52 protein-coding genes and 2 riboswitches (2 of these 54 only partly in view) are annotated in these 56,917 nt (G+C 71.8%); of the genes, 27 read left to right on the forward strand and 25 right to left on the reverse strand.

All coding sequences use genetic code 11. The features are described from left to right. The 3 genes from NLX94_RS19970 to NLX94_RS19980 form a co-directional block, all read left to right on the forward strand. Positions 1–2,597, forward strand: partial view of a LamG-like jellyroll fold domain-containing protein gene (locus NLX94_RS19970; protein WP_254384307.1) — the 3' portion only. The gene continues 181 nt to the left of window position 1, outside the view; the window shows 2,597 of its 2,778 coding nt (coding positions 182–2,778); its start codon lies beyond the left edge, outside the window; it ends in the stop codon at positions 2,595–2,597. Between the two features lie 78 nt (positions 2,598–2,675). Next, positions 2,676–3,377, forward strand: coding sequence for a hypothetical protein (locus NLX94_RS19975; protein WP_254384308.1), 702 nt, complete (start codon positions 2,676–2,678; stop codon positions 3,375–3,377). 131 nt (positions 3,378–3,508) lie between these two features. Beyond that, positions 3,509–3,721 carry a hypothetical protein gene (locus NLX94_RS19980; protein ID WP_254384309.1) on the forward strand — a complete coding sequence of 71 codons (213 nt, stop codon included), beginning with the start codon at positions 3,509–3,511 and terminating at the stop codon, positions 3,719–3,721. 28 nt (positions 3,722–3,749) lie between these two features. On the opposite strand, the gene NLX94_RS19985 is transcribed toward NLX94_RS19980, so the two are convergent. Then, a complete protein-coding gene (locus tag NLX94_RS19985) occupies positions 3,750–4,871 on the reverse strand; it encodes a glycosyltransferase (protein ID WP_254384387.1) in 1,122 nt (373 codons plus the stop codon). 8 nt (positions 4,872–4,879) lie between these two features. Beyond that, positions 4,880–5,419: a WcaF family extracellular polysaccharide biosynthesis acetyltransferase gene (locus tag NLX94_RS19990; RefSeq protein ID WP_254384310.1), complete on the reverse strand. Its 540-nt coding sequence runs from the start codon at positions 5,417–5,419 to the stop codon at positions 4,880–4,882. Between the two features lie 143 nt (positions 5,420–5,562). Between NLX94_RS19990 and NLX94_RS19995 the strand changes: the two genes are divergently transcribed. Together NLX94_RS19995 and NLX94_RS20000 are read left to right on the forward strand one after the other, a co-directional pair. Beyond that, entirely contained in the window at positions 5,563–7,071 is a 1,509-nt protein-coding gene (locus tag NLX94_RS19995; protein ID WP_374683986.1) for a hypothetical protein, read from the forward strand. Between the two features lie 20 nt (positions 7,072–7,091). After that, positions 7,092–7,673, forward strand: coding sequence for a TetR/AcrR family transcriptional regulator (locus tag NLX94_RS20000; RefSeq protein ID WP_254384311.1), 582 nt, complete (start codon positions 7,092–7,094; stop codon positions 7,671–7,673). An 18-nt stretch (positions 7,674–7,691) separates the two neighbouring features. Here NLX94_RS20000 and NLX94_RS20005 read toward each other — a convergent pair whose 3' ends face one another. The 3 genes from NLX94_RS20005 to NLX94_RS20015 are packed head-to-tail and all read right to left on the reverse strand — an operon-like array spanning position 7,692 to position 11,973. Then, positions 7,692–9,005, reverse strand: coding sequence for a hypothetical protein (locus NLX94_RS20005; protein ID WP_374683987.1), 1,314 nt, complete (start codon positions 9,003–9,005; stop codon positions 7,692–7,694). Then, positions 9,002–10,771 carry a lipopolysaccharide biosynthesis protein gene (locus NLX94_RS20010; protein ID WP_254384312.1) on the reverse strand — a complete coding sequence of 590 codons (1,770 nt, stop codon included), beginning with the start codon at positions 10,769–10,771 and terminating at the stop codon, positions 9,002–9,004. Before NLX94_RS20010 ends, NLX94_RS20005 begins: the two co-directional genes overlap by 4 nt. Beyond that, positions 10,768–11,973, reverse strand: coding sequence for a glycosyltransferase (locus NLX94_RS20015; protein ID WP_254384313.1), 1,206 nt, complete (start codon positions 11,971–11,973; stop codon positions 10,768–10,770). The genes NLX94_RS20010 and NLX94_RS20015 overlap by 4 nt, the downstream gene beginning before the upstream one ends. Before the next feature lie 172 nt (positions 11,974–12,145). On the opposite strand from NLX94_RS20015, the gene NLX94_RS20020 reads away from it, so the two are divergent. After that, positions 12,146–12,619: an adenylyltransferase/cytidyltransferase family protein gene (locus NLX94_RS20020; protein ID WP_254384390.1), complete on the forward strand. Its 474-nt coding sequence runs from the start codon at positions 12,146–12,148 to the stop codon at positions 12,617–12,619. A 67-nt stretch (positions 12,620–12,686) separates the two neighbouring features. Here the strand turns inward: NLX94_RS20020 and NLX94_RS20025 are convergent, their stop codons facing one another. Both NLX94_RS20025 and glgX read right to left on the reverse strand, forming a co-directional pair. Further along, positions 12,687–13,433: a CDP-alcohol phosphatidyltransferase family protein gene (locus NLX94_RS20025; RefSeq protein WP_254384314.1), complete on the reverse strand. Its 747-nt coding sequence runs from the start codon at positions 13,431–13,433 to the stop codon at positions 12,687–12,689. A gap of 60 nt (positions 13,434–13,493) precedes the next feature. Next, positions 13,494–15,884: a glycogen debranching protein GlgX gene (gene glgX, locus NLX94_RS20030; protein ID WP_374683988.1), complete on the reverse strand. Its 2,391-nt coding sequence runs from the start codon at positions 15,882–15,884 to the stop codon at positions 13,494–13,496. 204 nt (positions 15,885–16,088) lie between these two features. On the opposite strand from glgX, the gene NLX94_RS20035 reads away from it, so the two are divergent. The 8 genes from NLX94_RS20035 to NLX94_RS20070 all read left to right on the forward strand — a co-directional run bounded on the left by NLX94_RS20035 (position 16,089) and on the right by NLX94_RS20070 (position 25,994). Continuing rightward, positions 16,089–17,285 carry an Ig-like domain-containing protein gene (locus NLX94_RS20035; RefSeq protein ID WP_254384315.1) on the forward strand — a complete coding sequence of 399 codons (1,197 nt, stop codon included), beginning with the start codon at positions 16,089–16,091 and terminating at the stop codon, positions 17,283–17,285. A gap of 188 nt (positions 17,286–17,473) precedes the next feature. Beyond that, the gene (locus NLX94_RS20040) at positions 17,474–19,768 is read left to right on the forward strand and encodes a choice-of-anchor A family protein (protein WP_254384316.1); all 2,295 of its coding nucleotides are present in this window, start codon (positions 17,474–17,476) and stop codon (positions 19,766–19,768) included. A 109-nt stretch (positions 19,769–19,877) separates the two neighbouring features. Next, positions 19,878–20,630 carry a L,D-transpeptidase family protein gene (locus tag NLX94_RS20045; RefSeq protein ID WP_374683989.1) on the forward strand — a complete coding sequence of 251 codons (753 nt, stop codon included), beginning with the start codon at positions 19,878–19,880 and terminating at the stop codon, positions 20,628–20,630. A 112-nt stretch (positions 20,631–20,742) separates the two neighbouring features. Continuing rightward, positions 20,743–21,984, forward strand: a complete 1,242-nt coding sequence (locus NLX94_RS20050; protein ID WP_374683990.1) for an Ig-like domain-containing protein — start codon at positions 20,743–20,745, stop codon at positions 21,982–21,984. A gap of 93 nt (positions 21,985–22,077) precedes the next feature. Then, positions 22,078–22,845: an enoyl-CoA hydratase/isomerase family protein gene (locus tag NLX94_RS20055; RefSeq protein WP_254384317.1), complete on the forward strand. Its 768-nt coding sequence runs from the start codon at positions 22,078–22,080 to the stop codon at positions 22,843–22,845. Positions 22,846–23,113: 268 nt separating this feature from the next. Next, positions 23,114–23,617 (forward strand): anti-sigma regulatory factor, encoded by a 504-nt coding sequence (locus NLX94_RS20060; RefSeq protein WP_254384318.1) that lies wholly within the window; start codon positions 23,114–23,116, stop codon positions 23,615–23,617. 347 nt (positions 23,618–23,964) lie between these two features. Further along, positions 23,965–24,801 (forward strand): polysaccharide deacetylase family protein, encoded by an 837-nt coding sequence (locus tag NLX94_RS20065; RefSeq protein ID WP_254384319.1) that lies wholly within the window; start codon positions 23,965–23,967, stop codon positions 24,799–24,801. Beyond that, a complete protein-coding gene (locus tag NLX94_RS20070; protein WP_254384320.1) occupies positions 24,798–25,994 on the forward strand; it encodes a YncE family protein in 1,197 nt (398 codons plus the stop codon). Before NLX94_RS20065 ends, NLX94_RS20070 begins: the two co-directional genes overlap by 4 nt. Positions 25,995–26,059: 65 nt before the next feature. Here NLX94_RS20070 and NLX94_RS20075 read toward each other — a convergent pair whose 3' ends face one another. Both NLX94_RS20075 and NLX94_RS20080 read right to left on the reverse strand, forming a co-directional pair. Next, a complete protein-coding gene (locus tag NLX94_RS20075; protein WP_254384321.1) occupies positions 26,060–27,310 on the reverse strand; it encodes a cytochrome P450 in 1,251 nt (416 codons plus the stop codon). Then, complete coding sequence (locus NLX94_RS20080; RefSeq protein WP_254384322.1) at positions 27,291–28,097, reverse strand: tRNA-dependent cyclodipeptide synthase; 807 nt, start codon at positions 28,095–28,097, stop codon at positions 27,291–27,293. Before NLX94_RS20080 ends, NLX94_RS20075 begins: the two co-directional genes overlap by 20 nt. A gap of 254 nt (positions 28,098–28,351) precedes the next feature. Between NLX94_RS20080 and NLX94_RS20085 the strand changes: the two genes are divergently transcribed. Next, complete coding sequence (locus NLX94_RS20085) at positions 28,352–28,564, forward strand: EF-hand domain-containing protein (protein ID WP_254384323.1); 213 nt, start codon at positions 28,352–28,354, stop codon at positions 28,562–28,564. 44 nt (positions 28,565–28,608) lie between these two features. On the opposite strand, the gene NLX94_RS20090 is transcribed toward NLX94_RS20085, so the two are convergent. Genes NLX94_RS20090 through NLX94_RS20110 form a run of 5 tightly spaced genes read right to left on the reverse strand, consistent with a single transcriptional unit; the run spans position 28,609 to position 31,825 of the window. After that, complete coding sequence (locus tag NLX94_RS20090) at positions 28,609–29,163, reverse strand: PadR family transcriptional regulator (protein WP_254384324.1); 555 nt, start codon at positions 29,161–29,163, stop codon at positions 28,609–28,611. Positions 29,164–29,199: 36 nt separating this feature from the next. After that, positions 29,200–30,033 (reverse strand): energy-coupling factor ABC transporter ATP-binding protein, encoded by an 834-nt coding sequence (locus NLX94_RS20095; RefSeq protein ID WP_254384325.1) that lies wholly within the window; start codon positions 30,031–30,033, stop codon positions 29,200–29,202. Continuing rightward, the gene (cbiQ, locus tag NLX94_RS20100; protein WP_254384326.1) at positions 30,030–30,779 is read right to left on the reverse strand and encodes a cobalt ECF transporter T component CbiQ; all 750 of its coding nucleotides are present in this window, start codon (positions 30,777–30,779) and stop codon (positions 30,030–30,032) included. The genes NLX94_RS20095 and cbiQ overlap by 4 nt, the downstream gene beginning before the upstream one ends. A 3-nt stretch (positions 30,780–30,782) precedes the next feature. After that, complete coding sequence (locus NLX94_RS20105; RefSeq protein ID WP_254384394.1) at positions 30,783–31,112, reverse strand: energy-coupling factor ABC transporter substrate-binding protein; 330 nt, start codon at positions 31,110–31,112, stop codon at positions 30,783–30,785. A gap of 17 nt (positions 31,113–31,129) precedes the next feature. Then, positions 31,130–31,825, reverse strand: coding sequence for an energy-coupling factor ABC transporter permease (locus NLX94_RS20110; protein WP_254384327.1), 696 nt, complete (start codon positions 31,823–31,825; stop codon positions 31,130–31,132). Positions 31,826–31,853: 28 nt separating this feature from the next. Beyond that, a riboswitch (cobalamin riboswitch) is annotated at positions 31,854–32,048 on the reverse strand. Between the two features lie 110 nt (positions 32,049–32,158). Between NLX94_RS20110 and NLX94_RS20115 the strand changes: the two genes are divergently transcribed. Next, the gene (locus NLX94_RS20115; RefSeq protein WP_254384328.1) at positions 32,159–32,884 is read left to right on the forward strand and encodes a flavodoxin family protein; all 726 of its coding nucleotides are present in this window, start codon (positions 32,159–32,161) and stop codon (positions 32,882–32,884) included. Positions 32,885–32,895: 11 nt separating this feature from the next. Here NLX94_RS20115 and NLX94_RS20120 read toward each other — a convergent pair whose 3' ends face one another. The 9 genes from NLX94_RS20120 to gcvT form a co-directional block, all read right to left on the reverse strand. Next, positions 32,896–34,152 carry an MFS transporter gene (locus NLX94_RS20120; RefSeq protein ID WP_254384329.1) on the reverse strand — a complete coding sequence of 419 codons (1,257 nt, stop codon included), beginning with the start codon at positions 34,150–34,152 and terminating at the stop codon, positions 32,896–32,898. A 183-nt stretch (positions 34,153–34,335) separates the two neighbouring features. Continuing rightward, complete coding sequence (locus NLX94_RS20125; protein ID WP_254384330.1) at positions 34,336–34,860, reverse strand: hypothetical protein; 525 nt, start codon at positions 34,858–34,860, stop codon at positions 34,336–34,338. Positions 34,861–34,966: 106 nt separating this feature from the next. Further along, entirely contained in the window at positions 34,967–35,374 is a 408-nt protein-coding gene (locus NLX94_RS20130) for an SsgA family sporulation/cell division regulator (RefSeq protein ID WP_254384331.1), read from the reverse strand. 213 nt (positions 35,375–35,587) lie between these two features. Next, positions 35,588–35,902, reverse strand: a complete 315-nt coding sequence (locus NLX94_RS20135; protein WP_254384332.1) for a hypothetical protein — start codon at positions 35,900–35,902, stop codon at positions 35,588–35,590. A gap of 282 nt (positions 35,903–36,184) precedes the next feature. Beyond that, on the reverse strand, positions 36,185–37,567 hold the full coding sequence (locus tag NLX94_RS20140) for an L-serine ammonia-lyase (RefSeq protein WP_254384333.1): 1,383 nt from the start codon (positions 37,565–37,567) through the stop codon (positions 36,185–36,187). A gap of 135 nt (positions 37,568–37,702) precedes the next feature. After that, positions 37,703–39,355, reverse strand: coding sequence for an APC family permease (locus NLX94_RS20145; protein WP_374683991.1), 1,653 nt, complete (start codon positions 39,353–39,355; stop codon positions 37,703–37,705). A gap of 172 nt (positions 39,356–39,527) precedes the next feature. Beyond that, positions 39,528–40,784, reverse strand: coding sequence for a serine hydroxymethyltransferase (glyA, locus tag NLX94_RS20150; protein ID WP_254384335.1), 1,257 nt, complete (start codon positions 40,782–40,784; stop codon positions 39,528–39,530). A 14-nt stretch (positions 40,785–40,798) separates the two neighbouring features. Next, a complete protein-coding gene (gene gcvH / locus NLX94_RS20155; protein WP_254384336.1) occupies positions 40,799–41,179 on the reverse strand; it encodes a glycine cleavage system protein GcvH in 381 nt (126 codons plus the stop codon). 108 nt (positions 41,180–41,287) lie between these two features. Continuing rightward, entirely contained in the window at positions 41,288–42,403 is a 1,116-nt protein-coding gene (gcvT, locus tag NLX94_RS20160) for a glycine cleavage system aminomethyltransferase GcvT (RefSeq protein WP_254384337.1), read from the reverse strand. Positions 42,404–42,584: 181 nt separating this feature from the next. Further along, positions 42,585–42,688: riboswitch (glycine riboswitch) on the reverse strand. A 179-nt stretch (positions 42,689–42,867) separates the two neighbouring features. Here gcvT and NLX94_RS20165 point away from each other — a divergent pair. The 11 genes from NLX94_RS20165 (at position 42,868) to NLX94_RS20215 (ending at position 55,592) form a co-directional block, all read left to right on the forward strand. Then, positions 42,868–43,554, forward strand: a complete 687-nt coding sequence (locus tag NLX94_RS20165) for an AAA family ATPase (RefSeq protein ID WP_374683992.1) — start codon at positions 42,868–42,870, stop codon at positions 43,552–43,554. Positions 43,555–43,672: 118 nt separating this feature from the next. Then, a complete protein-coding gene (locus tag NLX94_RS20170) occupies positions 43,673–44,383 on the forward strand; it encodes an enhanced serine sensitivity protein SseB (RefSeq protein WP_254384338.1) in 711 nt (236 codons plus the stop codon). A 67-nt stretch (positions 44,384–44,450) separates the two neighbouring features. After that, positions 44,451–45,191: an enhanced serine sensitivity protein SseB C-terminal domain-containing protein gene (locus NLX94_RS20175; protein ID WP_254384339.1), complete on the forward strand. Its 741-nt coding sequence runs from the start codon at positions 44,451–44,453 to the stop codon at positions 45,189–45,191. A gap of 515 nt (positions 45,192–45,706) precedes the next feature. Then, on the forward strand, positions 45,707–46,702 hold the full coding sequence (locus NLX94_RS20180) for an ABC transporter permease (protein WP_254384340.1): 996 nt from the start codon (positions 45,707–45,709) through the stop codon (positions 46,700–46,702). Between the two features lie 102 nt (positions 46,703–46,804). Further along, entirely contained in the window at positions 46,805–48,583 is a 1,779-nt protein-coding gene (locus tag NLX94_RS20185) for an ABC transporter substrate-binding protein (RefSeq protein WP_254384341.1), read from the forward strand. Between the two features lie 126 nt (positions 48,584–48,709). Continuing rightward, the gene (locus NLX94_RS20190) at positions 48,710–49,708 is read left to right on the forward strand and encodes an ABC transporter permease (protein WP_254384342.1); all 999 of its coding nucleotides are present in this window, start codon (positions 48,710–48,712) and stop codon (positions 49,706–49,708) included. Beyond that, positions 49,705–50,838 carry an ABC transporter ATP-binding protein gene (locus NLX94_RS20195; protein ID WP_254384343.1) on the forward strand — a complete coding sequence of 378 codons (1,134 nt, stop codon included), beginning with the start codon at positions 49,705–49,707 and terminating at the stop codon, positions 50,836–50,838. The genes NLX94_RS20190 and NLX94_RS20195 overlap by 4 nt, the downstream gene beginning before the upstream one ends. Before the next feature lie 5 nt (positions 50,839–50,843). After that, positions 50,844–51,938 carry an ABC transporter ATP-binding protein gene (locus NLX94_RS20200; RefSeq protein WP_254384344.1) on the forward strand — a complete coding sequence of 365 codons (1,095 nt, stop codon included), beginning with the start codon at positions 50,844–50,846 and terminating at the stop codon, positions 51,936–51,938. 329 nt (positions 51,939–52,267) lie between these two features. Next, positions 52,268–52,876: a trimeric intracellular cation channel family protein gene (locus NLX94_RS20205; RefSeq protein ID WP_302170063.1), complete on the forward strand. Its 609-nt coding sequence runs from the start codon at positions 52,268–52,270 to the stop codon at positions 52,874–52,876. 57 nt (positions 52,877–52,933) lie between these two features. Next, a complete protein-coding gene (locus tag NLX94_RS20210; RefSeq protein ID WP_254384346.1) occupies positions 52,934–53,806 on the forward strand; it encodes a thioesterase family protein in 873 nt (290 codons plus the stop codon). A gap of 622 nt (positions 53,807–54,428) precedes the next feature. Then, positions 54,429–55,592 (forward strand): cysteine desulfurase family protein, encoded by a 1,164-nt coding sequence (locus tag NLX94_RS20215; RefSeq protein WP_254384347.1) that lies wholly within the window; start codon positions 54,429–54,431, stop codon positions 55,590–55,592. A 9-nt stretch (positions 55,593–55,601) separates the two neighbouring features. Here NLX94_RS20215 and NLX94_RS20220 read toward each other — a convergent pair whose 3' ends face one another. Together NLX94_RS20220 and NLX94_RS20225 are read right to left on the reverse strand one after the other, a co-directional pair. After that, positions 55,602–56,255 carry a putative immunity protein gene (locus NLX94_RS20220; RefSeq protein ID WP_254384348.1) on the reverse strand — a complete coding sequence of 218 codons (654 nt, stop codon included), beginning with the start codon at positions 56,253–56,255 and terminating at the stop codon, positions 55,602–55,604. Between the two features lie 30 nt (positions 56,256–56,285). Continuing rightward, on the reverse strand, positions 56,286–56,917 hold the 3' portion of the coding sequence (locus tag NLX94_RS20225) for an N-acetylmuramoyl-L-alanine amidase (RefSeq protein WP_254384349.1). 40 nt of this gene lie beyond the right edge of the window; only the last 632 of its 672 coding nucleotides appear in the window; the start codon falls outside the window, past its right edge; the stop codon is at positions 56,286–56,288.

Here is a 56,917-nt window from a genome sequence, read left to right on the forward strand (position 1 = left end):
GCACGGTCTTCGCGGGCGGCACCTTCTCGGCCGTCCGCCCGCCCACCGGTGGCACCGGCGCGGAGCAGGAAGCCGTGAACTTCGTCGCGCTCGACGCGGCGACCGGCGCCCCCACCTCCTGCAAGCTCTCCTTCACCATCGGCGAGGGCAGCGCGACCGTGCGCGCGCTCACCGTCTCGAAGGACAAGAAGACCCTGTACGCCGGCGGCTACTTCGCCGCCGTCAACGGAACCGCGGTCAACAGCGTCGCCGCCATCGACATCGCGACCTGCACCCCCAAGGCCTCCTTCCGCCCGAAGTTCCCGTCCACGGTGCGCGCGCTCGCCGCCACCGACGGCACCCTCTACGCGGCCGGAGACTTCACCAACGTCGGGGGCACGGCCCGTGAGCGGGTCGCCGCCGTGGACGCCACCACCGGCGCCCTCAAGCCCTTCGTCGCCAACGTCGACGAGCCCGGCCGCGCGCTCCTGCTCAGCAACGACGGCAAGAACCTCCTGCTGGGCGGTGACTTCTTCACCGTCAACGGAGCCCAGAGCCACGCGCTCGCCGTCGTGAACGCCACCACCGGAGCCGTCACCAAGACGTACGGCACCATCCCCTCGATGTCGGTCATCAAGTCCATCGCGGCCGACGCCACGGGCTACTACACCGGCGCCGAGGGCACGGGCGGCTTCGACGGCCGCGTCGCCCTCCACACCGACTTCAGCGAGAAGTGGCGCGACCAGTGCCTGGGCGCCACCCAGTGGGTGCTGCCGTACGACGGGGTCCTCTACAGCTCCTCGCACGCGCACAACTGCAGCTCCGAGGGCGAGTTCCCCGACGGCAAGCGCCACTTCCTGCTGGCGCAGAACACCGACTGGGGCAACGGCGGCCTCGACGCCCCCCAGGCCGTGAAAGGCTTCGTGCGCAGCCCGGGGAAGCTCGGCTGGCACCCCACCGCCAACGACGGCCTCGGCGAGGGCATCGGCCCGCGCGTGATGGCCATCGCGGAGAAGGACTCCACCAAGTACATGTGGGTCGGCGGTGAGTTCACCCTCATCAACGGCAAGGCCCAGCAGGCCCTGACCCGCTTCGGCTCCACCGGTGACGTCGGCGCCCCGACCACCCCGGTCGCCAGCGTCTCCAGCGTCAAGCCCGGCGAGGTCCAGGTCCGCTGGCGCACCAGCTACGACGCGGACGACAGCAAGCTGACCTACCGCATCTACCGCAACGGCTCCGCGACCCCGATCGCCACCGTCAGCGCCAGCTCCCTGGAGTGGCTGCGCCGGCAGGCCTCCTGGACGGACACCACGGTCAAGGCCGGCGCGTCCTACAGCTACCGGGTCACCGCCACCGACGCGGCGGGCAACACCAGCGCCCTGTCGGCCACCGTCTCGGTCTCGGTCCCGACCGCGGTCAACGCGTACCCCCACCAGGTCCGCGAGGACGGCGCCAACCTCTACTGGCGCTACGACGACGTCGTCAGCCCGTACGTGGCCGACTCCTCGGTCTCCGGCAACACCAGCGGCATCCAGCTCAACGCCCCGGCGCTGCGCCAGACGCCCGGCGCGGTCACCGGAGCCAGCACGGCCATGGGCTTCAACGGCACCAGCCAGCAGGTGTACAGCGCCCACCGCCAGACGGTCGGCAGCAGCTACACGCTGGAGACCTGGTTCAAGACGAACACCACGCGCGGCGGCAAGCTGATCGGTTTCGGCAACAACCAGGACCGCAACAGCAGCCAGTACGACAAGAACATCTACATGAGCAACACCGGCCGGATCTTCTTCGGGGTCAACCCGGGCTCGGCGAGGACCGTCTCCACCGGCCTGCTGGACACGTACAACGACAACAAGTGGCACCACGTCGTCGTCACCCAGGGCCCCTCCGGCATCGCGCTCTACCTGGACGGCAAGCTCAAGAACACCCTCGATGTCACCGGATCCCAGGCGATCGAGGGCTACTGGCACGTCGGCGGCGACAACCTCTCCGGCTGGACCTCCCGGCCCACCAGCAACTTCTTCGCCGGCCAGATCGACGAGACGGCCGTCTACCCGAAGGTGCTGACCGAGGCCCAGGTCAAGAACCACTACACCCTGGCCCAGGCCGTCACCGACACGGTCTCCAAGGTCACCGCGACCGAGGACACCTACATCAACCAGGGCGCCCCCAGCACCGCCTACGGCACGTCCGCCTCGCTGGCGGTCCGCGGCACCTCGGCCTACGAGACGTACCTGCGCTTCGACATCCCGGCCGCCCCGGCCGGCCAGGTGCTGAAGTCCGCGTCCCTCCAGGTCAAGACCACCACCGTGGCGAGCGCCGGCACCACCGACACCGTCTCCGTGGTCCCGGTCACCGGGAGCTGGAGCGGTGCGGGCACCACCTTCAAGAGCAAGCCCACCCTGGGCACCACCCCGATCGGCTCCTTCGCGGGCGTGCCGGACGGTTCGGCGGTCCAGAGCACGCCGCTGGACGTCACCGCGCTCTCCGCGGTGCTGGGCAGCAGCTACAGCGTGGGCCTGACCAGCACGGGTACCAACCCGCTGTGGATCTGGTCCTCGGAGTCCACGGCCGTGGACGCCAAGCCGCAGCTGACCCTCACCTTCGGCACGAAGTAACCGCTTGACGGAGTGCGGGGCCCGGCCGCTCCGGCGGCCGGGCCCCGCACGCCCCTCTCACACGTACGGGAGCCACCCATGTACCGACGCTCCGCAGCGGCTGCCGTCCTGCTGACCGCCGCCCTGATGCTGACGGCCTGCAGTTCGGGCGGCGAGGGCAAGGCCGGCGACGGCAAGGCCGACGCCGCGGCCGCCTCGCCCAAGCCCCCGGCCGCCTCGCCCGAGGCCGACCCGGCCGACGCCGCGGACACCCCGGCGGAGCCCCCGGCTGCCGACGCGAAGCCGACGGGGCCCGTCCTGCCGGACGCGAAGCTCGTCCCCAAGACGGGCAGCTTCACCGCGCCGCAGAAGCAGTACCTGAGCGGCCGGGTCCCGGAGAAGACGGACCCGGCGGCCGTGCTGCAGAGCGGCGAGGAGGCCTGCCAGCGGGTGGAGCGCACGGCGAAGCGGGACAAGGACGCGGCGGTCGGCTCCCTCGTGGCCGGGGAGATCCCGGGGGCGAAGGACGCGATCACCTTCCTGTGCCCGGAGCAGAAGCCGGTCCTCGACGCGGCCGCCAAGGGCTTCCCGGACGGCACGAAGCAGTCCCCGGCGGCGGGCACCTACCGCGCGCTGACCCAGAGCACGACCTGCGTCTGGGAGGCCAAGGGCAAGGACGGCGCCGCCCTCGCCTCGGGCCCGGAAGCCCCGCTGAAGCCGGGCGACAAGATCATCGCCAAGATCCCGGCCGGCACCGCCCAGTTCGTCTCGAACGGCTGCTACGCCTGGATCCCGGCCTGACCGGACCGAACGCGCCCGCCCCCGCCGCCCGTACCCCGGGAGGCGGGGGCGGTTTTCGTTCCCGCATCGGGGGCATCCGAGCCTCCACACGGCGGGGCTGCACCCCGTCCAGACGGTGGAGGCGGAATCCCATGAGGGGTATCAGCGGTTGCATAGGCCTGATCGTGGTGGGGGCCATCCTCACCTTCGCGAGCGACTGGCAGCTGCAGAGCGTCAACCTCGACCTGGTCGGGGTCATCATGATGGTCGCGGGCATCATCGGCCTCGCGGTCTACGCGAGCGTCCTCAAGCGCCGCCGCGTCGGCGCCCTCCCGGTGGTCGACGAAACCCGCCGCGACCTCTGAGGCCGACGCCGGGCCCCGCCCGCGCACCTCAACTACGCCGGCGGGCACCCTCGTACACCGGCAGCAGCGTGTCCAGGACGGCGTCCATGGAGAAGGACTCGGTGGCGAGCCTGCGTGCCGCGCGGGAAGCCGCCTCGTTGGCCGTCGGGTCCAGCAGGTCCAGGACGGCCGCCGCGACGCCCGCCGGCCCGGGCTCCACCGCGCGGCCCGCGCCCGCGCGGTCGATGTCACGGGCCAGGCCGTTGGAGTGGGTCACCACCGGGGGGACGCCCACCGACAGGGCCTCCAGGACCGACATCGGGAAGGGCTCGTCCACCGAGGGCAGTACGTAGACGTGGGCGCGGCGCAGCTCCGACAGGACCTCCGCGGTGGACAGCGCGCCCGGCACCGTGAAGTGGGCGGAGAGGCCGAGGGCGCTCACACGGGCGCGGACCGCGGCGAGCTCCCCCTCGTCCGGGCCGGCCACCACGAACTCCGCGTCCGGGTGCACCGCCAGGACGGCCGGGGCGGCGTCGACGAGGTCCACCGGGCGTTTGCGGGCCTGCAGGCGGGCCGAGTAGAGGATCCGCGGAGGTCCGACGGGGGCGGGCCGCTCCTCCTGGGCCGGGGTGCCGTTGACCAGGCGGACGGCGTTCGGGAGCGGCGCCCCGACGACCGCGTCGAGCCCCTCCCGCTCGTGCGGGGTCAGGTACAGGAGCGCGTCGGCGCCGCGCAGCACGCGGCGCACCGCCACCGCGTCCAGCACCTTGGCCAGCGCCTTCCCGCTCGGGTCGACCATGCCGTGGGTCTGCAGGACCAGCGGCCGGCCGGCCCGCAGCGCCGCCAGGGCCACGGGCAGGGTCACCAGGTCCCGCGCCAGGTGCACGTGGACCACGTCGGCGCCCCGCACCAGGCGGCCCGCGGAGGCGAGCAGGGCGGGCGAGGTCATCCCGCTGAAGCCGAGGGGGAGCAGCCGCCGGGCCGGGAAGAGCTTCGCCGGGACCCCTTCCACCGAGGTCGGCCAGGGCTCCGGGAACCCCTCGCCCAGCGCGAGCAGGCTCGCCTCGTGCCCGCGCGCCCGCAGCCCCGCGGCCAGGTTCAGCGCGACCCGCACCGGGCCGCCGAAGGCGTGCGTGGGGGAGTGCAGGGTGACGGCGTGCAGGACTCTCAGGGCGGCACTCACTTCGGCTCCTCGACGGGGCGGCGCCGCCCGTCCTGGGTCTGCAGGGTCAGCGCGGGCAGGTCCTTGTGGACCACGGACCCGGCGCCCGCGACCGCGCACCGGCCGATGGTCACGCCGGCCAGCACGGTGGCCCGTACCGCCACCCACGCACCGTCCTCGACGGTGATCGGCGCGTTGCGGTAGCGGAAGTCGGCGGCCCGGTGGTCGTGCGAGCCGGTGCACAGCAGCGCCTCCTGCGAGACGCAGGCGTGCGCGCCGATCGTCACCGGCTCCAGGTTCAGCACCCAGGCGCCCTCGCCGATCCACGCGTGGTCGCCCACGGTCAGCTTCCAGGGCCACAGCACCCGCACCCGGTGCCGGATCAGCACCCCTTCGCCGATCCGCGCCCCGAAGGCGCGCAGCAGCGCCACCCGCAGCCGGGCCGGGCACAGCCAGCTCATGAACAGCGTGTTCATCACGGCGAACCAGAGCGCCTGCGTCAGCCGCCCGCGCCCCTTGTCGTATCCGGCCAGCGTGAAGGCAGGAAGATCACGCACGGGCACCCCTCGCACTCCGGCCCGAAGGCGCCCCACCGGCCCCTCCGAGGGCGCCCCGGCGGACGCCTCCGACGGCGCCTCCCCCGGCACCGGGGCCTCAGACTAGACTGCGCCCGGATCAGGCACAGGGGGTGGGGGCGCGCGTGGCGACCGACATACGGGGGGCCGGCGTCAGGCCGGCGCCGCCGCTGCCCGGTGAGGAGCAGAGCTGGGGGCGGGTGACCACCCCGCGGACCCTGCTGTCCCGGGCGCTGTCCGTTCCGCTGGCGCTGGGATTCACCGTCTTCCTGCCCCTGTTCGTCGCGGTCCAGCCCGGGGACGGCCAGCACGACGCCGCCTTCTGGCTCCAGCTGGTGCTCACCATGTACGCGGGGGCCCGGCTCTCCGCGATGGTGCTGACCAGCCGGCGCAAGCTGCTCCAGGGCTCCTTCTGGCTCTTCGTCTACATGGCCATGGGCGTGGCCCCGCTCGCCCAGTCCGTCCTGGGCCGGGTCCCCACCCCCGTCGTCGGCCCGCGCTCCGACCTCACCGCCGCCATCGCCCTGGTCCTGCTGGGCTGCGCCGCCTTCGACGTGGGCGTGCTGCTCGCCCGGCACCGGCCGACCGGCCTGGCCGGGGGCTCGCGCAAGGAGGCGCGCCCGCTCATGGCGCACCGGCGGCGCCTGCAGCTGCTGACCGCCGTGGCGTTCCTGGGCAGCGGGGCCCTGATCATGAAGCTCGGCGGCCCGGCGGTGTTCTTCTCCAGCCGCCAGGAGATCATCGCGGGCATCGAGGAGGCGGGCGTCTCCCAGGACGGCCAGGCGGGCCAGGCCCTGCTGCGCGGTTTCGGCACGGTTCCCGCGCTGCTGGCCCTGCTGCTGTACACGCGCTGGCTGATCACCTCGAAGTTCGCCCGCCGCAAGGTGTCGATCCTCGTCACCTGGTCGGCGCTCATGGTCCTCAACCTGATCGTCAACAACCCGATCTCCAACCCGCGGTACTGGTTCCTGACGGTCATGTTCGCGATGCTCTTCACCGTCTTCCCGGTGAGCGCCGCGATGTACCGGGTGGCGCTGTCCATGGCCGTGGTGATCGCCCTCCTCGTCTTCCCGTTCGCGGACCGCTTCCGCTACGACGAGAAGAACTACAAGCCGGTCGAGACGACCTCGTTCCTGGAGCCGATGGCGCTCAAGGACTACGACCAGATCGGCATGTTCGCGAACACCATCACCTTCTCGGAGTCCGGTCCCGGGCACTCCTACGGGCGCCAGCTCGCGGGATCCGTCTTCTTCGCGGTGCCGCGCTCGGTGTGGCCGGGCAAGCCGCGCGACACCGGCGTGATGGTCGGGCAGTGGATGGGCACGGTCAACACCAACCTCTCCTCCCCGATCTGGGCCGAGCTCTGGCTCGACTTCGGCCCGCTGGGCATGGGGGCCGGGCTGCTGGGAATGGGGTACGCCGCCGCCCGCGTCGACCGGCGCTACGCGAAGCGCGCCCGGCGCAGTTCGCCGCCGGGCAGCCTGATCTCCACGGTGGTCCCGCTGGTCGCGGGGTACTCCTTCATCCTGCTGCGCGGGCCGCTGCTCCAGGCCTCGGGCCGGATCGCCATCGCGGCGATGTGCCTCGCGCTCGTGGCCACGTACCGGCAGGACAGGGCCACCGGCCTGCGCTGACCCGTCAGTACAGTGAGGCCATGACCGAGACCGTGGGGCGCCGTGAGCGCAAGAAGGCGCAGACCCGCAAGGCCCTGGCCGACGCCGCGCTGCGCCTGTTCCTGGAGCGGGGGTACGACAAGGTCGGCGTCCGCGACGTGGCGGAGGAGGCGGACGTCTCGGTGACCACGCTGTTCAAGCACTTCCCGAGCAAGGAGGCCTTGGTCTTCGATGAGGACGAGGACATCGAGGCGGCCCTCGTCTCGGCGGTACGGGACCGCGCGCCCGGGCAGTCCGTGCTGCACGCCCTGCGCGACCACCTCGTGGAGACCCGTGCGTCCCGGCACATCGACGACCCCGAGGTCCTCGCGCACCTCACCCTGGTCCGGGAGACGCCGGAACTGACGGAGTACTGGGACCGGATGTGGCGGCGCCACGAGTCCGCGCTCGCCGCCGCCATCGCGGAAGCGGCCGGCGCCCCCGAGGGCGATCTCCGGTCCGCCGCGCTGGCCCGCTTCGTGATGGACACCACGAGCCTGATCCGCGGTCAGGAGGACCAGCGGCAGGCCATGCGGGAGCTGTTCGCCCTGATCGAGGCGGGCTTCGGCGACACCCCGGCCTGACCGCCCCTAGGTCGCGCCTCAGGCCGCCCGCACCGGGTCCGCCGGTGTGGCGGCGACGGCGGGGCCGGGAGCCGGCAGCCGGGCCACGCGCAGCCAGCCCGCCGCGGCCTTCGCGGCGGAGCCGAGGGCCAGTCCCCAGGCGGCGCCGGCCACCCCCCAGACGGCGTAGCCGCCCAGCAGCAGCGCGACGGAGAGCAGCGAGAAGACCACCTGGAGGGAGAGGGTGGCCTTCGGGTTCAGCACCCGCAGGGTCAGCAGCGCACAGGTGCCGAGCCCCATGACGGCGTACTGGGCGCCGGTCGCGGGCAGCAGCGCGGCCGCCGCCCGCCAGGTGTCGCCGAGCAGGGCGCGGCCGGCCCGCTCCGGCAGCGCGTACAGCACGGCCCCCCACGCGGCGCCGGTGACCGCGAGCGCGCCGCCCATCAGGGCGGTCAGCCGGACCACGCCGCGCTTGCCGGAGGCCCGGCCGACGACCGGCGGGCCGAAGGAGCTCGCGGAGTTGAACAGCACGTTCAGCGGCCCGAAGAGGGTGGTGGCCCCGCGCAGCGCGCCGACGGCCAGCGGGGTCGCGAAGACGCCGAGCCCGAGGACCGCGAGCTGGCTGGAGCCGTTGCCCACGGCGAACTCCACGGCGAACCGCTGCCCCAGGTACCCGCGCCGGAGGTACGGCCGCAGGTCGGTGGCGCCGGCGCCGCGCACCGAGGGCCGCAGCAGCCAGAGGCCGAGCGCGAGCGCGGGCAGCGCGGAGAGCCCCCACACCAGGACCAGCCGGGCGGCCGGGGAGCCCGTCGGCTGGAGCAGCAGCGCACCCGCCGCGCAGGCGAGGCGCAGCGTGTCGGCGGCCAGGGCCCGCCCGGGCGCCCGCAGGGCGGAGAAGCAGGAGCGCAGCCCGTCCTGCAGCAGCACCAGGGGCAGGACGAGTCCCAGTGCGAGGAAGGCCCGGCCGGTGGCCCCGGGCAGCAGCAGCCCGACCAGGGCCAGTGCGGCGCCGGCCGCGACCGAGGCGGCCCCGGTGAAGGCGAGCCCCGAGCGGCAGGCCGTGGCCAGGCGGCCCGAGCCGGGGGCTTCCTTCTCCAGCACCAGGGCCTGGCCCACGTAGGCCGTGTTCAGGCCGAGCAGCACGCTGAAGGTCACGTAGACCATCGAGAAGTCGGCGAACCCGGCCGCCGGGGAGAGCCGGGCGGCGAGGACCAGGACCAGGATGTTCGTGGCGCTGGACGCGGCCTGGTCCAGTACCGAGGCGACCGCCGCGAGGCCGCCTCTTCCGGATCCTGCCGGGCGGCGCGGGCCCGGCAGGATCCGGAGGAGACGGCCTGGGCCGCGTCGGCTCACCGCCGGCCCGGTTGGACCGTACGCAGGGCGACCGTGTCCGTGCCGTCGCCCGGGATGTGGCGCGAGGCGTCGGCGGCGGCCACCTCGTACGGGATCGGCTGCGGCTCTCCCGGCCGGGGCGCGGGCCGGGGCCCGGGCGCGGGCCTGGGCTCCTCGGCGGCGGGGCCGCCGCCCTTGGGGGCCCGGCCGAGGCCGCGCCTCTTCTCGCCGGGCAGCGGCGCGTGCAGGACAGCGCCGAGCACCGTGCCGCCGGCCCCGCCGACCAGCTCGCGGATGCGGGAGAGGTCGGTGCGGCGCACCGCGCCGGGGTTGCAGACGACCAGGACCCCGTCGACGCGGTCGACGAGCGCGAGGGCGTCGGCGTACGAGAGCACGGGCGGGGCGAGCACCACGACGGTGGAGTTGGGGGAGTCGGCCTCGGAGATCAGCCGGGAGGCCCGCTGCGAGGTCAGCGCGCGGGCCACGTTGCGCACCCGCTCGCCCGGGATCAGGTCGAAGCTGCCCGACTCCCCGGCGTCCACGAGGAGCTGGCGGCCGTCGGGCCACTCGGTCTCCCCGGGCTGCGCGCCCGGTCCGCCCTGCGCCTTGCTCCAGCGCGGCCGCCCGGCCGCGTCGGTGGGCAGCTGGCTGGCGAGGACGGGGGTGCGCAGGTCGGCCTCGATGAGGAGCACGTCCTTGCCGGTCTCGGCGAAGGAGGCCGCCAGGTTCACCGCGACGGCCGCCGCGATCTCGCTGCTGCCGCGCGGGGCGACCACGAGGAGGCGGCGCCGGTCGGCGAAGCGGGAGTCGTAGGCGAGCCGGAAGGCCACCGAGCGGAACTCCTCGGCCAGCCGGGGGTCCTCCTCTCCGGCGGCGAGCAGCGGCCCGCCGTCGGCCTTGCCCCGCGGCAGGGAACCGAGGACCGGCGCGCGCAGGGCCCGGGCGACGTCGCCCTCGGAGCGCGGGGCCGGGTCGAAGACGAGGCGCACCCAGGCGCCGAGCAGGCCGAGGGCGAGACCGACGGCCGCGCCGAGCGCGAGCGACATGGGAAGTCCGGGGCCGTCGGCCCCGTGCGGCGGGACGGCGGAGCTGGTGACCCGGCCCGGGGTCATGTCCAGGGCCTGGAGCTTGGCGATGTTGCCGTTGAGGGTGTTGATCTTGCTCTGCTGGTCGGTCTTGGCGGAGTACGCGGCGTCCCGCGCGGGACCGGCCGGCATGCCGGTGATCTGCCTGGACAGCTCTTCGAGCTGCTTGGCGACCGGTTCGCGCTGCTCCTGGTAGCCCTTGACCATCTTGTCGCGGGTGACGTCGAGGGCCTCCTGCCGCTTGAGCAGGTAGGCCTCGGTCAGTGCGTTGGCGCGCCGGGCGGCCTCGGCGGGGGAGGCGGCGGTGTAGGTGAAGCGCAGCACCATCGTCTGCGGGGGGTTGGTCACCTGCAGGCCGGCGCGCAGGGCCGCGAAGTCGGTGGCCGAGACCCCGAGCTTCTTCGCGGCCTCGTTGGCTATGGAGCTGGAGAGCGCGACCTGCCGCTCCGAGCCGATGTTGATCGCCTTGTCGGGGGCGAGGCTCGGGTTGAAGGGGTCGTCGGTGGGGGCGCGCAGCACGATGTCGGCGGTGGCCACGTAGGTGTCCGCCGTGGAGACGCCGAGGTAGACCCCGCCGAGCAGGCCGATGCCCACGCCCGCGCCGATGAGCCGGCGGTAGCGCAGGAGCTGGCGGAACTGGTCCCGGAGCAGGTCCGGTTCGTCCTCGCCCGGAGCCGCTGCCGGCCGGTTGGTCTCGATCACGGCCGGGGACCCCCAAGTGCTTCGTCCATCAGTGCGTCGATGCGGGCGAGGCCCGCCTCACGGCTCAGGTGCGCCGCCACGTGGCGCGGCCCGGCCGCGCCCAGCGCGTCCGCGCCCGCGGGGTCCTCGGCCAGTGCCCGTACGGCCTTCAGCAGGGCCTCCGGGTTCTCCGGCGGTACGAGCACCCCGGCGCCCGAGCGTTCCACTTCCTGGGCGGTTCCGCCCCGTGCCGCGACGGAGGCGACGACGGGACGGCCGGCCTGGAAGTACGAGGTCAGCTTGGACGGCACGCTCATGTCCATCACGGCGGCGTGCTGCGTGACCGCGAGCACGTCCGCCGCGGCGAGGATATCGGGGAACTCGCCGTCGGCGGCAGGGGGGATGATGTCGAGGTTGGGGACGTCGGCCGCCATGTCGGCGAGGGCGGAGCGCTGGCTGCCGTCACCCATCAGTACGAAACGGACGCTCGGGTCCAGCCGGGCGGCGCCGACGAGGACCTCCAGCCCCTGCTTGAGCCCCATGTTCCCGGAGTGCAGGACGACGGTCTGGCCGGGGGCCCAGCCGAGGTGGTGGCGGGTCCGGCCGCGAGGGGAGGTGGGCTGTGCCACGTGGGACCAGTTCGGGACGAGCCGGATCCGCCGGGGGTCCACGCCCATGCCGGTGACCCGGTCGACGAAGGTCTCGTGGATCACGCCGACGAGGGTGGCCCGCTTCAGGGCGTGGGCCTCGGCCCGCCCGGCGAACGCGGCCGCCTTGTCCCCACCGCTGATTCCGCTCTGCGCGGCGGCGGCGCCCATGAGGTCCTGGACGACCGGGACGAAGGGGACCTTCCAGCGCGCCGCGAGGCGCGCGGCCAGCAGGCCGCCGGCCAGGCTCGGCATCTGGGCGAGGACCGCGTCGGGCTTCGGCATCCGGGGCGGGGCCACGGAGCCGTGCAGCAGGATCGATCCTTCGAACAGGGCCCGGCGGACGGCGGTCTGGCGCGGGGGGACGGTGTGCGCGCGCCGGTGCACGGTGACGCCCGCGCGCTGTTCCGTGCGCCGGAGCGCCCCCTTGTACTCCGGCTCGACGGACCAGGCCGGGTAGTGGGGCATGCCCGCCAGGACGTGGGTCTCGTGGCCGAGGTCGGCCCAGTGCTCCGCGATCTGGGTGGCGTACGGGCCGATGCCCGTGTGCTCCGGGGCGTAATTTGTGGAAACCAACAGTAGGCGCCGGTGGCCGGATCTCGACACTGGACGTCCCCCTCTCCCCAGAATGATGCGCACGTCACCCTATTCGTTCACCGACAACAGGGGGAACGTGCGCGCTATTGTCTGCTAATCCGCCACACCCGTGTGTGCGGATTCTGGGGGATGACACGTGACGGAGCCGGATATGTCGGAATTTGCCGAGCATGGCGGGAGACCACGCCGAATCGGCTATGCACCAGGTGCCTACGATCTATTCCATATCGGACACCTCAACATCCTTCGGCATGCCCGGAGTCAGTGCGACTACCTGGTGGCCGGAGTGGTGTCCGACGAAATGGCGGAGCTCGCCAAGGGGCGCCGCCCGGTGATCCCCCTCGTCGAACGACTGGAGATCGTCCGCAGCGTCCAGTACGTGGATGAGGCTTTTGTGGAGACCGTTCCGGACAAGGTCGAAACGTGGAAACAAGTCCGTTTCGACGTCATATTCAAGGGCGACGACTGGCGCGGCACTCCCAAGGGCGAGCAGCTGGAGCGGGACTTCGCCGTGCACGGGGTCGAAGTCGTCTATTTCCCGTACACGGTCCACACCTCCAGCACCCAGCTGCGCCGGGCCCTGGACGTGCTGTCGGAGCCGACCGCCACCGAACAGCGGGGCTGACCGGCCCCTCGGGGAACAGCCCTGCGGCGGGCTCCGGTTCAGGTTCCGGTTCCGACTCCGCTCCCGGTCACCTCGGTACGGCGCTGAGCTCCCGGAACCACTTCGCGAGGAACGCCACCAGGAACAGCGCGGCCATCACACCCGCCCCGGCGTACGCCCAGCGGAACACCCCGCTGCCGCCGAGGAGCAGGAACACCAGGCAGAACACCCCGTAGTCCACGGGCAGCAGCACCACCGCGCGCAGGGTCGACGGTGCGGCGGCCGCACTCCCCGGCGCCGGCTTCGGCTTGAGCTTCTCCGTCAGCAGCCCCCCGAAGAAGGTCACGACCGCGGCGAGCTGGAAGCCCAGGGGCACCAGCAGCCAGCCGGCCGACGCGGCCCCGTCCGCCCCGCCGCCGCCGGTCCCGTACTCCCCGGGGAAGCGGTAGAAGGCGATCAGCACGCAGGTGTGCAGAGCGGTGAGCTTCGCGCAGTCCACGACGTGGTCCAGCCACTCGCCCGCCGCGCTGCCGCCCCCGCGGAGCCGGGCCAGCTGCCCGTCGGCGGAGTCGAAGGCGAAGCCGACGGCGAGCAGGGCCCAGACCGTGACGCCCAGCCCCCACGAGGGCGGGACCAGGGCGACGGTGGCCGCGCCCGCGAAGCTCAGGGCGGCGCTGATCAGCGTCACCTGGTTCGGGGTGAGCCCGAGCGCGTACGACCCGGCGGCCAGGTACCGCCCGACGGGCCGGTTGATGAACCGGGAGTAGAGCGACACCCCCTTCGCCGACTTCTGCGCCCCGCGCAGCTCCCGCAGCGCGGTCCCGACAGTCGCCATGGGCACAACCCCTCGAGCATCCGTGTGTGCGTGTGTGTGTTCGTGCGTACGAAGGCCACATCATCGCAGGGTGTTCGCGGGCTCCCGCCCCGGGTCGGCCACCACCTTCAGCAGCAGGACGGCACGGGCCGGGACGGTCACGATCCCGCCGCCGCGGTGCACGGTGCCGGGCTCCGCCGCCTGGTCCTCGCGGGAGGTGTCGAGCACCAGCTCGTACGCCCGCCCCCAAGGCGGCCCCGGCAGGGTCCAGGCCACCGGGCGGTCCCCGGCGTGCAGCAGCGCGAGGAAGCTGTCGTCCGTGACCTGCCGGCCGCGCTCGTCCCGGCCCGGGATGTCCCGCCCCGACAGGTACAGCCCCACCGAGCCGGCCGGGGCGTACCAGTCCCGCTCGGTCATCTCGCTGCCCGCCGGGGTGAACCAGGCCAGGTCCCGCAGCCCGTCCGCCCCCTGCGGGCGCCCCGAGAAGAACGCGCGGCGCCGCAGCACCGGATGGGCCCTGCGCAGCGCCAGCAGCCGCCGGGTCAGCGCCAGCAGCCCCTGCCAGGACGGGTCCTCCAGCAGCGACCAGTCCACCCAGCTCGTCCCGTTGTCCTGGCAGTACGCATTGTTGTTGCCGTCCTGCGTCCGGCCGAACTCGTCCCCGGCCACCAGCATCGGCACCCCGGTCGACAGCAGCAGCGTGGTCAGCAGGTTCCGCAGCTGCCGCCGGCGCAGCGCCGCGATCCGCGGATCCGTGCCCTCCGCGGGCTCGCCCTCCACCCCGCAGTTCCAGGACCGGTTGTCATTGGTCCCGTCCCGGCCCTCCTCGCCGTTCGCCTCGTTGTGCTTGGACTCGTACGAGACCAGGTCGCGCAGGGTGAAGCCGTCGTGCGCGGTGATGAAGTTGACCGAGGCGTACGGCCGCCGCCCGCCCCACGCGTACAGGTCGCTCGACCCCGACAGTCGGTACCCGAGGTCCCGTACGTCGGGCAGCGCGCCCCGCCAGAAGTCCCGCACGGCGTCCCGGTAGCGGTCGTTCCACTCCGTCCACAGCGGCGGGAACGCCCCCACCTGGTACCCGCCCGAGCCCACGTCCCACGGCTCGGCGATCAGCTTCACCCGCCGCAGCACCGGGTCCTGGGCGATCACCGCGAGGAACGGCGAGAGCATGTCCACGTCGTGCATCGAGCGGGCCAGCGCCGCCGCCAGGTCGAAGCGGAAACCGTCCACCCCCATCTCGGTCACCCAGTACCGCAGCGAGTCGGTGATCAGGCGCAGCACGTGCGGCCGCCCGGCGTGCAGGGTGTTCCCGCAGCCGGTGTAGTCCGCGTACCGGCGCTGGTCCGACTGGAGCCGGTAGTACGCCCGGTTGTCGATCCCGCGCAGCGACAGCGTCGGGCCCAGCTCCCCGGCCTCCGCCGTGTGGTTGTAGACCACGTCGAGGATCACCTCGATCCCGGCGGCGTGCAGCGCCTTGACCATCCGCTTGAACTCGCCGACCTGCTGCCCGGCCGTCCCGCTGGAGGAGTACGCCGCGTGCGGGGCGAAGTAGCCGATGGAGTTGTAGCCCCAGTAGTTGCGCAGGCCCCGGCGCAGCAGGTGGTCCTCGTGCGCGAACTGGTGCACCGGCAGCAGCTCCACCGCCGTCACCCCGAGCCCGGTCAGGTGCTCGATCGCCGCCGGGTGCGCGAGCCCCGCGTACGTACCGCGCAGGTGCGCGGGGATGCCCGGGTGGCGCATCGTGAAGCCGCGCACGTGCAGTTCGTAGATGACCGAATCGGCCCACGGGGTCTTCGGCCGGACGTCGTCCGCCCAGTCGTCGTCATCGTGGACCACGACCCCCTTCGGGACGTGCGGGGCCGAGTCGCGGTCGTCGCGCACGGTGTCCGCGATGTACTGCTGCGGCCAGTCGCGAACGTGCCCGTACACCTCCGGCGGCAGCAGGAAGTCCCCGTCGACGGCCCGCGCGTACGGGTCCAGGAGCAGCTTCGCCGGATTGTGGCGGGCCCCCGTCCACGGGTCCCAGCGCCCGTGCACCCGGAACCCGTACCGCTGCCCGGGCCGCACGCCCGGCAGGAAGCCGTGCCAGATCTCGTGCGTCAGCTCCGTCAGCGCGCAGCGGCTCTCGGAGCCGTCCTCCGCGAAGAGGCAGACCTCCACCGCCTCCGCGCCCTGGGCCCACAGCGCGAAGTTGGTCCCGGCCGTCCCGCCCGGCCCCTGGTGGAAGCGGGCCCCCAGCGGATGCGAGGAGCCGGGCCACACCGGTGGCCCTGGCACCCCCCGGCTCACCACGGCATGCCCTCTGACCTGTGGCTCCATCAACACCTGGGCGTGACCGGTCGGATGCCCGTTCCCGTTCCCGTTGCCGGTCCCCGTCCCGTTGCCGGCCCCGGATCCGGTCCCGACCCCGGCCCCGGATCCGGTCCCGACCCCGGCCAGGGGCTCCGCCTCTTGCTCGGCTGCGCTCGACACTGCCCGCCTCCACGGCTCTCGGTACCTGCGGGGGTGGGGGAAGTGCGGCCCCGGCGTCCCTGCCGCGGCCCGCCCCCGTCCGGTCCTTCCCACTGTTCTGCCCGGACTGTCCTGCCTGGAACGTGGGCCGTGCCCACGTTTCCCCCGGAGGGGCCCGGTCGTTGGAGGAACGTGACTTTTCTGACGAGGCGGGCAGGGGCGGGCTTGGCCGCCGTGGCGGCATGGGCGGGCCTCCTCGGCGGCCTGGCCGGATGCACCGGGGACGGCGGCTCCCCGATCGAGATCCAGCTGCCCGGCAAACCCCGGTCACCGGACGAGGCGATCAGGATCACCCCCGGGGACAACGCCAAGGGGGTGCCCGCCGAGGGTCCGCTGAGGGTCACCGTGCCGGAGGGCCGGCTGGAGCGGGTCGTGGTCACCAAGGTGGAGGACGCCCAGGAGGAGAAGGTGCCCGGCACCATCGCCGTCGACGGGCTCAGCTGGAGCCCCGACCCGCAGGCGGGGCGGCTCGCGCTCGCGGCCAAGTACACCGTGGACGCGGTCGCGCTCGACGGGCACAACCGCCGCCAGGCCCGGCACACCACCTTCACCACCTACGTTCCCGAGGAGCGGTTCATCGGCTACTTCAAGCCGGAGAACCGCTCGACCGTCGGCACCGGCATGATCATCTCCTTCGGGTTCAGCCGCTCCATCGAACGCCGCGCCGACGTGGAGCGGGCCATCACGATCACCTCCGACCCGGCGGTGGAAGTGGTGGGCCACTGGTTCGGCGACGAGCGCCTGGACTTCCGGCCCAAGTCGTACTGGAAGCCCGGCACCGAGGTCACGGTCAGGCTGAACCTGCGGGACGTCGAGGGCGCCCCCGGCTCCTACGGCATCCAGGACAAGACCCTGCGCTTCACCGTCGGCCGCTCCCAGATCTCCACCGTGGACGCGGCCGCGCACACCATGGAGGTCCGGCGCGACGGCGAGCTGCTGTCCACCGTGCCGATCACCGCCGGGGCGCCGAAGAACATGACCTACAACGGCAAGATGGTGGTGATGGAGCTCTTCGACGTCACCCGGATGAACGGGCAGACCGTCGGCTTCGGCGGCGAGTACGACATCCCCGACGTCCCGCACGCCATGCGCCTCACCCGCTCCGGGACCTTCCTGCACGGCAACTACTGGGCCAGCCCCGACACCTTCGGCTCCACCAACGTCAGCCACGGCTGCATCGGACTGCGCGACAACAAGGGCGGCGGCTCGGACACCCCCGCCGGCTGGTTCTTCGACCGGACCCTGATCGGCGACGTCGTGGAGGTGGTCAACTCGCAGGACAAGACGGTCGCTCCGGACAACGGGCTGGGCGGCTGGAACATGTCCTGGCCCGCCTGGGTCGCGGGCTCCGCGATCGGCTGACCACCCCGGGCCGACCACCCGGGCTGCCCCCCGCCGGCTGCCGTTCCCCGTGCCCGACACCCCAGTCGGGTGATTGTCGTACCGGAATGCCGTAGCGGGGGAGTGTCGGTCCGCCCGGCTCGCCGGAGCCCGCCGCCAGCCTGTACGGGGCCTGCACGCACGCGGCGTCGGGCAACGGACGGAGCGTCATGTCAGCAAGGAAATGGACCCTCGGGCCCCTGGGGCTCGCCCTCGGGGCGGTACTGGCCGCAGGCGCCCCGGCGGCACTGGCGGCGCCGGCCGCGCCGGGCCCCGGCGGACAGCAGCCGGCCCCCGCCCGGCAGACCGCCGCGGCCCTGCGCGCCCCGCTGCCGGGCGGGCTCGGCCCCTGCCTGGGGTCCCGCTGCCCCAACCCGTTCCCGCCGATCGAGGTCGGTACCGACCCCAACGGCTACGACGAGGGCATCAACGTCTTCGTCGGCGCCGACTTCCTCGTCCGCGAGCGCGCCGCCGAGGCCGAGGGCAAGGTCGTCGTCCTCGGCAGCTTCGACCAGAACAAGAACCTGGCGCTGGCCGGCGGCGGCTACAACATCGGCATCGTCGGCGCGGGCTCGCTCGTAAGGCCCCCGGCCGGATCCGACTTCCTCACCACCGGCGGCAACGTCAACATCGCCGCCCAGCAGCGGCTGATCTCCGACGGCGGCGTCGTCCGCCACGCGGGCACGGCCCCCGGGGCCGGCACCGTCACCGGCCCGCTGGAGGCCGACGCGGCCGCGACCGCCCCGTACGCCGACCTGCGCGACCAGCTCACCACGGCCAGCCGCTGCTACGCCCGGACCGACGGCAGCCCGCGCCCGGCCACGGGCCGCGCCGTCAACCAGGACGGCACCATCGTCTTCACCGGGGACAACACCTCCCCGCTCCAGGTCTTCAACGTCAACTTCGACCTGGCGGGCCCGACCGGTGGCGCCGTCGGCATCCGCTTCGACCGGATCCCGGCCGGCGCCACCGTCCTGGTCAACGTCACGGGCGCCGCCCGCACCATCAACACCTACAGCGGCAGCATCGTCGACACCGGGGCGGGCTCCGACCCCTGGAACGGGCTGCGCACCCGGCTGCTGTGGAATTTCCCCGACGCCACCACCGTCCAGCTGGCCGGCAGCGGGCAGTTCCAGGGCAGCGTGCTCGTCGGCGAGCAGACCTCGCGCACCACCGTCACCCTGCCCGGCACCAACGGCCGCTTCTTCACCACCGGCGAGCTCGTCCACACCAGCACCGGGGGCGGCGGCCAGGAGATCCACGCGTACCCCTTCGACGGAGACCTGCCCGACTGCGGGAACACGGTCCCGGTCACGGGCGCCGTCTCCGTCACCAAGCAGGACGGCGCGGGCGCCGCGCTGGCCGGAGCCGTCTACGAACTGTGGCAGGAGACCAACGGCGTCACCGGACCCCAGTTCACGAGCACCGGCGGGGACACCAAGGTCGCCGACTGCGTCACCCCGGCGAGCGGCATCTGCTCCCGCACCGTCCCGCTGGGCACGTACTACTGGCGCGAGACGCAGGCACCCCCCGGCTACGAGATCGCGCCGGACCCCGTCGTCGAACTGACCCTGACCGAGGAGAACGCCGCCGCCGGCGTCGGCGGCAGCATGAGCAACGCCAGGATCCCGGGCAGCGCCGACGTGGAGCTGCGCAAGTCCGACGCCGAGGGCGGAGCACTGCTGCCCGGAGCCGTCTTCGAGCTGTGGCGCGAGGCCAACGACGTTCCGGGCCTGCAGACCGGCCCGACCGGCGCCGACGAGCAGCTCCCCGGCACCTGCACCACCGACGCGCAGGGAAGCTGCACGGTCCAGCTCCCGGTCGGTGAGCGGTACTACTGGCGGGAGACCGACGCGCCGGCCGGTTACGACCTGCCCGCGGACCCGGTCACGCCGTTCGACCTCACCGAGGGCCACGTGACGACGGGCCTCTTGATCGAGGTCACGGACGAGCGGACCGTGGAGCCCGAGTACGAGGGCTCGATCAAGGTCCTGAAGAAGGACGCGAAGACGAAGAACCCGCTGCGCGGGGCGGTCTTCGAGGTGTGGGAGGAGACCAACGGCACCAGCGGCCTCCAGACGCGCGGCATCAACCCCGACCGCAGGGCGGCGGACGGCTGCGCGACCGACCGGGCCGGGGTGTGCACCTTCCCGGGCCTGGAGGAGGGCTCGTACTACGTGGTCGAAACGGCCGTCCCGGAGGGCTACGTCCTGCCGGCCGACCGGGTCACGGGTCCGCTCCAGCTGAACGAGGCGACCCCGGACCACCGCCTGGTCGTCACCCTGGAGAACAAGCGCGACCCCCACGGCAAGGGCGGCCACGGCGGCAAGGGCAAGGACGGCAAGGGCAAGGACGGCAAGGGCAAGGGAAAGGGCGGTAAGGGCCAGGGCGGCAAGGGCGGCAAGGGCGGCAAGGGCGGCAAGGGCAAGGCCCCGAAGTCGCCGGCGCCCGGCCGGGCCGGCTAGCCCGCCCGGGTGGGCCGGTGCCCCGGCCGGCCCACCCCGCGCGCCGGGGCCGCGCCCATCCGGTTGGCTCGGAGCCGACGGTCCGGCCGGCGGGCGCGAGGAGATCCGTATGAGCCCAGGCGACGCGGCAGGCGCGAGGGGCACGCGGGGCGCGATCGGCAGACTGGCCGGCGCGGCCGCCGTCCTCGCGGCGGCCGCCCTCGCCCCGCCGTCGCAGGCAGCCGCGGCGGCTCCGTCCCCGACTCCGTCCATGGCCCCGGCCCGGGAGGCGTGCGCCGCCGGGACCGGGCCCTACCAGCGCGAGCTGGAGGAGCACCTGGGCCGGACGGCCGACGGGAGACAGGACGCCGGGGACTGCGAGGCGATCCGCACCTTCCAGCGGGACAACGGCATCCGCCCCGCCGACGGCCACGCCGGGCTGGTCACCTTCCGGACCATGGTCGCGGTCGCCGCCCGTGCGAACCCCAACGCCGCCGGCGGCTGCCCGGTCCGCCCGCACCGGGTGACCTGCGTGGACCTGGAGCGCCAGATCCTGTGGGTGCAGCGCGGCCGCACCGTGGTCTTCCCGCCCGTGCCCGTCCGCACCGGCCGGGACGACGAGGAGACCCGCCCCGGATGGCACGAGGTCTACTGGCGCAGCGAGGACCACCGCTCCACGCTCTACGACGACTCCCCGATGCCCTACGCCCAGTTCTTCGACGGGGGCCAGGCCCTCCACGGCCGCCCCGGCGACCTGTACGCGCACGGCGGCTCGGCCGGCTGCGTCAACCTCTCCGTCCCCGACGCGCGCCGGCTCTGGGACCTGCTCACCGAGGGCGACGCCGTCCACGTCTGGGGCACCAAGCCCGGCACGGAGGACTGACTCCCGGGCCCCGCACCACTCTTGGGACGGAACGGTGACACGACCGTACCGTCTCGTGATCCCCCATGTGATTTCCTGACGACAAGCGCGCGACTGCCCGCGCGCGGGGGACATGGGGAGAACAAGAGTGAACCTGCAGCCGATACGCGGCCGCGCCCGCACCGGCCTGCCGGCCCTCCTGCTGGGCGCGGCCCTGCTGTTCACCAGCGCGTGCAGCGGTGGCGGCAACGGGGGCGGCGCCGGCGGGAGCGGTGGCGGAGACGGGGGTTCCGGGACGACCGGTACCGAGGCGTCGAAGGCCGTCGTGAGCGTCAAGCCGGACGACGGGGCCAAGGAGGTCGCGACCAGCGGCATCCTCAAGATAACCAGCACCGGCGGCAAGCTCACCACGGTGACGGTCGCCGACACCAAGGGCAACGCGGTGGAGGGCAAGCTCGCCGCCGACGGCGCGAGCTGGGAGCCCGTCCGCCACCTCGCCGCCGCCACCGAGTACAAGGTGCACGCGGTCGCCAAGGACGACGCCGGCCGCGAGTCCGCGAAGGACACCACCTTCACCACCCTCACGCCCGCGAACACCTTCATCGGCCAGTACACCCCCGAGGACGGATCGACGGTCGGCGTGGGGATGCCGGTCTCGATCAACTTCTCCCGCGGCATCACCAATCCCGAGGCCGTCGAGAAGGCCATCACGGTGACGGCCGAGCCGGCCGTCCCGATCGAGGGCCACTGGTTCGGCAACGACCGCCTGGACTTCCGCCCCGAGAAGTACTGGGCCGCGGGCACCACGGTCACCCTGAAGCTGGCGCTCGACGGGGTCGAAGGCCGCCCGGGGGTCTACGGCAAGCAGACCCGTACGGTCAGCTTCAAGATCGGCCGCTCCCAGGTCACCACGGTCGACGCGAGCAGCAAGCAGATGCAGGTGGTCCGCGACGGCCAGGTGCTCAAGAACGTCCCGATCACCGCGGGCGCTCCCTCGACGACCACGTACAACGGGCAGATGGTCATCAGCGAGAAGTACAAGGTGACCCGGATGAACGGCGCCACCGTCGGCTTCGGCGGGGAGTACGACATCTCCGACGTCCCGCACGCGATGCGGCTGACCACCTCCGGCACCTTCGTCCACGGCAACTACTGGGCCTCCTCCAGCACGTTCGGATCCGAGAACGTCAGCCACGGCTGCGTGGGCCTGAAGGACGTCCGCGGCGCCGGCGACAACAGCCAGCCCGCCGCCTGGTTCTTCAACGAGTCGATCATCGGCGACGTGGTCGTCGTGAAGAACTCCAAGGACAAGACCGTCGCCCCCGACAACGGCCTCAACGGCTGGAACATGGACTGGGCGGAGTGGACCAAGTAGTCGACTGATCCCTCCCACGCGACGCCCGGACGACCCGGTGCTGTGACCCACAGCACCGGGTCGTCCTGCGTTAACCGGCGCTAACCTTCCCGTATGACCATCTCTCTCGAAGTCTCCGAAGGCGTCGGCGTCATCCGGCTGGACCGGCCGCCCATGAACGCCCTGGACATCGCCACCCAGGACCGGCTGCGCGAGCTCGCGGTCGAGGCGACCGACCGGGCGGACGTCCGTACGGTCGTCATCTACGGCGGCGAGAAGGTGTTCGCGGCCGGCGCGGACATCAAGGAGATGCAGACGATGGACCACGCGGCCATGGTCGCCCGGTCCCGCGGACTGCAGGACGCCTTCACCGCCGTGGCCCGGATCCCCAAGCCCGTGGTCGCGGCCGTCACCGGCTACGCCCTGGGCGGCGGTTGCGAGCTGGCCCTGTGCGCGGACTACCGCATCGCCGCCGACAACGCGAAGCTCGGCCAGCCCGAGATCCTGCTCGGCCTGATCCCCGGCGCGGGCGGCACCCAGCGGCTGTCCCGGCTGATCGGCCCCTCCAAGGCCAAGGACCTCATCTTCACCGGCCGCATGGTCAAGGCCGACGAGGCGCTGACCCTCGGCCTCGTGGACCGCGTCGTACCGGCCGCCGAGGTGTACGAGCAGGCGTACGCGTGGGCCGCGAAGCTGGCTCAGGGCCCGGCCCTCGCGCTGCGCGCCGCCAAGGAGTGCGTGGACGCGGGGCTGGAGGCCGACATCGACACCGGGCTGACCATCGAACGGGGCTGGTTCGCGGGCCTGTTCGCCACCGAGGACCGCGAGCGCGGCATGCGCAGCTTCGTCGAGGAGGGGCCGGGCAAGGCCAAGTTCCTCTAGCCGGTGGGCCGATGGGCTGGTGGGCCGGCCGGTCTGCCGGTCCTCCCTGCGGGTGGATTAGCCAGGCCTTAAGGCAACCTTAAGGCGAATCGTTGATCCACTCAGGGTGATCGGCGCTTCGCGGTGCGTCACCGCAGGTCAAAGGTGCGCGAGGGGCTCCGGGTTGCCAGTCGCATATGCCAGGGTGACCCCCCGGGATCGGTGATCCCGGGGGGTCTTTTCCTGCGGAACGGCCCGAACGGCCTTACCGGGCCTCCATGATGGGTGCATGGCGGGTCTGGAGGGTGTGGAACAGCCGCGGCAGCGCAGTAGCGCTTCCGCCGTACGGCTCACGGCGGCCCTGGAGGACGAACTGGGCCTGAAAGCGCTGGAGTTGTACGGGAATCCGGCCGAGGCGGAAGTGACGCTGCCGTCGATGCCCGAATCGGCGAGCACGGCCCGCCGGCTCACGCAGTGCGTGGTCGTGCGCCTGTGGGGACTCTCGCCCCAGATCGCTGAGCACACCGTCCTGCTGGTCTCGGAGCTCGTGGGCAACGCCGTCCGGCACACGGGCGCCCGCTCCTTCGGCTTACGGATGCTCCGGCGGCGCGGCTGGATCCGCGTGGAGGTCCGCGACCCCTCGCGCGGGCTGCCCTGTCTGATGCCGGTGCACGAGATGGACACCACGGGCCGGGGGCTGTTCCTCGTCGACAAGCTCTCGGACCGCTGGGGGGCGGACCTGCTGCCGCGCGGGAAGATCACCTGGTTCGAGATGCGGGTGGCCGACCGCTGAGCCCCGCTCGGCATCCCCCCCGGAACGCCAGAAACCCCCTGTCGCCGTTGTGGGGCGCTGCGGGGGTTTCATGGGTGTGCCGAGGATCGAAGGGGGTGTGATCCTCGGCGGGAGACTTCGCTCGGGTCAACGGGAAGCCGTGCTTCCGACTATGGCAGACGAGGGACCAAATGCCAAAAGTCCCAAGTTGGACATAAGTGTGCATATCCTAAGACTTTCTACCTAAATCTTAGGTGAGGTCGGCCACTGGCCTCGTAATTAGCGCATAAATATCGGCTGCTCTGAGTGAATCGTTGATCACATAGCGGACGGTCGCCGTGTGGTACCGGTTCGGCCGAAGGTCCCGAATGGGGTCACTCCCTACCTTCACGGGCATCCACCCCTTAAATGGGCGGGTGCTCTGCTACCCGGACCGCCGATCCGCTCTCCGTACCGGCGCGGCGGTCGCCGCCGGCGCCCTCGCCGCCGCCTGTACCCCCGCGGGGCCCGCGGCCCCGGTGAAGGCCGCCCCGGACAAACCGGCCGCCCCGGCCAAGGCGGCTCCGGCGAAGGCGGCCCCCGCCCCGCGCCGGTTCGCCGGTCAGCCCGTGGAGATCGGGCACGGGCCCCGCGGCCGGCCCGGCGTCGCGCTCACCTTCCACGGCAACGGCGACCCCGCCATCGCCAAGGCGGTGCTCGCCGAGGCGGAGCGGGCGGGCGCGCGGGTCACCGTCCTGGCCATCGGCGCCTGGCTCGACGCCCACCCGGAGATGGCCCGCCGGATCCTGGACGGCGGCCACGAACTCGGCAACCACACCCAACGCCACCTCGCGATCAACACCATGCCCGAGGAGCAGGCGTACGCCGAGATCACCGGCTGCGCCGACCGGCTCAAACGGCTGACCGGATCCATCGGCACCTGGTTCCGCCCGTCGCAGACCCAGTACGCCACCCCGCTGGTGCAAAAACTGGCCCAGCGGGCGGGCTACCCGCACGTCCTCTCGTACGACGTGGACTCCCTCGACTTCACCTCGCCCGGTGCCGCGGCCGTCATCCGCACCGTCACCGGCACGATCCAAGGCGGATCGGTGGTGAGCCTGCACTTCGGCTACGCGGACACGGTCGACGCGATGCCGCCCCTCCTCGAAGAACTCGCACGCCGCAAACTGCGCGCGGTGACCACCACGGAGCTGCTGAGGCCATGACGACCACCCGCCTTTCCCGGAAGGCCACCGCGTTGCTGGCCGGTCTGGCCCTCGCCGCCCTCGCCGGCTGCGGAGCGGCCGACAAGGGACCCGCCGAGGCCCTCGGCACGAAGGGGCCCGCCGCACCCGCCAAGGCCGTGCCGGCCGTACCGGCCGCGCCGCCGGGCCTGGCCGGGATGCCGCCGCTCCTCGACCCCAACGACGTCTACGCGGCCGACCGGCCGAACAAACTCTCCCCGGTGGTCAAGGACTTCCCGTCCCGCGTCTACGTGCCGAACACCAACTCCAACACGGTGTCCGTCATCGACCCGGTCACGTACAAGGTCATCGACACCATCCCCGTCGGCATCCAGCCCCAGCACGTGGTCCCCTCCTGGGACATGAAGACCCTCTGGGTCAACAACAACCGGGGCCACACGCTCACCCCGATCAACCCGGCCACCGGCGAGGCGGGCAAGCCCGTCGAGGTGCACGACCCGTACAACCTGTACTTCACGCCCAACGGCAAGTACGCGGTGGTCATGGCCTCGATGGACAAGGAACTGGTCTTCCGCCACCCGCACACCATGGACCGTGTGAAAACCGTCCCGGTGACCTGTTTCGGCGTCAATCACGCGGACTTCTCCGCGGACGGCCGCTACTTCATCGTGAGCTGCGAGTTCTCCGGCGAACTGCTCAAGGTCGACACCGAGAAGATGGAGGTCATCGGCCAGCAGAAGCTGCCGTTCGAGGGCGCGATGCCGCAGGACGTCAAGGTCTCCCCGGACGGGAAGACCTTCTACGTCGCGGACATGATGGCGCACGGCGTGTGGGTGCTCAGCGGCGACAAGTTCGAGACCCCCAAGCTGCTGCCCACAGGAAAGGGCTGCCACGGCCTCTACATCAGCCGCGACTCCAAGGAGATGTACATCCCCAACCGGGGCGAGGGCACCATCTCGGTGTTCAACTTCCCGCAGAACAAGCTCACCAAGAAGTGGGAGCTGCCCGACGGCGGAAGCCCCGACATGGGCGGGGTCTCCGCCGACGGCAAGGTGCTGTGGCTCTCGGGCCGCTACAACTCCGAGGTCTACGCGATCGACACGGTCACCGGCAAGCAGCTCGCCCGGATCCCGGTGGGCGGCGGACCGCACGGCCTCGCCGTCTACCCGCAGCCCGGCCGCTACTCGCTCGGCCACACCGGCATCTTCCGGTAGAGGGGCGCATGCGGGTGTGCCCCGGGGGCTCGCACAGCTCCCGGGGCACGCTCATGCGCTCACCGTCACCAGGCGACGGGGAGCCGCTCCGGGAGGCGCTTGATGAAGCCGGTCCGCCACACGAGGTTCTCCGCGGGTACGGCGAGACGCAGCTCGGGCAGCCGCTCGACCAGCACCTCCAGGGCGATCTCGGCGTGCGCCCGGCCCAGCGCGGAGGCCGGGCAGAAGTGCCGGCCGGCGCCGAAGGCCAGGTTGGCGTTGGATCCCTCGCGCTCCAGGTCCAGCTCGTCCGGGTTCTCGAAGGCCTCCGGGTCGAAGTTGGCCCCCTCCAGCAGGACGAGGACCAGCTCGCCCTCCTTCACCAGCACGTCCCCGACCTGGATGTCCGCCATCGCGATGCGCGGCAGGCCGTCGCCGACGGACAGGTTCCAGCGCAGCAGCTCGTCGACCGCCTTGCCCATGCGCTCCGGGTGCTTGCGCAGGTACCCGATGAGCTCGGGCTTCTGCAGCAGCGCCAGGACCGCCAGGGTCAGGAAGGCGGAGGTGGAGACGGCGCCGGCCCCGAAGAGGGAGACGGCTACGGTGGCGAACATGTCGTCGGTCAGGTGCGCCGACTCCGGGTCCGCCTCCTTCAGCTCGGCGAACTTGCCGAGGAGCCCCGTACGCTCCTCGGCCGGCAGCGCCAGCTGCGCCCGCAGCTGCTCCTCGAAGTAGCCGACGTCCTTGTACCAGTTGAGCGCGGAGTCGGCGAACGGCTCGCGCGCGGTCATGAAGGCGACGTCCAGCCCCGACATCAGCCGCCGCCAGTCCTCGAACGGCACGCCCAGCACCTGGCAGTGCATGGCCGCCGAGAAGGGGTCGGCGAACCCGGCCCGCAGGTCGGCGGGCCCCCCTTCGGCGACGAGCCCGTCGATGAGCTCGCCGGCCTTGGCGCGCAGCCAGTCCTGCAGGCCCTTCTGGCGCGGGTTGAGCGCCTTCATGACCGCGTTGCGCAGTCCGGCGCTGTTGATGTTGCCCATGTTGTTGACGACCTCGGGCGGGATCGTCAGCGCGTACTGGCGCGGGACGCCGGCGTTCGCCGTGTCCTTGAGGCTGAAGCGCTCGTCCTCCAGCACCTGCTTGGCCAGCGCATAGCTGCTCACCAGCCAGGCCGGGTCCCCGGTGAGGGTACGGACCTTCGCGACGGGCGCCTTCTCGCGCAGCCAGGTGCACTCCTCGGGGAGCACGTCACCGCGCCGCGAGAGCGGGAAGTCGATGAGGGGCTCGGCGGTCCGTCCGGTGGTCACTCCGGTGCCCTCAAGCTGCTCGACGCTCATCGACGGTCCCTTCGGTTGGTGCGGTGTGCGTGTGCGTGTGCGTGCCCGCGTGGTTCGCGTGGTTCACGTGGTGCGGGTCGGGCTGGGCCGTTTCGGCCGCCTCGGGCCGCACCACGGCGTATGCCTGGTTCCTCGTCGCGCGCAGTCCCCCACCGCGCGCGAAGAGGACGTCGGTCATCGGCATCTTGACGTGGTAGGCCGCCACGGAGGACGGCACGTCGAGAATGCTCGGGGTGTCGATGAAGAACGGCAGCTCGGCCGCCATGTAATCGAAACACACCTGCAACTGCGCGTCGGTGATGGATTCACCTTCCGGCAACTTGGAGCCGACAAAGTGCAGGGCCATTTCCTCGCAGCCCTTGCGGAATTCGTCATCGGTCTCCAGGAAATGGAGGACGCGCCGGTGCAGAAGTTGGTAGACGGGGTTCGACTGGAACTCCGAAAGTGCCCTCACTCGGATCTCGGCATGCGGAGGCCCTGATTCCTCCACGCCTTTGAGAATCCTTCGCCGGACTGCCTTGATTTCCTTCGTCGCACGCTTCTCCGCGTGTTCCCGGGTGTAGCCGAAGGCGGCGAACATCCTGTCCACGTGGAGGTCTGCGTAGACGAAGTCGACCTGTGCGAAGCGGGTCGTGGCCCATCGGGCGAGGCTGGATATGCGCTCGGAGCTGAAGTAGCTGTTGCCAGGACTCACTCCGATGAGCACATGGTCGCCGTCTTCCCAGATGTGGTGGCAAGTGCGGGTGAAGGGCAGAACTTCGAATGATGCGTCAGCTGTGATCGTCACCTGTGTGATCGCCCTTGTTGCCGCTTGTCCCTGGGAGCCCTGCGCTCCCGGTGTGGCGGCAATGTCGCTACGTTATGCGGTGGTGCCGGAGCGTGACAAGTGGGGGCTTGAATTGTTGGCTGGAATTATCGCTTCCGCACTACGGAAGAGTAATTGAATTTCTATCTGCCGCTCGAACGGGACCCGGGGCGTGGGGGTGCCGCGGCTGCCGCTACCCTGGGCCGGTCAACAAGCACCAAGAAGGGGTGGACCCAGTGGCGGACATCGAGAGCGCACGGACGACGTTCGGCAAGTTCGACGTGAACGGTGACGGCTTCGTCACGGCCGACGAGTTCCGTTCGGCGATGGCGGAGATGGGCGACCCGTTCGTCACCGGCCCGGTCGCGGAGGCCGTGATCGCCGCCAAGGACTCGAACGACGACGGCCTGCTGAGCTTCGACGAGTTCTGGGACTCCCTGAACAAGTAAGCCCCCGCGCGACCCCCCGGCCCCTGCCGGGCCGGGGGTGCGCGTCAGGCCTGCCGCGGCCCGGCGGCCATGCCCTCCACCTCGGCGAGGGCCTCCTCCAGCCAGCGCAGCCAGAACGTCTCCAGCCCGGTTCCCGCGTGCAGCACGACGCGCCGCAGCCGGTCCTCGTCGGAGTCCCGCCCGGCCGGGAAGTCCTTCGCCTCGATGGCCTCGTACACGGCCAACTGGGCCCGGTGCAGCTCAAGATGGCGCCGCAGCTCCGCGGCCAGCCCCTCCGGCCCCACCACCGCGGCCGCCCGGATCCGCAGCAGCAGCGGATCCCGCACCGGCTTGGGATCCTGCCGCTCCCCGACCCACCGCGCCAGCTCCCCGCTCCCGGCGGGCAGCACCTCGTACTCCTTCTTCTGCCCCCGCACGGGCCCCTCGCTGGGCAGCGCCCGGATCAGCCCGGCATCCTCCAGCCGGCCGAGCTCCCGGTAGATCTGCTGATGCGTCGCGGACCAGAAGTACCCGATCGACTTGTCGAACCGCCGCGTCAGCTCCAGCCCCGACGAGGGCTTCTCGAGCAGAGCGGTGAGGATGGCATGCGGCAGCGACATGCGGCCATCCTAGATTTGCGGCAGACCGGGCACGATCTACTGCCAGGTGGCCAGTGCCTCCGGATTGCGGGGGCCGGGGGCGTCCGCCGCCAGGAGGCCGTGGGCCCGTAGCAGTGCGGTCACCGCGGGGGACCAGGCCGGGCGGAGGCCTGCCGAGGTCAGGAGGTCCGGGTCCGAGAGGAGGGGTTCGGCCGGGCCGAAGCGGATGCCCGCCGGGGTCAGGACCGCGGCGTCGTCCGCCCAGCGGACCGCCAGGTCCACGTCGTGGGTGGCCATGACCACCGTCGTGCCGGAGGCGCGCAGGCCCGCGAGGACGTCCAGGAGCCGTTCCTGGCCGTCCGGGTCCAGGCCGGCCGTCGGCTCGTCCAGGATCAGCACCCGCGGAGCCATCGCCACCGCCCCTGCGATCGCCGCGCGCTTGCGCTGGCCGTAGGAGAGCAGATGGGTCGGGCGGTCCCGGAGCGCGGTGATGTCCAGGGCCGCCAGGGCCGCGTCCACGCGGGCGCGGACCTCCGGGGCGGGGAGGCCCAGGTTCATCGGGCCGAAGGAGACGTCCTGTTCGACGGAGGCCGCGAACAGCTGGTCGTCCGGGTCCTGCACCACCAGCTGGACGGACGTGCGCAGCCGGGTCAGCCCGGCCCGGTCGTACGAGACCTCCGTGCCGTCCAGCCGCAGCGAGCCCGCGCCGGGCCGCAGGCCGCCGCTGAGCAGCCGCATCAGCGTGGTCTTGCCGCTGCCGTTGCGGCCCAGCAGGGCCAGCGCCCGGCCCGGCGCGATGGCGAAGTCGACGCCGGTCAGGACGGCCGGGCCGTCCTCGTAGGCGTAGCCCGCGCCGGACAGTTCCACCACCGGGTTCGGCGTCGGGTTCACAGGACGAGCCCCTTCAGGGTGAGGGTCAGGGTGATCAGGGACGCCAGCAGGGCCGCGGTGGCCGTCAGGAAGCGCCACGACAGGGTCGCCTCCGGTACGAGGACCCGCAGCGCGCCGTCGTAGCCGCGGCCGGCCAGGCCCGCCTGGAGCTTGGCCGCGCGGTCGAAGGCCCGTACGAAGGAGGTGGCGGCGAGCCCGGCCAGGGATCGCCACACCGCCGCCCGGCCCGTGTGCCCGAGCCGGGCCGCCTGGGCCCGGCGGACCTGGGTCAGGGAGTCGAGGAGCAGGAAGCCGATCCGGTACATGACCAGGGCCACGTCCACCACCGGGGCCGGCACCCCGGCCCGGACCAGCCGGGGCAGGACGTCGGAGACCGGGGTGGTGAAGGCGAACAGCAGCAGCCCGAGCGAGGCCGCGGAGGTGCGCAGCAGCAGTTCGGCGGCGGTCCGGGGGCCTTCGGGGGCCAGGGAGACCGGCCCCGCCGGGCCGCCGACCGCGAAGAGCAGCGGCAGCGCCCCGGTGAAGCAGAAGCCGAGCGGGATCCGGAAGGCCCGCCAGAGCTGTCGGCCGGCCACCCCGGCCGGGCCGAGCAGCACGGCGAGGGTGGCGGCGGCCACCAGGGGCCCGCCCGGCCAGGGCGGCAGGCACACGGCGGTGACCGTCAGCCCGATCCCGAGCAGGGCCTTCTCCAGCGGGTGGCGGCCGCGCCAGCGACTGCTGTGCGCGGCCACGTCGATCGGCAGCACCGCCTAGGCCTCCGGGGCGGTGGCGGCAGCGGCGGCGGCCGCTCCTTGGCGGCGGCCCTTGCGGACGCCGAAGTAGTACGCGAGCACGCCCGCTCCCAGGGCCGCCTGCAGGGCGAACAGCGCGGACTCGATCTCGCCGGAGGGGGGTTCGTACAGGGGGGAGAACCAGGGTTCGTAGTCCGGCTTCAGCTCGGTGATCGCCGCCTCCGCCTGCGCGTCGGCGCCGGCGAAGGGCTCCTCCTTGCCCTCGCCCAGCCCCAGGGCGAGCGGCAGGACGGCGAGCGCCGCGACCAGGAGCAGCAGCAGGGCGTTGATCTTGGTGTTCTTCGACATACCAGACATTCCGCTCATCAGGCCGCCGCCTTCTCTCCGGTACGGGGGGCCGTCAGCTTCGCGACGCCCAGCCGGATCAGGTCCGACTTGCTCGACGCCATCAGCAGCCGCATCACCAGGACGGTCAGCAGTCCCTCGCTCACGGCCAGCGGGATCTGGGTGACCGCGAAGATCCCCCCGAACTTCGCGAGCGCGCCCATGAATCCGGAGGCCGGGTCGGGGAAGGCCATGGCGAGCTGCAGGCTGGTGACGCAGTAGGTGACCAGGTCGGCGAAGAAGGCGCCGAAGAACACGGTGACCATCAGCGGGAGTCCGGACTTCCGCAGCAGGCGGTAGACGGCGTAGCCCGCCCACGGGCCGGCGATGGCCATGGAGAAGACGTTGGCGCCGAGGGTGGTGAGCCCGCCGTGCGCCAGCAGCAGGGCCTGGAACAGGAGGGTGATCGTGCCCAGCACCGCCATGATCGGTGGCCGGAACAGGATCGCCCCGAGCCCCGTCCCCGTGGGGTGCGAGCAACTGCCCGTCACGGAGGGGATCTTCAGGGCGGACAGGACGAAAGTGAACGCTCCGGACGCACCGAGCAGCAGGGTGCTCTCCGGGTTGGCCTTCACCTCGCGGGTGAGCGAGCGGACGCCGTGGACGACGAAGGGGGCGGACACGGCGCCCCAGGCGACCGCGTGCAAAGGGGGCAGGAACCCCTCGGCTATATGCATGAGTAGGGAGACCTCTCCAGCACCTCGTGGATGGACAACGCGCCCCGGCCGGTCTCCTGGCTCACGGGTTGACGTCCATGCTCCGCCTTCCCGGGCAGCGCGGAACCTCCCGCGCAGCCCAGTGGCTTTCCCGCAGGAGTGGAGCCGGACTTCCCGATCACAGTGGCGAGGGCCGCACCGGTTTCCCACCGGTTTCCCGAACACCAAGGCCCGATGACCCTAGTCGGCCGCACGGACCGGTAACAACCCGGCCCCTCTGCGCACCCGGGCGGGCGCGGCCCGGACGGGTGCGGTCCGGTGGCGGGCGGGCCGGAGCCCCGTGAGGCTGGGCGGGTGGCTACCGACCCCGCGCGCGACCCCGACTACTCCGACCTCACCGCCGTCTACGTCAACTGCACGCTCAAGCGATCGCCCGAGCCCAGCAACACCGAGGGCCTGATCGACAGGAGCCGCGCGGTGATGGAGGCGGCCGGGGCCCGGACCTCCCTCATCCGGGCCGTGGACCACGACATCGCCACCGGTGTCTGGCCCGACATGACCGACCACGGCTGGGAGAGCGACCAGTGGCCGGTGCTCTACAGCCAGATCATGGACGCCGACATCCTCGTGCTGTGCGGCCCGATCTGGCTCGGGGACAACAGCTCGGTGATGAAGCAGGTCATCGAGCGGCTCTACGCCTGCTCCTCGATCCTGAACGAGCAGGGCCAGTACGCCTATTACGGGCGCGTGGGCGGGGCGCTGATCACGGGCAACGAGGACGGCGTCAAGCACTGCGCCATGAACATCCTCTACAGCCTCCAGCACCTCGGCTACGCGATCCCCCCGCAGGCCGACGCCGGATGGATCGGCGAGGCCGGACCGGGGCCCTCGTACCTGGACCCCGGATCCGGCGGACCCGAGAACGATTTCACCAACCGGAACACGGCCTTCATGAGCTGGAACCTCATGCACCTGGCCGCTCTGCTCAAGAGGTCCGGTGGAATGCCGGCGCACGGCAATCAGCGCTCCCTGTGGGACGCGGGCTGCCGCTTCGACTTCCCGAACCCCGAGCACCGCTGAGCCCGAGCCCGTCAGATGAGGTCGCGGTGGCGGCCCACCTTGGTGGAGAAGAGGTAGAGCGGGGGCAGGAGGGCGGCGGCGCAGACGGTCCAGAGCGCGGTACGGGCGCCGAACTGGGTGGCGAGGAGACCGGCGGTGAGCGCGCCGAGCGGCAGCGCGCCCCAGGAGACGAAGCGGACCGTGGCCATCACACGGGACAGCAGTTCCGGGGGCGACTGCGTCTGCCGATAGGTGCGGGTGGTGATCGAGCCGATGACGGTGCCGAAGGCGAAGCCGGCGTTGCCCAGGGCGAACCAGTACGCGTCCCCCGCCGACGTGGTCAGCGGGGCGAGCAGGAGCAGCGAGCCGCCGGCCAGGTCGGACAGGATGATGCCCCGCGCGGTGCCGAGGCGCGTGGTCACGCGGACCGCCACGGCGGCGCCGGCGAGCGCGCCGACCCCGTCCGCGGCGAGGACGAGACCGAGCTGCACGGAGTCGAGGCCGGCTCCGCGGACCAGGTAGAGGGGGGTGAGGGTGACGAGGGCCGCGTTGAGGAAGTTGGCTGCGGTCGCCCAGATCATGCAGGGGCGCATGACCGGGTGCTTGGCGACGTACCGCCATCCCGCGCGCATCAGCCGCAGCGCGCTCTCGCCGGTGCGGGGCGCGGGGCGGCTCTCGGGGAGGGTGCGCAGGAGCACGGCGGAGACCAGGTAGCTGGCGGCGTCCACGACGATCGCGCCGACCGGGCCCGTCGCACCGATCAGGACGCCGCCGAGGGAGGGGCCGCCGGTGTCGGTGACGGCGTGCGTGCCCGACATGACGCTGTTGCGGGCGGCCAGCTGCCGGGCCGGGACGACGGCGGGCAGGAAGGTCGAGTTGCCGATGTCGAACAGCACGGTCGCCGAGCCGGTGACGAGCGCCGCGAACAGCAGGTGCGGATACGTGAGCGTGCCGATCCACCAGGCGAGCGGCAGCGATCCGAGCGCCGCGAACCGTACGAGGTCGAGCGTGACCTGGAGCCGGCGCAGCGGCACGCGCTGCGCGAGGACGCCGGCCGGGAGGCTGAGCAGCAGCCAGGAGACCTGGCCGGCGGCGGCGAGCAGGGCGACCTGGAAAGCGGTGGCGTCCAGCACGGTGAGGGCGACGAGCGGCAGGGCGAGGACGGTGACGGCGCTGCCCGCGCCGCTGACCGTGGCGGCGGCCCAGAAGCGCCAGAAGACGCCCTGCGAGGAGGATTCCTGTTCGTCGTCGCGTCGGTCGCGCTCGTGGATCGCCTGTGTTCCGCTCATGCGGAGCCCACCCCCGGGTCTAGTTAGTTTCCTTTGGGAACTCACTCGTTAACAGATGAGTTTCTATACGGAACTAACCTCATGACGCAAGGAGTGGCCGACGCGGCACGAGTACCGGTGGCCGACCGTGTGGCCACCGGCACGCGCGCTTCCCGGTGGCGGACATGCCGCCCGCCCGGGTGATCAGCAGACGTTCGGGTGCGCGATGTCCAGGACGAAGCGCTCGGGGGAGTGCAGTTTGAACGAGGTGTAGGCGGGCTTCGTGTGGAAGGCGGCGCCGAGGGTGACGTACCCCTCGTAGTCGCCGGTCAGGGCGAGGCCCTTCAGCTTGGGCAGGTAGATCTTGAGGAGCTTGGGCCCGCGATAGACGTTGCGGCCCGCGTCGTCGTGTCCGGCGGCGGGATGCAGGCGGATCTCCAGGAAGTACCGCCCGGCCAGCGGGACGGGCTTGCCGGACCCGTCGTAGACCAGCTTCGGGACGCGGGTGACGGTGACGTCGGGGACGTAGCCCCGCACGTCGATGACCACCCGGTCGTACGTGCAGTGCCCGCCCCAGCGGGCGTTGACGACGAGCGGGGTGGCGGTGGCGGAGGCGGAGGCGGTGGTGGTTGCGGTCGCGGCGGAGGCCGGTGCGGCGAAGGCGAGGGAGGCGGCGAGCAGTGCGCCCAACCCCAGTGCGGTGGCCTGCCGGCGGCGTGGACGGTTCATGGCGTCCCCTCGATTCCGAGAGACGGGGAACGGTGTCACCCGCGAAGACGCGCCCGGTACGGCTGTGGTTGCACCGGGTTCACCGGGTTCACCGGCTTCGTCCGCTTCAGCTGGGCAGCAGGGCGTTCAGCTCGGCGTCGAGGTCGTAGTACCGGTGCTCCTGGCCGCGCGGCACCAGCTCGGTCATCCGGCGGCACAGCGCGTGCACGTCCTTGGCCCGGGCCGACACCACGCACGACTGCTCGCCGTTGCTGAAGGCGAGGAAGACCCGCGGCTCGGTGCCCTTCCAGCGCGGCCACACCTGTATGTCGCCCTCGCCGGTGGCGCAGACCTGGCCGTCGAGCAGCAGCTCCCGGGAGAAGACCCAGCGGGCGAGGTGCATGCCGGCCCCCTCGAAGTCGAGGGAGACCTCGTAGGGTCGGTCGGCGCGGTACACGAAGACGCCCCGTACCGGGATGGTCTCGGACGCGGCCTCCAGGCGGAGCGGGAGGACGCGGTGTTCGGTGCCGGGCATGCGGGCGCCTCTCTCTCGGACGGGGCCTCGCCGGCGTGCGTGCGGCATGCCCCCTCGGCAAGCTAGTCCACCCCGGGTCCGCCTTTCCGCGGCCGAAGGTCCCCTCCGGCCGGGCCGCTCGGCCCGACTTCGCCCGACGCGCCGAGCCCCGCCCTCCGGGGGGAGGGCGGGGCTCGGTGGAAGGGCGGGACCGGGGCGGGGCCCCGGCCGGAACTACGGGAGCGGGTTGTAGATGAACGACTCGTGGGAGTTGGACTGCCCGATCGCGGTGAAGCCCGAGCCGTTGGCCTGGGCGCCGTTGTTCTGGTTGGAGGCGCCGAAGCCCGAGGCGACCTGCTGGGCGGTGGAGGAGTTCCCGAGGTTGCTGCCGCCGACCCCGCTGCCGAGGATGTCGGCGAGGGCCGCGTTGGACGCGGTCCCGGCCGCACCGGCCCCGTTGTCCGCCCGGGCGACGCCCGACAGGAGCGCGAAGGCGAGGGGGAGCGATGCGGCGGCCGCCATCACGCGGATGCTGCGGGTGCTTGCCATGTTTCAAGTCCTCCAGTTGAGCAAAACGGCTGTGGTCCAAGACGGTTGGCCGACCGCCGGGGGTGTGGACGCGACGTCGTGCCCCCACCCTGGCGCAGGTGATCATCAAGAAACCAGCTCAGACTGCCTTGTTCCCCCTCAAGCGTGATCAACTTCCCGTCAAACCTCATATACCGCCCAATCTCGAACGAAGTTACTGGCGTAACCCCACCGCGAGGACCTCAACGACAAGGGCCCCGACGCCATGCGTCGGGGCCCTCGCCGGTCAGACGGTGGTGCGGGTCAGCACTCGATGACGTTGACCGCGAGACCGCCGCGGGCGGTCTCCTTGTACTTGACCTTCATGTCGGCGCCCGTCTCCTTCATGGTCTTGATGACCTTGTCGAGGGAGACCTTGTGGCTGCCGTCGCCGCGCATCGCCATCTTGGCCGCGGTGACGGCCTTGACCGCCGCCATGCCGTTGCGCTCGATGCAGGGGATCTGCACGAGCCCGCCGACCGGGTCGCAGGTCAGGCCGAGGTTGTGCTCCATGCCGATCTCGGCCGCGTTCTCGACCTGCTCCGGGGTGCCGCCGAGCACCTCCGCGAGGGCGCCGGCCGCCATCGAGCAGGCCGAGCCGACCTCGCCCTGGCAGCCGACCTCGGCGCCGGAGATCGAGGCGTTCTCCTTGAAGAGCATGCCGATCGCACCGGCGGCGAGGAGGAAGCGGACCACGCCGTCCTCGTCGGCGCCCGGCACGAAGTTCATGTAGTAGTGCAGGACCGCCGGCAGGACGCCCGCCGCGCCGTTGGTCGGGGCGGTGACGACCCGGCCGCCGGCCGCGTTCTCCTCGTTGACCGCCATCGCGTAGATGGTCGCCCACTCGCTGCGGTGCATCATCGGGTCGCCCTCGGTGCGCAGCTGGCGCGCCGTGGAGGCGGCCCGGCGCTTGACCCGCAGGCCGCCGGGGAGGATGCCCTCGCGGGACATGCCGCGCGAGACGCAGGCCTGCATGACGCGCCAGATCTCCAGGAGGCCCTCGCGGATCTCCTCCTCGGTGCGCCAGGCCTTCTCGTTCTCCAGCATCATCGAGGAGATCGACAGGCCGGTCTCGTTCGCGAGGCGCAGCATCTCGTCGCCGCTGCGGAAGGGGTACTTCAGCGGGGTGTCGTCGAGCTTGATCCGGTCCTCGCCGACCGCGTCCTCGTCCACGACGAAGCCGCCGCCGACCGAGTAGTAGGTCTTCTCCAGCAGCGGGGTGCCCGCCTCGTCGTACGCGAAGAGCGTCATGCCGTTCGCGTGGTACGGGAGCGAGCGCCGGCGGTGCAGGATCAGCTGGTTCGGCTCGTCGAAGGCGATCTCGTGGCCATCGCCTATTTCGGTGCCCAGCAGGCGCAGGCGGCCCGTCCTGCGGATGCGCTCGACCTCGTCGTCGGCGGTCTCCACGTTCACGGTGCGGGGGGAGTGGCCCTCCAGGCCCAGCAGCACCGCCTTGGGGGTGCCGTGGCCGTGCCCGGTGGCGCCGAGGGAGCCGAAGAGCTCGGCGCGGACCGAGGCGGTCTGGGCGAGGACGCCGTCCTTCTTGAGCCGGGTCACGAACATGCGCGCGGCGCGCATCGGTCCGACGGTGTGGGAGGAGGAGGGACCGATGCCGATCGAGAAGAGATCGAAGACGGAGATGGCCACGGTTGCGGACTCCTATGTCTGCTCGTGGGTGGGAAGCGTGGGCAGGAGGGGTGGATCTGCGGATTTTGTCCGGCAGACGAGCTTAACTCGGTGAGATGAACAGCTCGGCTGCCGGACGCGTCGGGCGGAGGGGGATCAGGCGTGGGTCAGGGTGCGCTCCGGGGCCTCGGACGCCTCGGCGGCGCCGGCGTCGGCCCCGGGTGCATCCAGGACCGGGTCGGGGCCCGGCAGGCCCGCGTAGTGGGCCTTGACCCCGGACCGTACGGCCCAGAAGTAGAAGCCGAGGGCGGAGAGGCCCACGATCGCGATGTCGAGGCCGCCGGGGATGATGCCGTGGCCGCCGAACTCCTTGCTGCCGAGCGCCGACAGCGTGCCCAGCCACAGCAGGAAGGCGATCATCCACCAGGCCGGGGCGAACTGCCTGGCCAGGTTCTTCTCGCCCTTGCGCTTGAGCACCACGGCCGCGATCGGGGCGGCGACCAGGGTGAGCAGCACGACCTTGCCGGTGTCGGGCCACTTGGACCAGTACAGGGCGCAGGCGGCGAAGGCGAAGGTGATCGGGCACAGGATCTTGGCCGCCGGGAGGCGGAAGGGACGCGGCAGCTCGGGCTTGGTCCTGCGGAAGACGCCGACCGCGATCGGGCCGATCAGGTACGAGACCACCATCGCGGCGGAGACCACGGAGGCCAGGGCCTCCCAGCTGTGGCCGACGGTGACCAGCAGCAGGATCGAGAAGCCGAGGTTCAGCCACATCGCGGGACGGGCGGTGCCGTACTTGGGGTGCACCTCGCGGATCTTCTTCGGGAAGAAGCCGGTGTCGGCGAGGTTCTGCGCCATGTACGACGCCGAGGCGACGTTGCCGATGTTGGCACCGGACGGGGAGATGAAGGCGCCGAACTGGAGCATCGTGACGACCCAGTGCAGCATCAGCATCTTGGCGAGGTCGGCGAAGGGCGAGGAGAAGTTGATGCCGCTCCAGCCGCCGGCCTCGGCCAGCTTCTCCGGCGGGACGCCGCCGATGAAGGCGATCTGCAGGGCCAGGTAGATCACCAGGCCGAGGGAGAGCGCGCCGACCAGGGCCAGCGGGATGGCGCGGCCGGGGTTCTTGGCGGCGCCGCCAAGGTTGACGACGGCCTGGAAGCCGTTGAAGGCGAAGACCACACCGGAGGTGGTGACGGCGGTCATGACGGCGGGCCAGCCGTTGGGGGCGAAGCCGCCGTGGTCGGTGAAGTTGCCGGTGTGGAAGCCGGAGGCGATCAGGGCGATCACGGCGAGCACCGGGATGGCGAACTTGACCAGGGTGAGGAGGTTGTTCGCCTTGGCGAGCAGGGCGACCGACCAGTAGCAGGCCAGCCACAGGGCCACCGTCAGGAACAGGGCCATCGCCATGCCGGAGGTGGTCAGTCCGCCGTTCTCGACCAGGCCCTTGGCCCAGCCGAAGTTCCAGGAGGACATGTACTGCGTACCGGCGATGGACTCGATCGGGATCAGCGCGGCGATGGCGATCCAGACCGCCCAGCCGGTGATGAAGCCCAGCACCGGCCCGTGCGAGATGGTGCCGAAGCGGGCCATCGAGCCGGGCAGCGGGTAGGCCGCGCCCACCTCCGCGTAGGACATGGCGATCATGCCGATGAAGACGGCGCCGATGACCCAGGCGATGATCGCCGCGGGTCCCGCGACGGCGGCGGCCTGGCCCGCGCCGAAGAGCCACCCCGAGCCGAAGATCGAGCCGAGCCCAATCATGATCAGGGCGAAGAGACTGAGTCCCTTCTTGTTCGCTGCGCTCATGTCCATGGGGTGTGCTGTCCGTCCTGCCAGGGGGTGCGGTCGTTCCTTATTCGGAGCCTATTTGCCATTTATTGGAAGAATCAGCGGCAAGAGGTCGCATCCGCCTGGGGCTTTGGTCATGAAAGGGGCCCGGCCCTGTGCACAACAAGACCGGGCCCTCTCAAGCCGCTGCTTAGAGCGACGGGTACAGCGGGAACTTCGCGGCGAGCGCGGAGACGCGCGCCTTCAGGTCGTCCGCGTCGTAGGTGGGCTTCAGCGCCTGCGCGATGATCTCGGCGACCTCGGTGAAGGCCTCGGCGTCGAAACCGCGGGTGGCCAGCGCCGGCGTACCGATCCGCAGACCCGAGGTGACCATCGGCGGCCGCGGGTCGTTCGGGATGGCGTTGCGGTTGACCGTGATGCCGACCTCGTGGAGGCGGTCCTCGGCCTGCTGGCCGTCCAGCTCGGAGTTGCGCAGGTCGACCAGGACCAGGTGCACGTCGGTGCCGCCGGTGAGGACGTCCACGCCCACGGCCTTGACGTCGTCCTGGACCAGACGGGCGGCGAGGATCTTCGCGCCCTCCAGGGTGCGCTCCTGGCGCTCCTTGAACTCGGGCGAGGCCGCGACCAGGAACGAGACGGCCTTGGCCGCGATCACGTGCTCCAGCGGGCCGCCCTGCTGACCCGGGAAGACCGCGGAGTTGATCTTCTTGGCCAGCTCCTGCGTCGACAGGATGACACCGCCGCGCGGACCGCCGAGGGTCTTGTGCGTGGTGGTGGTGACGACGTGGGCGTGCGGCACCGGGTTCGGGTGCAGACCCGCGGCGACCAGGCCGGCGAAGTGCGCCATGTCGACCATCAGGTACGCGCCGACCTCGTCCGCGATGCGGCGGAAGGCGGCGAAGTCCAGCTGGCGCGGGTAGGCGGACCAGCCCGCGACGATCAGCTGCGGCTTGGTCTCCTTGGCGAGGCGCTCGACCTCGGCCATGTCTACCTCGCCGGTCTCGTCGACGTGGTACGGGACCACGTTGTAGAGCTTGCCGGAGAAGTTGATCTTCATGCCGTGGGTCAGGTGACCGCCGTGGGCCAGGTTCAGGCCCATGATCGTGTCGCCCGGCTTGATCAGCGCGAACATCGCGGCCGCGTTGGCCTGCGCGCCCGAGTGGGGCTGCACGTTCGCGGCCTCGGCGCCGAAGAGCGCCTTGATGCGGTCGATCGCGATCTGCTCGACCACGTCGACGTGCTCACAGCCGCCGTAGTAGCGGCGGCCGGGGTAGCCCTCGGCGTACTTGTTGGTCAGGACCGAGCCCTGGGCCTCCATGACGGCGACCGGAGCGAAGTTCTCCGACGCGATCATTTCCAGGGTGGACTGCTGGCGCACGAGTTCGGCGTCGACGGCGGCGGCGACGTCCGGGTCGAGCTCGTGGAGGGGAGTGTTCAGTACAGACATCAGGGTTCCCTGGGTCAGTTGCCGGCGGTGAGCTTGGCGTACTCGTCGACGGAGAGCAGGTCGGCCGGCTCCTCCGTGACGCGCACCTTGAAGAGCCAGCCGCCCTCGAACGGAGCCGAGTTCACCAGCGCCGGGTCGTCGATGACGTCCTGGTTGGACTCGACGATCTCGCCGGTGACGGGGGAGTACAGGTCGCTGACCGACTTGGTCGACTCCAGCTCGCCGCAGGTCTCGCCCGCGGTCACCGTGTCGCCCACCTCGGGAAGCTGGGCGTAGACGACGTCACCGAGCGCGTTGGCCGCGAACTCCGTGATGCCGACCGTCGAGACGCCGTCGACGGCGTCCGACAGCCACTCGTGCTCCTTGCTGAAACGCAGCTGCTGGGGGTTGCTCATGACCTGATTCTCCTGGATGCGGGGGAGTGGATACGAACGGTGGTCGTGCGGGCGGCGCGGGGCGCCGGAGTGCGGTGCGGTACGCGGTGGTACGCGGTCGTACGAGGATTACTTCTGCCGCTTGTAGAACGGCAGTGCCACGACCTCGTACGCCTCATGCGTACCGCGAATGTCCACGCCGACGCCGGAGGTGCCGGGCGCGGCGTGCACCGCGTCGACATAGGCCATCGCGATCGGCTTGCCCAGCGTCGGGGACGGGGCGCCCGAGGTGACCTCGCCGACGACCTGGCCGTCGAAGGTCACGGAGAAGCCGGCGCGCGGAACGCGGCGGCCCTCGGCGATCAGGCCGACCAGCTTGCGCGGCGGGTTGGCGGTGGCGCGCTCGGCGGCGGCCTCCAGGGCGGCGCGGCCGACGAAGTCGCCCTCCTTCTCGAACTTCACGACCCGGCCCAGACCCGCGTCGAACGGGGTGAGGGAGGTGGTCAGCTCGTGCCCGTACAGCGGCATGCCCGCTTCCAGGCGCAGGGTGTCGCGGCAGGACAGGCCGGCCGGGACCAGGCCGACGCCCTCGCCCGCCTTGGTCAGCGCCTGCCACAGCTCCACGGCGTGCTCGGGGGAGACGAACAGCTCGAAGCCGTCCTCGCCGGTGTAGCCGGTACGCGCGATCAGCGCGGGCACCCCGGCGACCGTCCCGGGCAGCCCGGCGTAGTACTTCAGGCCGTCCAGGTCGGCGTCGGTCAGCGAGGCGAGGATGCCGGGGGACTCCGGGCCCTGCACCGCGAGCAGCGCGTAGGCGTCGCGGTCGTCGCGGACCTCGGCGTCGAAGCCGGCGGCGCGCTCGGTGATCGCGTCGAGGACGACCTGGGCGTTGGAGGCGTTGGCGACGACCATGAACTCGGTCTCGCCGAGGCGGTAGACGATCAGGTCGTCGAGGATCCCGCCGTCCTCCTGGCAGATGTGCGTGTAGCGGGCCCGGCCGACGCCGACGGTGGAGATGTTGCCGACCAGCGCGTAGTCCAGGACCTTGACGGCCTCGGGGCCGGTCAGGGTGATCTCGCCCATGTGGGAGAGGTCGAAGAGGCCGGCCTTGGTGCGGACGGCGTTGTGCTCGTCGCGCTCGCTGCCGTACCGCAGGGGCATGTCCCAGCCCGCGAAGTCGGTCATGGTCGCACCGAGGGAACGGTGCAGCGCATCGAGGGCGGTCAGGCGGGGGGCAGTGCTCATGGGTGTGGCTCCCGGGTCCCAGGGCATGACATGACGAGGAGGAGTTCCTCCCCATCTGTCATCGGAACCTGAGAGGTTCGCCGAGAGTTCCCCTTCAGGGGAAGGCCATCGACTTGCACCTTGGGTGGAGCCGTCACCGGCGCCCTCACGGGCGGTGGCGCGGCTCGCTTTTCAGATCTGCCTCATCCACGCGGTACGGGGCCTGAGAGATTCAAGGGAGGTACTTGCTCCTTCGGCGCCCGGGCTCCGCCTTGCGGCGTGCCGGGACTCTCCCGCGCGGATTCAAGCGGCCGGTATGCAGTTAGGTGTCCAGATGGCGCACATCATTGCACGAGGATCGGCCGAATGGGGGAGGGGGGCCGCAAGCCGAGCGGACCCGGAACGGAACCGGCGCCGCCGGATTACCGTCTCTTTACACTCAGGGGGAACGGGTCCACTGACCCGTAGCGGGGGAGGCGAGCACTGTGCGGAGATTCGGAGTACTGGCGGCGACGGCAACGGGCACCGTCGAGGGCGCGGTGGCCGGGGTGCCGTCGCAGCGCGGCGTCCTGCGGGACCCGGCGGCGGCCGGAGCGGCCGGGGAGCCCGGAGCCGTACGGGACCTGCGCGGGGCCGAGGGCCCGCGGCGGCTGAGCTTCGCCGCGGGGGACGTCGTGGTGGTCTCCGGACTGCCCGGCGGCGGCAAGAGCACCTTGATCAAGCGGGCCGCCGAGGGCGGCGGCATCGACTCCCAGGACGCCCGCGAGCGGTGGGAGCGCCGGATGCCGGCCTCCGTGCCCTACGCGGTGTACCGGCCGGCGGTCCGGATCTCCCACTACTGGGGCTTGTGGCGGGTGCTCCGCTCCGGGGCCCCCGCCGTCGTCCACGACTGCGGTACGCAGAGCTGGGTACGGGCCCTGCTGGCCTCGGCGGCCCGGCGGCGCGGGCGCGCGCTCCACATGGTGCTGCTGGACACCACCCCCGAGGAGGCGCGGGCCGGGCAGGCGGCGCGGGGCCGCGGGGTGTCGGCGTACGCCTTCGCCCGGCACCGGGGAGCGGTGGCCCGGCTGCTGCGCGAGGCCGAGGCGGGCCGCCCGCCGGCCGGCTGCGCATCGGTGACCCTGCTGGACCGCCCGGCGGCGTCCCGGCTGACGTCGATCGGCTTCCGGTAGCGGGGGCGGCCCGGGGCGGGGGCCCCTGGGGCACCACGGCACCAGGGGCACCAGGGGTGCCCGATAATCTCGGGGCGATACCAGGGGCGGGACCAAGGGCAAGCGAGCGGAGACGTACATGTGGCCGGGTAACGAGCTGGAGCAGGTGCTCGGGGCGGCGCTCGGACAGGCGGACGCCGGGGGACGGATCCTCGAGGTCCTCGGGCGCAGCCACCTGTGGATCCCGCTGCCCGGCGGGGTGAACAGCCTGAGCCTGCCCACCATGGACATCGACGGCGCCGCGTACGTGCCCGTCTACAGCTCCGAGGAGCAGTTCCGCGCCTGCGCCGGGCCGGCCATGGACTTCGCCGTCGCCCCCGCCGTGGACTTCGCCCGGGGACTGCCCCCGCAGCTCGGCATCGCGGTCAACCCCGAGGGGGCCGTCGGCGTGCCCCTGCCCCCGCCGGCCGTCGCGGAGCTCTGCCGGACCGGCCGCACCCCGCTCGACGGGTCCGCCACCGGCGGCCGGGTCCGGCTCTTCGAGCCCGACTGGCAGGAGGATCCGGTCGAGTTCCTGGCCGCCGCCGCGGAGGAGTTCCGCGCCACCGGAGTGGTCGCGTCCGCGCACCGCTGCCTCGCCAGCGTCGAGGGCGGCCCGCCGGAGCTCTACGTAGGAGTCCACCTGCTGGGATGGGAGCCCGCGATGCGGAACGCGCCGATGGACGCGCTGGGACGGGCCCTGACCCGCGTACCACCGCCCTGGCCGGTGCAGTTGATCCTCCTCGACGCCGCGGAGGACCCGGTCGTCGACTACATACGTGAGCGCGTACGCCCCTTCTACCTGCCGTAGTGACGCTTAAGCTGGTGGCCGACACGCGTGGACGACGGGCGGACGAACAGACGAAGAGGGGTACCGGGTGAGTGCGTCAGGCACGGCCGCGGTCGGGCAGGTCGAGCACATGCTGCGCCAGGTGACTCCCGGGCGCTACGAGAGCTACGAGTCTCTCCTGCACGCCCTGGCCGAGGGACGGCTCTGGATGCTCCTCTGGCAGGGGCAGCCCGGCTCTCCGGAGGCCCAGTACGGCGGCATGGAGGTCGAGGGCCTCGGGTACGCGCCCTGCGTGACCTCCCCGCAGGAGCTGGCCGCCAGCGGCTGGAACCGCGGGTACGAGGTGGCCACCGGCCGGGACATCGCCCGCGCCCTCTACCCCGACCGCTGGGGGCTGTGGCTCAATCCGCACGCCCAGGGCGGCGGCGTCGGCATTCCCTGGGCCGACCTGCGCCGGATCGCCACCGGGCTGGACCGGATGCCGGCCGGACCGCTGCGGCTGTCCGAGCCCGCCATCGAGCTGCCGCAGTTCTACGGACTGCTCACGCAGCACGCGCACCGCACGCCCGCCGTCCGTTCGCTGCGTCGCGCCTGGGTGCAGCCCGCGCTGGGCTCCCCGTACCTCGCCGTCGGGCTCGATCTGTACGACGCCTCGGCGCACGCGCTGGAAGCCGTACGGGAGATGATGCGCCAGTCGGTCGGCGCGGTCCCCGAGGGGGTGCCCGTGTGCACGGTCGCGCTCGCGGACGAACACGACCCGGTGGCGATGTGGCTCCGGGCGCAGACCCGGCCCTTCTACGACCGCGAGGGACAGGCGCCCGCCTACTGAGACATCCCGCTCATTGAGACATGGGGGCCAAGCCATCAAAGGCCGCACGGAACGACTGTTCCGTGCGGCCTTTGCGTTGTCCTGATTTCGCCCCTGATGTATGCCCAATAGGCGTGCTAGTACGCCGAGTTGGGCGCCATGTCCGATTCCGTACCGAACAGGATGTCTTGCTCCGCTGAGACGACAGCGAAGTCCGGATAACGGGAACTCGACCCTCAGATCACGGTTGCGCATCCATTCACCTGCGGGTCTGGCGGCTGATCGAGCGCCCGATGAAGACTCCCCACCCAAGAGCGGGTCAGTCATCCAAGGGCGGCTCCGTCACGGGAACTTCGCTCGTCGTTTCACACAGCACCACCCGCACCACCAGCAAGACCCGTACCGCACCGCCCGAGCAGCACCCGCTGCGAAGAACGCATCCGCACCTCGCACTCCGAGCGCCACTCCGCACCAACGCCGCCACAGCGGCGGGCATGGGCCGGCCCACCCGTCGGCCGAGAGGGGTCCCCACCACGATGACGGCACCACTGCACGACACGAGCGCGGAGACACCCGCACCCGTGTCCGTAGCCGACGTCCCCGCCAAGGCCATCGAAGGCCGCTCTCCCGGCCGCATCGCCTGGATGCGGCTCAAGCGCGACAAGGTCGCGCTGGCCGGCGGTTTCGTCGTGCTCCTGCTGATCCTCGTCGCACTGTTCGCGCCGCTGATCGTCAGCGCGTTCGGCCACCCCCCGGAGGAACTGCACGAAGACATGCTGGACCCGCTGCTGGGCCTGCCGGCCGGGGACTTCGGCGGCATGAGCCGCGAGTTCCTGCTCGGCGTCGAGCCGGTCAACGGCCGCGACGTGTTCAGCCGCATCGTCTACGGCGCCCGCATCTCGCTGCTGGTCGCCTTCCTGTCCGCCTTCGTGGCGGTCTCGCTGGGCACCTTCTTCGGCATCGTCGCCGGCTACTTCGGCGGCTGGGTCGACGCGGCCATCAGCCGGGTCATGGACCTGCTGCTCGCCTTCCCGCAGCTGCTCTTCATCATCGCGCTGGTCTCGGTGGTCCCGGCCAAGCTCTGGGGCTTCGAGGGATCGGGCCTGCGGATCGCCGTACTGGTCCTGGTGATCGGCTTCTTCGGCTGGCCCTACATCGGCCGCATCGTCCGCGGACAGACCCTGTCGCTGCGCGAACGGGAGTACGTCGAGGCCGCACGGAGCCTGGGCGCGGGCCGGATGTACATCCTCTTCCGCGAGCTGCTCCCGAACCTGGTCGCGCCGATCACCGTCTACGCGACGCTGATGATCCCCACCAACGTGCTGACCGAGGCCGCGCTCAGCTTCCTCGGCGTCGGCGTCAAGCCGCCCACCCCGTCCTGGGGCGAGACCCTCTCGACGGCCGTGCGGACCTATGAGGACGACCCGCTCTTCATGATCTTCCCCGGCATGGCGATCTTCATCACCGTGCTGGCCTTCAACCTCTTCGGCGACGGCGTCCGCGACGCCCTCGACCCGAAGGGCTCCCGTTAGCCGTCCCCGCAGGTCATCCCGCAGGGCATCCGCAGGTCAGAACCGCAGGGCACACCGGAACCCGGCTTCGAACCGGAATCACAACGGAGGGTTGCGAGCATCGTGACTACCCATCGCATGTCCAAGCGCAGGCTCGCCGCCGGCACGGCCGTCGTGCTCGCGACGATGCTGGCCGCGACCGCCTGTGGCGGAGACGACGGCAAGCCGAAGGAAGACAAGCCGGCCGCGGCGGGCGGCTTCAACGCCGCCATCGGCAAGGTCGCCAACGCGTCGACCACGAAGGGCGGCGAGCTCAAGTTCGTCGGTACCCAGGAAGCCGACTCGTGGGACCCGCAGCGCGGCTACTACGGCTTCATGTGGGACTTCTCCCGCTACTACGCCCGCCAGCTCGTCAGCTTCAAGCCGGAGCCGGGCTCCAAGAGCACCGAGCTCGTCCCCGACCTGGCCACCGCCAACGCGGAGATCAGCGACGGCGGCAAGACCTACAAGTACACCCTCAAGGACAACGTGACCTGGGAGGACGGCACCCCCGTCACCGCCCAGGACGTGAAGTACGGCATCGAGCGCACCTGGGCCCAGGACGTCATCTCCGGCGGCCCGGTCTACCTGATGCAGGTCCTCGACCCGAAGACCGAGTACCCGGGCCCGTACAAGGACACCAGCCCGGACAAGCTCGGCCTCAAGGCGATCGAGACCCCGGACGCGAAGACCATCATCTTCAAGCTCCCGCAGCCCAACGGTGACTTCGAGCAGATGCTGGCCATGCCGGCCGCCAGCCCGGTCAAGCAGGAGAAGGACACCGCGGCCAAGTACGGCCTCAAGCCCTTCTCCAACGGCCCGTACAAGATCGACTCGTACGAGCCCAACAAGAGCATGAAGCTCTCGCGCAACACGAACTGGAAGCCCGAGTCGGACACCATCCGCAAGGCGCTCCCGGACTCCATCTCCGTCACGTTCATGGCGAACGCGGACGACATGGACAAGCGCCTGATGAACGGCGAGTTCGACCTGGACATCAACGCGACCGGCATCGGCCAGGCGGCCCGCGCCACCGCGCTGAAGGACCACAAGGACAACCTGGACAACGGCCAGACCGGCTTCATCCGGTACGCCGTCATGCCGCAGACCGTCGCTCCGTTCGACAACATCGACTGCCGCAAGGCCGTCATCTACGCGGCCGACAAGAAGTCCCTGCAGACCGCCCGCGGCGGCCCGCAGGCCGGTGGCGACATCGCCCCCAACATGCTCCCGCTCGGCATCAAGGGCTCCGACGGCAAGTACGACCCGTACGGGGTCCTGCAGAACGACGGCAAGCCGAACGTCGACAAGGCCAAGGCCGCGCTGAAGGCCTGTGGCAAGGAGACCGGCTTCAAGACCACGATCGCGGTCCGCAACAACAAGCCGGTCGAGGTCGCCACGGCCGTCTCCCTGCAGAACGCCCTGAAGCAGGTCGGCATCGAGGCCGACGTCGACCAGTTCGACGGCGCCCAGACCTCCGGCATCATCGGTTCGCCGAAGGTGGTCAAGGAGAAGGGCTACGGCATCATCATCATGGGCTGGGGCGCCGACTTCCCGACCGGTCAGGGCTTCTCCCAGCCGCTGGTCGACGGCCGCTTCATCCTGCAGAGCGGCAACAACAACTTCTCCGAGCTCAACGACCCGGCGATCAACAAGCTGTTCGACGACGCCATCGCGGAGACCGACCCGGCCAAGGCCGGCGACATCTACAAGCAGATGAACCAGAAGGTCTCCGAGGCCGCGGTCTACCTGCCCTTCGTCTACGACAAGACGATCAACTGGCGCAGCAGCCGTCTGAAGAACGTCTACACCTCCGACGCGTACAACGGCCGGTACGACTACGCCTCGCTCGGCGTCCAGTAGACCGACCGTCCGAATCAGTTCCAGTGCCACACCCGCTAGGCACGAAGGGCAGGTGATGGCCGCGGCGGCGGTCCGGGGGCGCTCTCCAGAAGAGGGCGTCCCCGGGCCGCGGCCAGGCCGAGCGCAGTGCTTGCATATCTCATCCGGCGGATCTTCGCCGTCATCGTCATGCTGTTGGTCATCTCGCTGGTGACCTTCGGAATCTTCTTCCTCTTCCCGAAGATGATCGGGACGGACCCGGCCCTGTACTTCGTCGGCAAGCAGTCCGACCCCAACGCCATCGAGGGCATCCGGCAGAAGATGGGTCTCGACGACCCGATCCTCGTCCAGTTCGGCAAGTTCGTCGTCGGGCTGGTGGCGGGTCGTACGTACGCCAACGGCAACGACGTCACGCAATGCGCCGCGCCCTGCTTCGGCTACTCCTTCAAGACCGAGCAGGAGGTGTGGCCGCTGCTGACCGACTGGCTGCCCGTCACCCTCTCGCTCGCCGCCGGTGCCGTCGTGCTCTGGGTGATCGGCGGTGTCGCCGCCGGCGTCATCTCCGCCCTCAAGCGCGGTACCGTCCTGGACCGTTCGGCGATGGGCCTCGCCCTCGCCGGCGTCTCCCTCCCCATCTACTTCACCGGCATGCTCGCCATCGCCCTCTTCTCCGACCAGCTCGGCTGGTTCGGACGGCCGGAGAAGACCTTCGCGGAGGACCCGGGCGCCTGGTTCAACGGCATGGTCCTGCCGTGGATCTCGCTCGCCTTCCTCTACGCGGCGATGTACGCGCGACTCACCCGCGCGACCATGCTGGAAGTGCTCAACGAGGACTACATCCGCACCGCGCGCGCCAAGGGACTGACGGAACCCGTCGTCATCGGCAAGCACGCGATGCGCTCCACCATGACGCCGATCCTGACCGTCCTGGGCCTCGACCTGGGCGCGCTGATGGGCGGCGCGGTCCTCACCGAGTACACCTTCTCGCTGCACGGCCTCGGCTACAGCGCCGTCCGCGCCATCAGCGAGCACGATCTGCCGGTCATTCTCGGCATCACCCTGATCTCCGCCTTCTTCGTCGTCGCGGCCAACCTCGTCGTCGACCTCCTGTACGCGGTGATCGACCCCCGAGTGAGGCTGTCATGACCGATTCGACGACGCCCGCCGTGACGGGCGCACCCTCCGCCGCGCTGAACGAGCCCGTCGCCTCCGGCGCGCCCGGTACCGCGTTCCTCGACGTACGCGACCTCAAGGTGCACTTCCCCACGGAAGACGGCCTGGTCAAGTCCGTGGACGGACTCTCCTTCACGCTGGAGAAGGGCAAGACCCTCGGCATCGTCGGCGAGTCCGGCTCCGGCAAGTCGGTGACCTCGCTGGGCATCATGGGCCTGCACCGCGTCGGCCAGTACGGCCGCCAGCGGGCCCGGATCTCCGGCGAGATCTGGCTCGACGGCAAGGAGCTGCTCTCCAGCCCCGAGGAAGAGGTCCGCAAGCTGCGCGGCCGGGAGATCGCGATGATCTTCCAGGACCCGTTGTCGGCCATGCACCCCTACTTCACCGTGGGCAAGCAGATCGCCGAGGCCTACCGGGTCCACCACAAGGCCGACAAGAAGGCCGCCCGCAAGCGGGCCGTCGAGCTCCTCGACCGCGTGGGCATCCCCGAGCCGCACAAGCGGGTCGACAGCTACCCGCACGAGTTCTCCGGCGGCATGCGCCAGCGCGCGATGATCGCGATGGCGCTGGTCAACAACCCCGAACTGCTCATCGCGGACGAGCCCACCACCGCCCTCGACGTCACCGTCCAGGCGCAGATCCTCGACCTGATCCGGGACCTGCAGAAGGAGTTCGGCTCCGCGGTCATCATGATCACGCACGACCTCGGCGTGGTCGCCGAGATGGCCGACGACCTCCTCGTGATGTACGGCGGCCGGTGCGTGGAGCGGGGCAGCGCGGAGAAGGTGTTCTACGAACCCCGCCACCCCTACACCTGGGGCCTGCTCGGCTCGATGCCGCGCATCGACCGGGAGCAGACCGAACGCCTCATCCCGGTCAAGGGCTCGCCGCCCAGCCTGATCAACATCCCGAGCGGCTGCGCCTTCAACCCCCGGTGCCCGTACGCCGACCTGCCCAAGGGCGATGTCACGCGGACCGTACGGCCCGAGCTGTCCCTGATCGACACGTCCGCGGAGGGCGCCGGCCGGCACTGGGCCGCCTGCCACCTCTCCCCGGAGCAGCGGGACCGGATCTGGACCGAAGAGATTGCGCCGAAGCTGTGACCGACATGAGCAAGAACGAGACGGCCGTCCTCCCGGCCCAGGCGGTGGACTCCCCGGAGCCGCTGCTGCGGGTGAGCGGACTGGTCAAGCACTTCCCCATCTCCAAGGGGCTGCTGCGCCGCCAGGTCGGGGCTGTGAAGGCCGTCGACGGCATCGACTTCGAGGTCTATCCCGGTGAGACCCTCGGCATCGTCGGCGAGTCCGGCTGCGGCAAGTCGACCATGGGCCGGCTGATCACCCGGCTGCTCGAACCGAGCGGCGGAAAGATCGAGTTCGAGGGCAAGGACATCACGCACCTGAGCGTGTCCGGCATGCGCCCGATGCGCCGCGACGTGCAGATGATCTTCCAGGACCCCTACGGCTCGCTGAACCCGCGGCACACCGTCGGCACCATCATCAGCGCCCCGTTCAAGCTCCAGGGAGTCGAGCCCGAGGGGGGTCTCAAGGCGGAGGTCCAGCGCCTCCTCTCCCTGGTGGGCCTCAACCCGGAGCACTACAACCGCTACCCGCACGAGTTCTCCGGCGGCCAGCGCCAGCGCATCGGCATCGCCCGCGCGCTGGCCCTGAAGCCGAAGCTCGTCGTGGCGGACGAGCCGGTCTCGGCCCTGGACGTCTCCATCCAGGCCCAGGTGGTGAACCTGCTGGACGACCTCCAGGAGGAGCTCGGCCTCACCTACGTGATCATCGCCCACGACCTGTCGGTCATCCGGCACGTCTCGGACCGGATCGCGGTCATGTACCTCGGCAAGATCGTCGAGCTCGCGGACAACAAGTCCCTGTACTCGGCGCCGATGCACCCGTACACCACGGCCCTGATGTCGGCCGTCCCGGTGCCGGACCCGCGCCGGCGCGGGGCCAAGAGCGGCCGCATCCTGCTCAAGGGCGACGTCCCCTCGCCGATCTCCCCGCCCTCCGGCTGCCGGTTCCACACCCGGTGCTGGAAGGCGACCCAGATCTGCACCACGCAGGAACCCCCGCTCCTCGCCCTGAAGACGGGCCACCAGGTGGCCTGCCACCACCCGGAGAACGCCCCGGACCAGGCCCCGGGCGACCCGGCGCTGCCGGGCGCGGCGGACGCCGTGGCGGAGCCGACGGCCTGACGGACGGGCTGACGTACGCCGGCGGGGGCAGAACCAGCCCCGCCGGCGCCCTGCGGCCCGTGCCGGCGGACTGCTCGCGGTGCCGCCGGGCAAAATCAGCCCCGCCGGCGTTTGAGGCGCGGGGGTTCGGGGGCGGAGCCCCTGACGGCTGCGCCGCACCCGGCACACGGTCCGCGGCCCCACGGGTGCAGCCCCGACCCGGCAGGGCCCGCCGCCCCCTCGGAGCCGTGGCCGCGCCACACACGTTCGGGCACGCCGCAGGCGACCGGCAGAATGAAGCCGTGATCCACGATCTTTTCCCGCCCGGAGTCCAGCACGCCCTGGACCTCATGGGCATCTTCGTCTTCGCCACGGCCGGCGCCCTGCTCGCCGTCCGCAAGAACTTCGACGTCTTCGGCATCGTCGTCCTCGCGCTCGTCACCGCCCTCGGCGGCGGCCTGTTCCGCGACATCGTCATCGGGGCCACCCCGGCCGCCGCCTTCAGCGATCTCGGGTTCTTCGTCACCCCGCTGATCGCCGCCGCGTGCGTCTTCTTCCTGCACCCCGAGGTCCAGCGGATCAACCGCGCCATCAACGTCTTCGACGCGGCCGGCCTCGGACTCTTCTGCGTGACGGGCACGACCAAGGCGTACGAGTACGGCCTCGGCCTCACCGCCTCCGCCGCGCTCGGCGTCGCGACCGCCGTCGGCGGCGGCGTCCTGCGCGACGTCCTCGTCAACGAGGTCCCCTCGCTGCTGCGCGACCGCGAGATGTACGCCGTACCGGCCCTCATCGGCTCCACGATGGTGGCGCTCTTCATCAGCTTCGACCACCTGAACGCCGTCACGACGGCCCTGGCGATCGTCACCACCTTCGTCCTGCGGCTGCTGGCCATGCACTTCCACCTGCGGGCGCCCCTCGCCTGGAACCGCCGCTCGTCGGTGGCGGAGGAGCCGTAGCGGGCGCCACAGCCAGGAAAGCTACCGCTTAGTAGCGGCCAGGTGTACGGTCGTTCCATGTCACACGCAGCTGCCAAGGCCTCCATCGGCGACAGCGAGTTCGACCGCGACACCGCCGTCACCGCCCGTGCGGGCGAGCCCGGGGTGTACGACGCGGAACTCTCCGCCGGGTGGACGATCATCACCGCCGTCAACGGCGGCTACCTCCTGGCCCTCCTCGGCCGCGCCCTGTCGTCGGCCCTGCCGCACCCGGACCCCTTCACGGTCTCCGCGCACTACCTGACCTCCTCGGTTCCCGGCCCCGCCGTGATCCGCACCGAGGTCGTACGGGTCGGCCGCACGCTCTCCACCGGACAGGCCTCCCTGTTCCAGTTCGACGAGAACGGCGCCGAGATCGAGCGGATCCGCGTCCTGGCCTCCTACGGGGACCTCGCGGCGCTCCCCGACTCCGTCCACACCACGGCCCTCCCGCCCGTCATCCCCGCCTACGAGGACTGCCTCGGCCCCGAGGCCGGCCCGGCCCCCATCCCCGGCAGCTCGGCGATCGTGGACCGGCTCCGGCTGCGCCTCGACCCGGCGACCGCAGGCTGGGCCGTCGGACAGCCCTCCGGCAAGGGGGAGATGCGGGCCTGGTTCGAGCTCGCGGACGGCCGCGACGCGGACCCCTTCTCCCTCCTCCTCGCGGTCGACGGGCTCCCGCCGACCTCCTTCGACCTCGGGCTCCTCGGCTGGACCCCGACGGTCGAACTCACCACCCACATCCGGCACCGCCCCGCGCCCGGCCCGCTCCGGGTGTCGATCACCACGCGGAACCTGGCGGGTGGCTTCCTGGAGGAGGACGCGGAGGTCTGGGACTCGGCGGACCGTCTGGTGGCGCAGTCCCGCCAACTGGCGAGCGCCCCGCGGGTAGTGGCCCCCAAGCCTTCCTGACGCACCGCTCGCACCGCTGCGCGGGCTTCGCGCCGCTGCGCCGGACTCCGTCCGGCGGTGGCCGGTCGGCGCTGCCGCCCCTGCCGCCTGGGGCGCGGGCCCGGTGGGCGGGTGCGGTTGGCTCGGCCCTGCGGGGCGGAGTCCCCTACCCGCCCTTCCACCGTTCCCCGGGCGCTGCCCGGACCCCGGTCCTCAAGCGCCGGACGGGCTGGAGGGGGGTTCCGGGCTGCGCCCGGACCCCCTGGGGCTCCGCCCCAGACCCCGGTCCTCAAACGCCGGACGGCTGGGTTTTCCAGCCCCTCCGGCGTTTGAGGACCGGGGGTGCGGGGGCTGGCCCCCGGAACGGCGCCGCACGCGGCAACGGGTCCGGGGCGGAGCTCCGGGGAACGGGCGAAGGGCGGGTAGGGGAGCTCCGGCCCGCGCAGCGGCCACGCAGGGCGCCGGCACAGAGCTCCCGGCCCGGCCCGGCCCAGCCGGAACGGCGAGCCGCCGCCAGACCCGTGGCTCGGCTTCGGCCACGACCGGAGCGGCGGGCCGGCCGCCAGGGCAGGGGCTTCGTTGGAGGGGGATGGGTACCCGCTGGGGGAGCAGGGGTGTGGGGGACTCGTAGAATCGGGGGATCATGGCCTACCTCGACCACGCCGCCACCACCCCGATGCTGCCGGAGGCCGCTGCGGCGATGACCGCGCAGTTCGCCGTCACGGGCAACGCGTCCTCCCTGCACGCCGCCGGCCGCCGCGCCCGCCGCACCGTCGAGGAGGCCCGCGAGGCCCTCGCCGACGCACTCGGGGCCCGTCCGAGCGAGGTGGTCTTCACCGCCGGCGGCACGGAAGCCGACAACCTCGCCGTCAAGGGGCTCTACTGGGCCCGGCGGGACCAAGACCCGACCCGGACCCGGGTGCTCGCCAGCCCCGTGGAACACCACGCCGTCCTCGACGCCGTGCACTGGCTCGCCGAGCACGAGGGCGCGCAGGTCGAGTACCTGCCGGTGGACCGCTACGGGCGCGTGCACCCCGAGGCCTTCCGCGAGGCGATCGAGCGGGGCCCCGACGACATCGCCCTCGCCACCGTCATGTGGGCCAACAATGAGATCGGCACCGTCATGCCGGTCGCCGAACTGGCCGCCGTGGCAGCCGAGTTCGGCATTCCGCTGCACTCCGACGCCGTCCAGGCCTTCGGCCAGCTCGACGTCCGCTTCGGCGACAGCGGACTCGCCGCCATGACCGTGAGCGGCCACAAGGTCGGCGGACCGTACGGGATCGGCGCGCTGCTGCTCGGCCGCGACCAGAGCCCCGTACCCGTGCTGCACGGCGGTGGCCAGGAGCGGCACGTCCGCTCCGGCACCCTCGACGTCCCGGCCATCGCCGCCTTCGCGGTGGCCGCCGTCCTCGCCGCCGAGCGGCGCGAACGGTTCGCCACCGAGATCGGCGCCCTGCGCGACCGGCTCGTCGCCGCCGTGCTCCGCGAGGTCCCCGACGCCGTCCTGGGCGGCGACCCGGCCGGCCGGCTCCCCGCCAACGCCCACTTCAGCTTCCCCGGCTGCGAGGGGGACTCCCTGCTGCTCCTGCTCGACGCCCAGGGCATCGAGTGCTCCACCGGCTCCGCCTGCACGGCCGGAGTGGCGCAGCCCAGCCACGTGCTGCTCGCCACCGGCACCGACCCGCGGCTGGCCCGGGGCACCCTGCGCTTCTCCCTCGGCCACACCTCCACGCAGGCGGACGTGGACGCGGTCGCCGCCGCCATCGGCCCGGCCGTGGCCCGCGCCCGCACGGCCGGACTGAGCTGACCGGACCCGCTACTCGCGCAGCGAGCCGTCGAGGTCACGGATGAGCTGACCCACGCGCCCGCCCCCGGCCGGGGCGGGCGGCAGCCGGACGAGCACCGCGGAGACCGCCGCCGGCGGCGGCGGTGCGGAGCCGTCCGCCCGCTCCTCCGCCCGCTCCTCCGCCCGCTTCTCCGCCCGCTTCTCCGCCCGCTCCTCCGCCCGCTCCTCCGCCCGCTCCTCCGCCCGCTCCTCCGCCAGTTCCTCCGCCCGGGCCGCGTGCGCGGCCGCGCCGAGCACGTGCTTGACCTGATGGGCGCTGGCCCTGGGGTGGAGGAACGCGGCCGCCGCGGCGTGGCTCGCCGCCCGGGCGGCGTCCGCCGCGGCGGACGGAGCGCCTTCCCGAGCCTCCTGCGCCGCCTGTGCCTCCTGCGCCGCCTTGTACGCCGCCCATGCGCTCCGCCGCAGCGCGGCCGTGCGCCGGCCGCCTCCGGCGAAGGCCTCCGCCGCCTCGACGGCTTCGCGGGGGCGGGGGTCCGCGGGCAGGGCCCGTTCGAAGAGCGGCAGGACCCTGCGGGCGCAGGCGGCCGCGTACCCCGTGATCTCGCGCAGTTCGTCCATGCTCAGCTCGATCGCGGCGGGGCCGCCCCGCGGGTCCGTGTCCATGCCCCCATCGTCCTCAGTCATGCCCCCATCGTCCTCGTCCCGGCGCCCGGGTCAGGCGCGCAGGGCCTCGCCGGTCAGGCGGAGGTACCGGTCCCAGTCCCAGTGGCGGCCCGGGTCCGTGTGGTCGGCTCCGGGGACCTCGGAGTGGCCGACGAAGTGTTTGCGGTCGGCGGGTATGCCGTACCGGCGGCAGATGTCGGCGGCGAGCCGCGCCGAAGCCCCGTACATCGCGTCGGTGAAGTCCTTCGGCCGGTCCACGAAGCCGACGTGCTCGATGCCGATGCTGCGCTCGTTCATGGAGCGGCTGCCCGAGTGGAAGGCGACGTCGAGCTCGCGCACCATCTGCTCGATGTGGCCGTCCTGGCCGACGATGTAGTGGGCCGAGGCCCGGTGGAAGGGATTCTTGAAGGCGTCCACCGAGGACTTGAAGCCGCCCTGGGTGACATGCACCACGATCCGGTCCACCCGGTAGTCGGCGGGCCGGTCCGCCAGCCGCCAGTTCGCCGGGGAGGCCGCCGTCCAGGAGGCTCCCGCGTGGTCCAGCTCGCCGTCCTTCCGCGGCTTGGACACCCCCGGCACCAGCCACCAGGCCCGCTCGACCTCCTCGCGCCCGGCGACCGCCGCGGCAGCCACCACCCCGAGCCCGCCCAGCAGCAGGGCCCTGCGGCTCCGCCCGGGCCGCC

The organism is Streptomyces sp. TBY4 (genome assembly GCF_024213195.1).
GTDB lineage: Bacteria > Actinomycetota > Actinomycetes > Streptomycetales > Streptomycetaceae > Streptomyces.

What these genes read in the sequence shown, in the direction of transcription:
- NLX94_RS19975 (WP_254384308.1), top strand. Translation starts at nt 2,676, where the DNA reads ATGTACCGACGCTCCGCAGCGGCTGCCGTCCTGCTGACCGCCGCCCTG.
- NLX94_RS19980 (WP_254384309.1), top strand. Translation starts at nt 3,509, where the DNA reads ATGAGGGGTATCAGCGGTTGCATAGGCCTGATCGTGGTGGGGGCCATC.
- NLX94_RS20000 (WP_254384311.1), top strand. Translation starts at nt 7,092, where the DNA reads ATGACCGAGACCGTGGGGCGCCGTGAGCGCAAGAAGGCGCAGACCCGC.
- NLX94_RS20020 (WP_254384390.1), top strand. Translation starts at nt 12,146, where the DNA reads ATGTCGGAATTTGCCGAGCATGGCGGGAGACCACGCCGAATCGGCTAT.
- NLX94_RS20025 (WP_254384314.1), bottom strand. Translation starts at nt 13,433, where the DNA reads ATGGCGACTGTCGGGACCGCGCTGCGGGAGCTGCGCGGGGCGCAGAAG.
- NLX94_RS20040 (WP_254384316.1), top strand. Translation starts at nt 17,474, where the DNA reads ATGTCAGCAAGGAAATGGACCCTCGGGCCCCTGGGGCTCGCCCTCGGG.
- NLX94_RS20045 (WP_374683989.1), top strand. Translation starts at nt 19,878, where the DNA reads ATGAGCCCAGGCGACGCGGCAGGCGCGAGGGGCACGCGGGGCGCGATC.
- NLX94_RS20050 (WP_374683990.1), top strand. Translation starts at nt 20,743, where the DNA reads ATGGGGAGAACAAGAGTGAACCTGCAGCCGATACGCGGCCGCGCCCGC.
- NLX94_RS20055 (WP_254384317.1), top strand. Translation starts at nt 22,078, where the DNA reads ATGACCATCTCTCTCGAAGTCTCCGAAGGCGTCGGCGTCATCCGGCTG.
- NLX94_RS20060 (WP_254384318.1), top strand. Translation starts at nt 23,114, where the DNA reads ATGGCGGGTCTGGAGGGTGTGGAACAGCCGCGGCAGCGCAGTAGCGCT.
- NLX94_RS20065 (WP_254384319.1), top strand. Translation starts at nt 23,965, where the DNA reads ATGGGGTCACTCCCTACCTTCACGGGCATCCACCCCTTAAATGGGCGG.
- NLX94_RS20070 (WP_254384320.1), top strand. Translation starts at nt 24,798, where the DNA reads ATGACGACCACCCGCCTTTCCCGGAAGGCCACCGCGTTGCTGGCCGGT.
- NLX94_RS20075 (WP_254384321.1), bottom strand. Translation starts at nt 27,310, where the DNA reads ATGAGCGTCGAGCAGCTTGAGGGCACCGGAGTGACCACCGGACGGACC.
- NLX94_RS20090 (WP_254384324.1), bottom strand. Translation starts at nt 29,163, where the DNA reads ATGTCGCTGCCGCATGCCATCCTCACCGCTCTGCTCGAGAAGCCCTCG.
- NLX94_RS20105 (WP_254384394.1), bottom strand. Translation starts at nt 31,112, where the DNA reads ATGTCGAAGAACACCAAGATCAACGCCCTGCTGCTGCTCCTGGTCGCG.
- NLX94_RS20110 (WP_254384327.1), bottom strand. Translation starts at nt 31,825, where the DNA reads ATGCATATAGCCGAGGGGTTCCTGCCCCCTTTGCACGCGGTCGCCTGG.
- NLX94_RS20120 (WP_254384329.1), bottom strand. Translation starts at nt 34,152, where the DNA reads ATGAGCGGAACACAGGCGATCCACGAGCGCGACCGACGCGACGACGAA.
- NLX94_RS20125 (WP_254384330.1), bottom strand. Translation starts at nt 34,860, where the DNA reads ATGAACCGTCCACGCCGCCGGCAGGCCACCGCACTGGGGTTGGGCGCA.
- NLX94_RS20130 (WP_254384331.1), bottom strand. Translation starts at nt 35,374, where the DNA reads ATGCCCGGCACCGAACACCGCGTCCTCCCGCTCCGCCTGGAGGCCGCG.
- NLX94_RS20135 (WP_254384332.1), bottom strand. Translation starts at nt 35,902, where the DNA reads ATGGCAAGCACCCGCAGCATCCGCGTGATGGCGGCCGCCGCATCGCTC.
- NLX94_RS20145 (WP_374683991.1), bottom strand. Translation starts at nt 39,355, where the DNA reads ATGAGCGCAGCGAACAAGAAGGGACTCAGTCTCTTCGCCCTGATCATG.
- glyA (WP_254384335.1), bottom strand. Translation starts at nt 40,784, where the DNA reads ATGTCTGTACTGAACACTCCCCTCCACGAGCTCGACCCGGACGTCGCC.
- gcvH (WP_254384336.1), bottom strand. Translation starts at nt 41,179, where the DNA reads ATGAGCAACCCCCAGCAGCTGCGTTTCAGCAAGGAGCACGAGTGGCTG.
- gcvT (WP_254384337.1), bottom strand. Translation starts at nt 42,403, where the DNA reads ATGAGCACTGCCCCCCGCCTGACCGCCCTCGATGCGCTGCACCGTTCC.
- NLX94_RS20170 (WP_254384338.1), top strand. Translation starts at nt 43,673, where the DNA reads ATGTGGCCGGGTAACGAGCTGGAGCAGGTGCTCGGGGCGGCGCTCGGA.
- NLX94_RS20180 (WP_254384340.1), top strand. Translation starts at nt 45,707, where the DNA reads ATGACGGCACCACTGCACGACACGAGCGCGGAGACACCCGCACCCGTG.
- NLX94_RS20195 (WP_254384343.1), top strand. Translation starts at nt 49,705, where the DNA reads ATGACCGATTCGACGACGCCCGCCGTGACGGGCGCACCCTCCGCCGCG.
- NLX94_RS20200 (WP_254384344.1), top strand. Translation starts at nt 50,844, where the DNA reads ATGAGCAAGAACGAGACGGCCGTCCTCCCGGCCCAGGCGGTGGACTCC.
- NLX94_RS20205 (WP_302170063.1), top strand. Translation starts at nt 52,268, where the DNA reads ATGGGCATCTTCGTCTTCGCCACGGCCGGCGCCCTGCTCGCCGTCCGC.
- NLX94_RS20210 (WP_254384346.1), top strand. Translation starts at nt 52,934, where the DNA reads ATGTCACACGCAGCTGCCAAGGCCTCCATCGGCGACAGCGAGTTCGAC.
- NLX94_RS20215 (WP_254384347.1), top strand. Translation starts at nt 54,429, where the DNA reads ATGGCCTACCTCGACCACGCCGCCACCACCCCGATGCTGCCGGAGGCC.
- NLX94_RS20220 (WP_254384348.1), bottom strand. Translation starts at nt 56,255, where the DNA reads ATGACTGAGGACGATGGGGGCATGGACACGGACCCGCGGGGCGGCCCC.